At 53.9% G+C, this 51300-nt stretch carries 45 protein-coding genes and 3 pseudogenes; 18 read left to right on the top strand and 30 right to left on the bottom strand.

Features of this window, described 5'->3' with window-relative positions; all coding sequences use genetic code 11:
* Positions 1-910 (bottom strand): IS630 family transposase gene (locus tag D9K61_RS10325; RefSeq protein ID WP_120633170.1). Its coding sequence is split into 2 segments (ribosomal slippage), with 908 coding nucleotides annotated over them: positions 1-566 and positions 569-910; the frame shifts between segments, so codons are not numbered across the junction. This gene is flagged as partial in the annotation.
* Positions 911-1063: 153 nt separating this feature from the next.
* Between D9K61_RS10325 and D9K61_RS10320 the strand changes: the two genes are divergently transcribed.
* Together D9K61_RS10320 and D9K61_RS10315 are read left to right on the top strand one after the other, a co-directional pair.
* Positions 1064-2170, top strand: a complete 1107-nt coding sequence (locus D9K61_RS10320; RefSeq protein ID WP_120633176.1) for a DUF3800 domain-containing protein — start codon at positions 1064-1066, stop codon at positions 2168-2170.
* Positions 2171-2323: 153 nt separating this feature from the next.
* Positions 2324-3397, top strand: coding sequence for a DUF3800 domain-containing protein (locus D9K61_RS10315; protein ID WP_254055739.1), 1074 nt, complete (start codon positions 2324-2326; stop codon positions 3395-3397).
* Positions 3398-3833: 436 nt separating this feature from the next.
* Here the strand turns inward: D9K61_RS10315 and D9K61_RS10310 are convergent, their stop codons facing one another.
* On the bottom strand, positions 3834-4739 hold the full coding sequence (locus D9K61_RS10310) for a LysR family transcriptional regulator (RefSeq protein ID WP_120633169.1): 906 nt from the start codon (positions 4737-4739) through the stop codon (positions 3834-3836).
* A gap of 110 nt (positions 4740-4849) precedes the next feature.
* Here D9K61_RS10310 and D9K61_RS10305 point away from each other — a divergent pair, with 110 nt between their 5' ends.
* From D9K61_RS10305 to D9K61_RS10285, 4 genes are all read left to right on the top strand, one after another.
* On the top strand, positions 4850-5806 hold the full coding sequence (locus tag D9K61_RS10305) for a glutathione S-transferase family protein (protein WP_120633168.1): 957 nt from the start codon (positions 4850-4852) through the stop codon (positions 5804-5806).
* Positions 5806-6735 carry a DMT family transporter gene (locus D9K61_RS10300; RefSeq protein ID WP_162946835.1) on the top strand — a complete coding sequence of 310 codons (930 nt, stop codon included), beginning with the start codon at positions 5806-5808 and terminating at the stop codon, positions 6733-6735. The genes D9K61_RS10305 and D9K61_RS10300 overlap by 1 nt, the downstream gene beginning before the upstream one ends.
* A gap of 47 nt (positions 6736-6782) precedes the next feature.
* The gene (locus tag D9K61_RS10295) at positions 6783-7160 is read left to right on the top strand and encodes a nuclear transport factor 2 family protein (protein ID WP_120633166.1); all 378 of its coding nucleotides are present in this window, start codon (positions 6783-6785) and stop codon (positions 7158-7160) included.
* 608 nt (positions 7161-7768) lie between these two features.
* Positions 7769-8479 carry an IS6 family transposase gene (locus tag D9K61_RS10285; protein ID WP_120633165.1) on the top strand — a complete coding sequence of 237 codons (711 nt, stop codon included), beginning with the start codon at positions 7769-7771 and terminating at the stop codon, positions 8477-8479.
* Positions 8480-8511: 32 nt separating this feature from the next.
* On the opposite strand, the gene D9K61_RS10280 is transcribed toward D9K61_RS10285, so the two are convergent.
* The gene (locus D9K61_RS10280; protein WP_120633164.1) at positions 8512-8895 is read right to left on the bottom strand and encodes a hypothetical protein; all 384 of its coding nucleotides are present in this window, start codon (positions 8893-8895) and stop codon (positions 8512-8514) included.
* Between the two features lie 32 nt (positions 8896-8927).
* Between D9K61_RS10280 and D9K61_RS10275 the strand changes: the two are divergent.
* Positions 8928-9137: pseudogene (locus D9K61_RS10275) on the top strand (transposase domain-containing protein); the annotation flags it as partial.
* Complete coding sequence (locus D9K61_RS10270; RefSeq protein WP_120633163.1) at positions 9127-9417, top strand: hypothetical protein; 291 nt, start codon at positions 9127-9129, stop codon at positions 9415-9417. The pseudogene D9K61_RS10275 and the gene D9K61_RS10270, both read left to right, overlap by 11 nt.
* 241 nt (positions 9418-9658) lie before the next feature.
* On the opposite strand, the gene D9K61_RS10265 is transcribed toward D9K61_RS10270, so the two are convergent.
* The 7 genes from D9K61_RS10265 to D9K61_RS10235 all read right to left on the bottom strand — a co-directional run bounded on the left by D9K61_RS10265 (position 9659) and on the right by D9K61_RS10235 (position 18418).
* Positions 9659-10474 carry a purine-nucleoside phosphorylase gene (locus D9K61_RS10265; protein ID WP_120633162.1) on the bottom strand — a complete coding sequence of 272 codons (816 nt, stop codon included), beginning with the start codon at positions 10472-10474 and terminating at the stop codon, positions 9659-9661.
* Positions 10475-10703: 229 nt separating this feature from the next.
* Positions 10704-11708, bottom strand: coding sequence for an adenosine deaminase (gene add, locus D9K61_RS10260; protein WP_162946834.1), 1005 nt, complete (start codon positions 11706-11708; stop codon positions 10704-10706).
* A 98-nt stretch (positions 11709-11806) separates the two neighbouring features.
* Positions 11807-13420, bottom strand: a complete 1614-nt coding sequence (locus D9K61_RS10255; protein ID WP_216825779.1) for an alkaline phosphatase — start codon at positions 13418-13420, stop codon at positions 11807-11809.
* Positions 13421-13778: 358 nt separating this feature from the next.
* Positions 13779-14750 carry an ABC transporter permease gene (locus D9K61_RS10250; protein WP_120633159.1) on the bottom strand — a complete coding sequence of 324 codons (972 nt, stop codon included), beginning with the start codon at positions 14748-14750 and terminating at the stop codon, positions 13779-13781.
* Positions 14747-15856 carry an ABC transporter permease gene (locus D9K61_RS10245; RefSeq protein WP_120633158.1) on the bottom strand — a complete coding sequence of 370 codons (1110 nt, stop codon included), beginning with the start codon at positions 15854-15856 and terminating at the stop codon, positions 14747-14749. Before D9K61_RS10245 ends, D9K61_RS10250 begins: the two co-directional genes overlap by 4 nt.
* The gene (locus D9K61_RS10240; RefSeq protein ID WP_120633157.1) at positions 15853-17415 is read right to left on the bottom strand and encodes an ABC transporter ATP-binding protein; all 1563 of its coding nucleotides are present in this window, start codon (positions 17413-17415) and stop codon (positions 15853-15855) included. Before D9K61_RS10240 ends, D9K61_RS10245 begins: the two co-directional genes overlap by 4 nt.
* A 7-nt stretch (positions 17416-17422) precedes the next feature.
* Positions 17423-18418 carry a BMP family protein gene (locus D9K61_RS10235; protein ID WP_120633156.1) on the bottom strand — a complete coding sequence of 332 codons (996 nt, stop codon included), beginning with the start codon at positions 18416-18418 and terminating at the stop codon, positions 17423-17425.
* Between the two features lie 255 nt (positions 18419-18673).
* On the opposite strand from D9K61_RS10235, the gene D9K61_RS10230 reads away from it, so the two are divergent.
* Complete coding sequence (locus D9K61_RS10230; protein ID WP_216825778.1) at positions 18674-19912, top strand: adenosylhomocysteinase; 1239 nt, start codon at positions 18674-18676, stop codon at positions 19910-19912.
* Here D9K61_RS10230 and D9K61_RS10225 read toward each other — a convergent pair.
* Positions 19905-20843: a LysR family transcriptional regulator gene (locus tag D9K61_RS10225; RefSeq protein ID WP_120633155.1), complete on the bottom strand. Its 939-nt coding sequence runs from the start codon at positions 20841-20843 to the stop codon at positions 19905-19907. The genes D9K61_RS10230 and D9K61_RS10225 overlap by 8 nt on opposite strands.
* A gap of 87 nt (positions 20844-20930) precedes the next feature.
* On the opposite strand from D9K61_RS10225, the gene D9K61_RS10220 reads away from it, so the two are divergent.
* Positions 20931-21875 carry an IS110 family transposase gene (locus D9K61_RS10220; RefSeq protein WP_120633154.1) on the top strand — a complete coding sequence of 315 codons (945 nt, stop codon included), beginning with the start codon at positions 20931-20933 and terminating at the stop codon, positions 21873-21875.
* A 225-nt stretch (positions 21876-22100) separates the two neighbouring features.
* A pseudogene (locus D9K61_RS10215) lies at positions 22101-23131 on the top strand (IS110 family transposase).
* A 530-nt stretch (positions 23132-23661) separates the two neighbouring features.
* Here D9K61_RS10215 and D9K61_RS10205 read toward each other — a convergent pair.
* The 7 genes from D9K61_RS10205 to D9K61_RS10175 all read right to left on the bottom strand — a co-directional run bounded on the left by D9K61_RS10205 (position 23662) and on the right by D9K61_RS10175 (position 32063).
* Positions 23662-25047, bottom strand: a complete 1386-nt coding sequence (locus tag D9K61_RS10205; protein ID WP_120633152.1) for a YjiH family protein — start codon at positions 25045-25047, stop codon at positions 23662-23664.
* Positions 25048-25333: 286 nt separating this feature from the next.
* Positions 25334-27691, bottom strand: coding sequence for a xanthine dehydrogenase family protein molybdopterin-binding subunit (locus D9K61_RS10200; protein WP_120633151.1), 2358 nt, complete (start codon positions 27689-27691; stop codon positions 25334-25336).
* Between the two features lie 46 nt (positions 27692-27737).
* Entirely contained in the window at positions 27738-28217 is a 480-nt protein-coding gene (locus D9K61_RS10195; RefSeq protein ID WP_120633150.1) for a (2Fe-2S)-binding protein, read from the bottom strand.
* On the bottom strand, positions 28217-29101 hold the full coding sequence (locus D9K61_RS10190; RefSeq protein ID WP_120633149.1) for a xanthine dehydrogenase family protein subunit M: 885 nt from the start codon (positions 29099-29101) through the stop codon (positions 28217-28219). The genes D9K61_RS10195 and D9K61_RS10190 overlap by 1 nt, the downstream gene beginning before the upstream one ends.
* A gap of 93 nt (positions 29102-29194) precedes the next feature.
* Entirely contained in the window at positions 29195-30346 is a 1152-nt protein-coding gene (locus D9K61_RS10185) for an ABC transporter substrate-binding protein (protein ID WP_120633148.1), read from the bottom strand.
* Positions 30347-30368: 22 nt separating this feature from the next.
* Entirely contained in the window at positions 30369-31175 is an 807-nt protein-coding gene (locus D9K61_RS10180) for an ABC transporter ATP-binding protein (protein ID WP_254055738.1), read from the bottom strand.
* Between the two features lie 12 nt (positions 31176-31187).
* The gene (locus D9K61_RS10175; protein ID WP_216825777.1) at positions 31188-32063 is read right to left on the bottom strand and encodes an ABC transporter permease; all 876 of its coding nucleotides are present in this window, start codon (positions 32061-32063) and stop codon (positions 31188-31190) included.
* A gap of 114 nt (positions 32064-32177) precedes the next feature.
* Between D9K61_RS10175 and D9K61_RS10170 the strand changes: the two genes are divergently transcribed.
* A complete protein-coding gene (locus tag D9K61_RS10170) occupies positions 32178-33116 on the top strand; it encodes a LysR family transcriptional regulator (protein ID WP_162946832.1) in 939 nt (312 codons plus the stop codon).
* A 9-nt stretch (positions 33117-33125) separates the two neighbouring features.
* Here D9K61_RS10170 and D9K61_RS10165 read toward each other — a convergent pair whose 3' ends face one another.
* The 5 genes and pseudogenes from D9K61_RS10165 to D9K61_RS10140 all read right to left on the bottom strand — a co-directional run bounded on the left by D9K61_RS10165 (position 33126) and on the right by D9K61_RS10140 (position 36763).
* Positions 33126-34031: a polysaccharide deacetylase gene (locus D9K61_RS10165; protein WP_120633146.1), complete on the bottom strand. Its 906-nt coding sequence runs from the start codon at positions 34029-34031 to the stop codon at positions 33126-33128.
* Positions 34028-34735 (bottom strand): SDR family NAD(P)-dependent oxidoreductase, encoded by a 708-nt coding sequence (locus D9K61_RS10160; protein WP_162946831.1) that lies wholly within the window; start codon positions 34733-34735, stop codon positions 34028-34030. The genes D9K61_RS10165 and D9K61_RS10160 overlap by 4 nt, the downstream gene beginning before the upstream one ends.
* A 52-nt stretch (positions 34736-34787) precedes the next feature.
* Positions 34788-35747, bottom strand: a complete 960-nt coding sequence (speB, locus tag D9K61_RS10155) for an agmatinase (protein WP_120633171.1) — start codon at positions 35745-35747, stop codon at positions 34788-34790.
* Between the two features lie 368 nt (positions 35748-36115).
* Positions 36116-36243: pseudogene (locus D9K61_RS27495) on the bottom strand (IS6 family transposase); the annotation flags it as partial.
* 133 nt (positions 36244-36376) lie between these two features.
* Positions 36377-36763, bottom strand: coding sequence for a transposase (locus tag D9K61_RS10140; protein WP_120633143.1), 387 nt, complete (start codon positions 36761-36763; stop codon positions 36377-36379).
* A gap of 78 nt (positions 36764-36841) precedes the next feature.
* On the opposite strand from D9K61_RS10140, the gene D9K61_RS10135 reads away from it, so the two are divergent.
* Entirely contained in the window at positions 36842-37774 is a 933-nt protein-coding gene (locus tag D9K61_RS10135; protein ID WP_120633142.1) for an IS5 family transposase, read from the top strand.
* Here D9K61_RS10135 and D9K61_RS10130 read toward each other — a convergent pair.
* Both D9K61_RS10130 and D9K61_RS10125 read right to left on the bottom strand, forming a co-directional pair.
* Positions 37755-39635 carry a CHASE2 domain-containing protein gene (locus D9K61_RS10130; RefSeq protein WP_120633141.1) on the bottom strand — a complete coding sequence of 627 codons (1881 nt, stop codon included), beginning with the start codon at positions 39633-39635 and terminating at the stop codon, positions 37755-37757. The genes D9K61_RS10135 and D9K61_RS10130 overlap by 20 nt on opposite strands.
* Positions 39629-40228, bottom strand: coding sequence for a FecR domain-containing protein (locus tag D9K61_RS10125; RefSeq protein ID WP_162946830.1), 600 nt, complete (start codon positions 40226-40228; stop codon positions 39629-39631). Before D9K61_RS10125 ends, D9K61_RS10130 begins: the two co-directional genes overlap by 7 nt.
* A 392-nt stretch (positions 40229-40620) precedes the next feature.
* On the opposite strand from D9K61_RS10125, the gene D9K61_RS10120 reads away from it, so the two are divergent.
* Positions 40621-41676 (top strand): tyrosine-type recombinase/integrase, encoded by a 1056-nt coding sequence (locus D9K61_RS10120; protein WP_120633139.1) that lies wholly within the window; start codon positions 40621-40623, stop codon positions 41674-41676.
* 83 nt (positions 41677-41759) lie between these two features.
* Here the strand turns inward: D9K61_RS10120 and D9K61_RS10115 are convergent, their stop codons facing one another.
* Both D9K61_RS10115 and D9K61_RS10110 read right to left on the bottom strand, forming a co-directional pair.
* On the bottom strand, positions 41760-42812 hold the full coding sequence (locus D9K61_RS10115) for a ParB N-terminal domain-containing protein (protein WP_120633138.1): 1053 nt from the start codon (positions 42810-42812) through the stop codon (positions 41760-41762).
* Positions 42809-44119: an AAA family ATPase gene (locus D9K61_RS10110; RefSeq protein ID WP_120633137.1), complete on the bottom strand. Its 1311-nt coding sequence runs from the start codon at positions 44117-44119 to the stop codon at positions 42809-42811. Before D9K61_RS10110 ends, D9K61_RS10115 begins: the two co-directional genes overlap by 4 nt.
* 372 nt (positions 44120-44491) lie before the next feature.
* On the opposite strand from D9K61_RS10110, the gene D9K61_RS10105 reads away from it, so the two are divergent.
* On the top strand, positions 44492-45190 hold the full coding sequence (locus D9K61_RS10105; RefSeq protein WP_120633136.1) for a hypothetical protein: 699 nt from the start codon (positions 44492-44494) through the stop codon (positions 45188-45190).
* Between the two features lie 38 nt (positions 45191-45228).
* Here D9K61_RS10105 and D9K61_RS10100 read toward each other — a convergent pair whose 3' ends face one another.
* Both D9K61_RS10100 and D9K61_RS10095 read right to left on the bottom strand, forming a co-directional pair.
* The gene (locus D9K61_RS10100) at positions 45229-46254 is read right to left on the bottom strand and encodes a nucleotidyl transferase AbiEii/AbiGii toxin family protein (protein ID WP_120633135.1); all 1026 of its coding nucleotides are present in this window, start codon (positions 46252-46254) and stop codon (positions 45229-45231) included.
* Between the two features lie 2 nt (positions 46255-46256).
* Positions 46257-46853, bottom strand: coding sequence for a DUF6088 family protein (locus D9K61_RS10095; RefSeq protein ID WP_120633134.1), 597 nt, complete (start codon positions 46851-46853; stop codon positions 46257-46259).
* Between the two features lie 282 nt (positions 46854-47135).
* On the opposite strand from D9K61_RS10095, the gene D9K61_RS10090 reads away from it, so the two are divergent.
* From D9K61_RS10090 to D9K61_RS10080, 3 genes are read left to right on the top strand one after another with little or no spacing between them, the layout of a single operon-like run.
* The gene (locus D9K61_RS10090) at positions 47136-48311 is read left to right on the top strand and encodes an ABC-three component system protein (protein WP_120633133.1); all 1176 of its coding nucleotides are present in this window, start codon (positions 47136-47138) and stop codon (positions 48309-48311) included.
* Positions 48308-48811: an ABC-three component system middle component 5 gene (locus D9K61_RS10085; RefSeq protein ID WP_120633132.1), complete on the top strand. Its 504-nt coding sequence runs from the start codon at positions 48308-48310 to the stop codon at positions 48809-48811. Before D9K61_RS10090 ends, D9K61_RS10085 begins: the two co-directional genes overlap by 4 nt.
* Positions 48756-50732 carry an AAA family ATPase gene (locus D9K61_RS10080; RefSeq protein ID WP_254055737.1) on the top strand — a complete coding sequence of 659 codons (1977 nt, stop codon included), beginning with the start codon at positions 48756-48758 and terminating at the stop codon, positions 50730-50732. The genes D9K61_RS10085 and D9K61_RS10080 overlap by 56 nt, the downstream gene beginning before the upstream one ends.
* 144 nt (positions 50733-50876) lie before the next feature.
* Here D9K61_RS10080 and D9K61_RS10075 read toward each other — a convergent pair.
* Positions 50877-51300, bottom strand: a 424-nt coding sequence (locus D9K61_RS10075) for a transposase (RefSeq protein ID WP_162946829.1), incomplete at its 5' end; no start/stop codon positions are given.

Genomic DNA, 51300 nt, shown 5'->3' with positions numbered 1-51300 from the left:
GGTGTGTAGAGGTCGCAGATTTCGCTGAGGGCGTTGAAGAGTTCTGTGAAGGATCGTGCACCGATGCGTCGGAGGTGGGCTTTCAGTTTTGAGAACGCCATTTCTATTGGGTTCAAGTCCGGGCTGTAGGGCGGCAAGAAGAGGAACCAGCAGCCATGGTCACGGAGGGCTGCCTCGGCCTCCTTGTTTCGATGCGTGGCGAGATTGTCGAGGATCACGGCGGTGCCGGGCTTGATCTCGGGGATCAACACATTGCGGATGTAGGCAATAAAGGCGGGACCGTCCATCGCCCCCTTGATGACCCAAGGCGCGACCAGATCGGATGCCCCCAGCCCTGCGATCAGCGTTTGGGTTCCCCAAGACCCAAACGGCGCGGATGCTGTCAGCCTTGTGCCGCGCAAAGATCTCCCCCGCGTTCGTGTCAGATTGGTTTTGACGGATGTTTCGTCAAGGAACACAACACGTTCAGGCATGGCGCTGATCGCAGGGGCACGATGGGTGAACCAATCGGCCCGGGCCCGTTTTACCCTTGCTCTCTTGCGTTCATCCGCAATGAGGCTCTTTTTTTGTACGTGTAGCCCAACCGCTTGAGCGCCTGGTCAATGCCGGAGACGGACGCGGTGACGTTGTGCGCATCGGCCAACGCACCCTGAAGCTCCCTGAGTGTGATGTCCGGATCTTGGTGGATCAACTCGATCAGGAACTCGTGGTAGGGTGCCAGCCTGCCATGACCGGTGTTGCGCGGGTTCTCGGCCGGCTTCAGGCGCAAACCTTGCCTGAGCTTCTGTGAAAGGCGCGACGCGGACGCCGCTGAAATCATCAGACGACGGCCGATCTCACGACCCGTCAGTCCTTCGGCAAAGAGCGCCTCGAAACGTGTACGAATATCGGCAGAGAGCGGGTTAGGCATGAACTGATCCTCCTGAATAGGATGAATCAGAAAACGCGCCCGCTGTGAATCCCCTACGATTCAACAAAAGCTGGAAACGCTTTAATGATGGCAATGAACCCTTTTTGGGATGCTGTCACTCAGCGATATAGAGAGGGATGGCCCGAACACAACATGGTCGACGTAAATGCTATCCGCAATCCAGCAATCGCCTTAGGCGGGCTCACTGGCTTAGATTGCGCGTTCACCTTTCACTATGACGAAACCAACAACATCCGTCGACTGCATCTGACCCCAAACGGCCTTAACGTCAGGAGGCCACAGTGTTTCGTATTGGGCGGCATCGCGCATGCCGGACTTGCACCAGCGCTTGATTTCGAAGACCTCCGAGCTGCCTTTCATTTGCAGAGATCGTCTGTAGAACTAAAGCTAAAGCAACTCGGCAAAGGCGATTTTCTTGCACTGCTGGATGCTCCCAAGGTCTACACCTTTCTCAATTGGCTGAACGACTCCAACGCCTTCATCCACTTTCAGGTACTCGATCCGATGTACTGGTCACTGGTTGATGTGATCGACTCAATCATAGCCGAGCATGGAAGCAAAGAGTTGATCGGGATCGCTCCGCTGCTCAAGAACGACCTCTACTGGCTTCTCCGCAATGACCCCTCTGAGACCGCAGAGATTCTTGGTCGCTATACTTATCCAGACGTAGGCCGTGATAGACGCGCTGCGTTTATCGCGGAACTGCAAGTTATCCTCGAGGTGCGCAAATATTTGTTTCCCGAATTTAACTTCCAGATGCTGAAAGGCTTACTTAAAATTGCGGCGCGCCTTGAAAGCTTGCCCTATCTGGAAGATGAGCGCCCCAACGTCCTAATCGACGGGTTCGGCAGTTTCTATCTGCACCGGCTAGCCCTGTTCAAACACTCCACCCACATCCTCGACATCGAACCGTCAATTCAAAGCTTTTTGGCTGGCCTTGACTTGAAGGACGGTGACGCTGCGCTTTCGAATTTCAGTTTCGTTGACTCTCGCTCCGCACCTTGGGTCCAGGTATCGGATGTGCTTGCAGGACTGCTCGGCAAACTATTTATCTTCGCGAGGAACAATGATCTCGGCGAGATTTACGTTTCTCTTTCAGGATTAAACAGTCATCAGCGCGCCGCGTTTGATACACTAATTGGCCTAGTAGATCGATCAACCGATGAGTGTCCGGCGTTTGTCCAATATGTTAACTCCTTGGAAGACCAAAGACGGCTCGCAGCAATTTTCAATTTCTAGTCGGGCTTGATGCCGCATTTGGCTCTCGTCGGGCCTACTTCGGATCAGAGAAGACAGCGTCATGGCGTATCGGATAGACGGGCTGTTCATGTGCCCATAACCAAGACATGGCAATCGCGAGGAACCATGGTAGATGCAGTACCTCTCTCTAAGATGGATGACGTGGCCATGACTTGCTTCCGTATCGACGAAAGCGGCTATACAGGATTTGACTTGCTCAACGCCGACCAGCGGTTTCAGGGCGCGAGCGCTATTGCCATCGATAACGACGATGCTGGGCGGTTGATCAAAGAGCATTTTCCACGCCTGCAGGCACCGGAGCTCAAATATAGTGCCCTATCGCGACGCGCTTCCAACCACTCGCGCCTCCTTGGTCTGATGAAAGACCTTCTGAGCGATTTCGATTGTGTAACCTATGTGGCCGACAAGCGATTTATGCTGACGCTCATGTTCGTTGATTATTCGGTCGAGCCCTATTACTACGAGCGCGGCGTTGACCTGTACGAGAACGGCCAGAACTACGCGATGGCCTCCATGCTTCACATGGCTGGGCCGGCCCTACTGGGTGAGATAGAGTTTGCGGCGCTGATGGACGCGTTTCAACGGGCGATGAAAGAGAAGAACTCGCAATCGCTCCAGAAATTGGTTGAAGCTGCCGGGGCCACCAATTGGGGAGAGCTTCCGGAAGTTTTGGGTCCGCTCGCACGATATGCAGATCGAGACTGCCTTTCGGCCATTTCCACACACGGCGTCTCTACCGATATTGCCATTGTGGTCCTGATATCGCTGATCACGCGTATGGAGGTCATGGCCGAGGGAGACTATCGGGTTGAGCATGATCAGTCCAAGAACCTCTCGACCTATCACAACCTCCTGCAGCGGTACATCGAGCACGACGAAGAGGTGGAATTCTGCGCTACTGAAATCACATCGCTGCGGTTTCCGCTCAAACTCAATGAAGTCGTGCAGGTGGACTCGAAATCAAGTCCCGCGGTCCAACTCGCCGATGTCATGATCGGCGCTGCAATCGAAGCTGGCAACAACCTCACGGGCTTGCGGGATGGTGGATTAGATCCAGAGGCTTTAATGCCACTTTATCGCGAGGATCAGTTCATCCATATGTTGCCATCTATAGATTTTGAGGAACAACGGCGTTTTCGCTCAGGGAGCCAAAACAGCCAGGCCATTGATTATCTGGCCTCAAACATCTTCGGAAGGAAGCGCTGAGACATCTGCAAGAATGCAGTAGGGGGAGCTCTTCGTAGTTGAATTCCCGAGACGGGAATTTAGAGGCGCTACCGAAGTTTGCATGCTGGAATTGCAAGGGTACTCTGCATTTAAAAATAACGCGTAAGCAAAAGACAGGTCTATCCTTTGTCCCGACCCCCGGAAGACTGCACTTTTTACCCTCGCAGCGAACGGCGGCTATGCGGGCTGCAACTGCAGAATCTTCAGGACAACTCCGAGGTCTGGAATAGGGCTGCTCTTGGCGCCCGCCGAAGCTAAGCCTGGGCAAATGCTGCGCTGCAACCGATGGCGGCAGTGAGCCCTTTTGACAAATGCTGCGGTGTACATGAATGGCCGTTTCTGCGACTTCGAGTACACCCGTATTCTCATTGCCAAACTCTACATAGTGGTCGACTTGGAGGCAGAAACTCGGACACTAATTATCCCAATAAGCTACCTCGCCGCCGATACGATCAACAAGGTATTCGGTTAAAGCTCGTACTTTTGCCGGGATGTGCCGACGTTCGGGAAACACAGCATAGAGCGCCTGTTCCGGCAATGAATAGTCTGAAAGTAACGTTGTTAAGCGACCAGATTTAATATGCGGACTGGCAACAAACGTGGGTAACCGGCCTACGCCCAGACCATCCACAAGTGCCGTGCAAAGTGCCTGACTGTTGTTGATACCCAGAGAACCCTTGGCCTTCACCTTATTTTCTCCAAGTGGGCCATGAAATACCCATTCCATTGGGTCTCGGGAATAGGTGTAGTGAAGGCAGTTGTGATGAAGAAGGTCTTCGGGCTGTTTGATCGTCTCGTGGGCCTTTAGATAATTTGGTGACGCAACAATTACGCTTCTGACATCAGTCAGGCGACGCGAGATCAGTGACGAAACCTCTAATTTTCCTGCTCTGATAGCCATATCAAAACCTGAATCAACGAGGTCAACGACCCTGTCATCCATAACGAGATCGAGCGTGATTCCAGGGTGGTTTTGCAAGAAGCCAGCCATCAGTGGGGCGATGTGCAAAATGCCGAAGGAGACAGGAGCGCAGACTCTGAGTTGCCCAACGGGCTTTCCTTGCAAGGAAGTGACTGCATCTTCCGCCTCACGTGCCGATCCGAGTGCCTGTACGGCATGAGCGAGGTAAACTTCACCAGCTTCGGTCAGTGAAATACTGCGTGTTGTTCGATGAAACAGCTGCGTTCCCAGATGTGCTTCCAGATTTGATATCCTCTTGCTTACGGCCGAGTTTGTCAGGCCGAGTTGCCTCGCAGCTGCCGCAAAGCCACCAGCTTCAGCCACTTTTACAAACACAGGGATTGCAGCGATTTCATTCATTTGAGGCTCAGCAGTTTGGATGAATTATTTTCACTAATGTAGTTCAACAATTACATATTATCAAGTTTTGGGAATTCTCTTATCTTCGTGGCAACGGATAGGAGGCATCCATGCCCAAAATGCTCATCGACGGTGTTCTCACCGAAAAATCAGTTCAGACCGATGGTCAATTCAAACGCATTCCAAGCAAGTTTCGCAACAGGATCAAGGCTGGCCCGAAGGTTAATTTTCCCGCCGAGCGCGGCCGGTATCATCTGTATCTCTCAAAGGCATGTCCTTGGTGTCATGGCGTTGAATTAGTAATGGCCCTGAAAGGCATAACCGGCGCATTCAGCATCACCTGCATGGACCCCATTGCATCCGAGAATGGCTGGGTCATCGAGCAACGCAGCTTTGATGCGCACGAGAATGTACCCAACGACCGGCATCTCTACGAAGTCTATCAGCGGGCTGATCCAGGCTACACCGGATCAATTACTGTGCCTGTGCTTTTGGATAAGAAGAGTGGAGCGATTGTCAGCAATGAGTCGTCGGACATCATGCGCATGTTCAACACAGCTTTTTCGGATCTTGGAGCGAACGATTGGGATCTCTGCCCTAGTGCTCTTTCTCATGAAATCGACCGAATTGCGGAGCTGATCCAAGCCCCGATACGCAACGGCGTCTATCGCGCAGGGTTTGCCACATCTCAGGGTGCCTATTGTGATGCAGTTTGCAAACTATTTGATGGTCTTAATGCGATTGAACAACTTCTCAGCACTCGTACATGTCTGGTTGGAGATGAGATCACTGAAGTAGATCTGAAGCTCTTTCCGACACTGGTTCGGTTTGATCCGGTCTATGTCACACACTTCAAAACGGATCGGAAGCGGATCTCGGACTACCCCGAATTGTCACGCTACATGGCGTTGATCGCTGAAATTCCCGTTGTTCGTGAGACAATCGATATGTCTCATATCCGTGAACACTATTTTAGAAGCCATCGCCACATCAATCCGACCGGTATCATTTCCATCGGCCCGATTGATCTTCTGACTGATGCGAGACCATTGCAGGAGACCGTATGATGTCGGTCTTTTCAAAACCTCTCCGGCCGACCACTGTGATCATGACCATCGGTGTTCTGGTCGGTATGAGCTTTACTTTGTCCAAACTAGCAGCAAACGCTGGCGCACCACCACTCACGGCACTTTTCTGGCAGTTGCTTGTTGCCTCGCTTGTTTTACTCAGCGCCGGCATCGTTACGGGACGCCGTCTTAATCTAACCCCGCGTCATTTGTTTTACTATATAGGGGCCGGAATTCTGGGCGTTAGCGCACCAGCGCTCATAGGTTTCACTGTGCTTGGCCATATATCGGCCGGTTTCTATTCAGCACTGGTGACGCTTTCCCCGCTGTTCACATTTGCCATCTCCTCAGCCGTAGAACGCAAGATGCTTCCGTTTCATCGACTGACAGGAATATTGATCGGTTTGATTGGCATAAGCCTCGTCACGCTGACCGGTTTTGAACTGTCTGGTATCGATCCATACTGGATCGCGCTTGCCGCAACAGGACCTGTGAGCCTTGCCATTGGGAACGTCTTTCGGAGCAAAGCTTATCCCAAGGACGGCGACCCCATCATGATGGCAACGGGCGCACTGCTCTCACAATTGATCCTCGTCTGGCCCGCCCTGTTCATCTTTGGCGACGGAGCCGGTGTTCAGTCGATCACGTCGGCACCGCAACTCGCAATCATAGGTGTCGGCTTCATCACGGCACTTGCATACATCCTGACCTTTGAGGTGCAACGCCGCACTGATGGCGTGGGGTTTTCTCAAGTTGGCTATTTCGCAACGCTTGCAGGGATTGGCTTTGGCGCTCTCACATTTGGGGAAACCCTTCGGTTTGAGCTGCTGATTTCACTGGCCGTTCTGTTCATTGGCCTGGCGATCTCAAACGGCCAGATCACGCTTGCAACACTTCGTTCCACCTTCAAGTCGCGTACCGCGGGATGAATTCAAAACAATTAGTCACTTAGACCAACATCCAAAGGACAAGCACTATGGAAATCACAGCTCAAAACACAACTCAGCATACTCCACTGATCTCACTGCTCTACTTTGCCGTCGACACAATGGATGCCAAAGGTGTGGCCAGTTTCGTCGCGGAAAATGTCACGTTCAAGCTTGGAAACTCTGACGCCATCAACGGGCGCACGGACGTTGAAATCGCAAATGCGTCATTCTTCGAGACGATTAAAGCTATGCGACACACGATCTCGGGAATCTGGGAAAGCGGATCGACTGCTTTTTGCGACGGTTTGGTTCACTACACTCGAAAAGACCTCAGCGAACATGAAGTTCCTTTCGCTACGAGGCTTGAGGTGCACGATGGAAAGATAACCGACTACAGAATCTACGTCGATATTTCTGGTCTGTAGACACCGTGATCTCGGGGGCTTGTATGCCTGCTCAAGCAACCTCGACCGCCGGATTAGGTAATGGTACAATCAGCGGCCAAATTCTGCTGTGCTGCTGATTGTACTGTCGTGCTAGTCGTGTTCATGCGAAATGAAAGGCCTGAGGAGATCGCCAGTTAAGCCTACTACAAAGAAGCGGTCGCTCGTGGTGCTCCGCCGAATGACTGGATTGTCCGCGTCTGAACGGTTCGTGCGCAGTGTATGAATGGCGGTTTTGTTCGGGTATGGATCAAAGTCTATGACCTCTAGCCGATCAAGTTTCCCGGTCTAATTGATTGATTTTCGATATTCGCCTGGGGTGTCAACGGCGGAGTAAAATTCTGCCACGGGGCGGAGCAAAAGTCGTCCATTGCTTGGGTGGCCGACGCCTTGGCAAACGCGCTCCCAAATAGCTGGCGGTTGCCAAGGCGTCTTGGTCCGTCAGGACCAATCTTTTCCGCGTATTAGGAGTTCTGCCGAGCCCTGCTCTGTGCCAGACGATAGCTTTCTCCGTTCATCTCCAGGATGCTGACATGGTGGGTCGGTATTGCCAAGTTGTTCAGGCTGAGTGATCCAGCTATGTCGCGCTAATGAACATTCCAACGATCATGCCACGCCTGAAGGGTTTTCGCTTTCCTCGCGAGATCATTGCCTACGCGGTTTGGGCTTACCATCGCTTTGCGTTGAGTACAGCTGACGTCGAGGATCTGTTGGCTGCGAGGGGCGTGATCGTGAGCCGGGAAGCCGTTCGGCTTTGGGTCAATCGCTTCGGTCAGCACTTTGCAGATTGCATTCGCCGTGATCGTCCACGGCCAAACGACAAGTGGCACATGGACGAAGTCGTGATCATGATCCGTGGCAGGAAACACTGGCTGTGGCGCGCAATCGCCGCAAATGGCGATGTGCTCGACATTCTCGTGCAAACGCGTCGAAGCGCCAAAGCCGCAAAGCGCTTTTTCAAAGGGTTGGTTGGCAAATTTGGCGAACCCAGGGTCGTTATCACCGACAAATTGCGCAGCTACATCAAGCCGATCAACACGCTGGCACCGGACGCGGATCATCGCGCTCACAAGGGTCTCAACAACGCGATCGAAGTCTCCCATCGACCGACTCGCAAAAGAGAGAAGCTATTCGGTAAGTTCAAGTCTCACCGGCAGGCTCAGAGGTTTCTGTCTGCGCATGACCAGATCAACCTGATCTTCCGTCCCCGCCGATATCAACTCACCGCAAACTCATACCGCCACGCGCGTTCCGACGCATTCTACCTCCGGGACGATTACACTGAAGAAATGACGGCTTGATCCAGCCTCTGCCAATGCGTCACAAGCTCAGGTCAATAACTTGGCAATACCCAGCTGCCTTCTCCTCCTGTGTCATTTGAGTAATTGGACTGGGATGAAGGGGTAGCGGCAACTGCGCTGGATCGGTCCTTTGTTCCGGGATCATACTCGGCCTCCTGTGTTGATTCTTCATCGACAAAGCTTCGCCGGAACCGCAGGGACGCGAAAACACCATGGAGATCATTCAGCGCGGCAATGGAAGCAAGCGGGGCGCCCAAACTCAGGGTCGAACACACCACCGCATCAAGCACCCATGCCGGCGCCATGATCACGACACCGGGATCGCGCTCCAAAGCTACGTATTGGCCATCACCGCGTTTGTGGGCTTGAAACACCCGGACATCTGATCCGAAATAGGCATGCCATCTGTAACGCACGCGGTAAATCTGCCCGACATGGGCAGAATGAACGGGAACTGGCCATCGGACGCAAGAATTACCTGTTCATGGGCTCCGTTGGGGGCGGCAAGGCCGCCGCCATCGACTATACTCTGATCGAAACGGCCAAAATGAACAGTGTTGATCCCGAGGCATGGCTTGCATGGGTTCTCGACCGCCTCCCGGATCACAAGATCAATCGCCTTGATGAACTCATGCCGTGGTGCTTCGATGGGCGTTAAGGACGACATAGAACTGATGTCGCTATGCGACTGCGTAGAAGACGAAGCCACCTTTATCCGTTTTGTAAAAGCACTGGCTGCTGACTTCGAAGACAGCCGAGTCAAAGAGAACGCCAATCCCTCCAGCCCATACTCCCCCGCTGCAAACGGATGGGAGAACACGACGATCAACGCATTCTTGGATGCAGCAACAGCGTGGGCACACGACAGTCAGACAGAAACATCAAATCCTTGGAAACGGGCAGCGCAAATGCTCATGGCTGGGAAAATCTACGAATGAGGCGTCCTCATCGGACGGATACTCTGGTACGGTCAGGTTTGCCACTTTCGCAGACCCCATTCGAGCCAAGTTGGATAAGTGTAGCGGACCTTGGCGCAATCCAAGTCTGTCACAGCAGTCTTTGAAGCAAGCCTGAGAGATTTGGCGCACCACGGCAGCGCTCCCGTCGCCAATCTCAGCCGCATCGGGTGCCCCCGATCCCGACGGAATTGAGGACGATCAGGAAGGTTCACTGCGTGGTTCAATCTGCTCCGGCTGGCTGATAGGTCCGGAAGTACTCGGTCAGGATCGCACTGAGTTTGACCGCGCCGATCGGGGCCATGTTCTTGGTGTACTCGTGGCTCAGGCTTTCGTTGCTCATCCCCGCCCCCATGTTGGTTATGGCGGAGATCGCACCGACCCTTAGTCCCAGGAATCGCGCCAGAATAACCTCCGGCACCGTGGACATGCCAACCGCATCGCCGCCCAGAACCTGTGTGGCCCGGATTTCGGCTGGCGTTTCAAACGAGGGACCAGAAAACCATGTATAAACGCCCTGGTGCATAGGCTCGCCCACTGTTTCTGCAGCGACTTGCAGAGCGTTGGCGATGCCCGGATCGTAGGCCTCGGAGAGGCCCACGAACCGCTTGTCTGTGCCTTCGCCGATCAGCGGGTTGAGACCCGAGAAGTTCAGGTGATCAACGATTTGCATCAACTCTCCGGGCTGGATGTTTTCGCGTACCGATCCGGCGGAGTTCGTCAGGATCACTTCTGAAGCGCCAAGTTCCGCGACGACTTCTAGGGGGAAGCGCATGACATCGGCCTGGCCTTTTTCGTAATAGTGCATCCGTCCACCAAAGATAGCGACATCGGCGTTGCCGAGCTTTCCGATCACCAGCTTCGGCGAGTGGCCGGACACACCGGCATGGGGGAAGCCTGGGATATCCGCGTAATCGATGCACGCACCGTCGACCTGGTCAGCAAAGGCGCCAAGACCCGAGCCAAGAATCAAGGCGACGTCGATGGTGTCGATCTGGATTTTGCTGCGGATCAGCCCAACGGCATTTGACAAGCTCATGGTAAGGTTCCTTTTGAGTTGAAATTGAAGCACAGGACGCCAGAAGGTGGTTCGAGCCGATAAAGAATGCCCTGCTTCCTGCCGACCAATGACCACCGCAACACCCGAGGGCAGCCGCCAACCTGACGCGCTACTTGTTGTCTAGCAAGCATCGACACACGAAAGGAAGTAGATAGGAGACAGGTCATGCTCAGCATTGCATCGTCCATGGCGATAATTGTGTGAACATTTATCCGATCGAAAGTTTCTGTCGGTAGTCATCTACTTCATTCAATAGCGGCATCCTTTCGTCGTTGCTCAGCATTCCGGCAAGTATGGCGTTGTGCGTCAAATCGAGCAGTTCCGCATCCGAGAACCCAAACGTCTCGCGGGCGATGTCATATTCCTCATCAATGGTAGAAAAGAAGTAAGGGGGGTCGTCCGAATTCAAGGTCACCTTGACACCGGCATCAAACAACTGACGCAACGTATGATTTTTGAGGTCATCAAATACACCAGTCCAGATATTTGAACTTGGACACACTTCCAGCGTCACGCCTCTTTCAACCAACTCTTCGACCAACGCCGGGTCTTCGACCGCCCGGACACCGTGGCCAATGCGAGAAACGCCGGTAACATTCAAGGCCGCACGAATGCTTTCCGGGCCCACGGCTTCCCCCGCATGAATGATACATTCCAGACCGGCCTGCCGGGCGATCGCGAAGGCACGAGTAAAGAGTTCTGGGCCGTGCGTGACCTCATTGCCGGCAAGGTTTACACCACGCAGCAATGGCTCATCTAAATTTGCGGCCCACGTAGCTACAGATTCCGCTGCCTCAGGGCCATCATGCCTAACCATGACAGCCTGCAGGAGCGTGGTCAGACCTGATTTTTCTTCGACATCGCGGACGGCCTGCTTAATACCCGCCAACGCCGCCTCAGACGTCAATCCGTTGCGAGCGGCCAATTCCGGCCAATAGATCAACTCCTGATAAATCACACCACAATCTGCCGCGCTTGTCAGGTAATCCGCAGTAATGTCGTAGTAATCCTGCTCGGTGCGAATGCATTCACTGACAATTTCTGTCAGCCGAAGGAAATCTGCGAAGTCTACGTAGTGAAAATCGCCAGATGGCCCGAACGCTGAATCGGGCAAAGTGATCCCATTCTTTTTCGCCAGCAAACCCGCGCGTTCCGGCGTTACTGTGCACTCAAGATGCACATGAATTTCTGCCATGGGAATTCGTTCTGTCATTCTGTGGCTAAGCTCGTGTTCAAATGAAAAATCGCCAACCTTTGACGACATGGATGAGCGGCAGACAAGTGCCGCCCATCAGATTTCCAGTGAGATAGTTACTCGCCCGAGATGATGTCCTTCATCAACGCCCCAACTTCGACGTGATGCAGGGCGCCACTAAACGGATCAATGGTTTCCTCAGGCCCCCACGCAATGACATTGACCGGCGTATGGGTGTGCCCCCCGGTTGCCCAGGTGATATTTGTCTGATCCGCCATTTGCCGGCTGATCAAGGCAGCGTGGGTTCCAAGTGTCACCATATAGAACGCCTGATAGTCGGCGATTTTTGGAAGCGTTTCCTGACCCGCGAAGACGTGCCCCTCCGAGAAGTATGGATTGGGCTGCTTTGCCATTATCGCCTTCGCGTCTTCCAGATCGATCTTGAATTCGCTGTGAGAATTCACCAGCTCCATCAGGTTCTCAGGGGTCTGATCGGCTTTATCCTTGCGGAGGAAGCCAAGCCACAGGCCAAACCAATCGTCCGATTGCTTGTAAAGCTTGCTGAGAATTTCCTTGCGCGCATAGTCGAAGTTGCGATCAAATGAGCGCCCGGCATACACCGACCCTGGAAGTTCAGTCGGTTCGTGCAAGTCTGCGATCGAATAGCTGAACCCAAATCCACCGGTTTCATGGTCAGCGGTCACAACTACAACTGTGTCGTCACGCCCCTGCACCCATTCATAGACGTACTCGATAGCCTCGTCGAATCTCAAAAGCTCATGAAGCAATGTGCCTGGATCATTGTTGTGCGATGCCCAATCGATCTGGCCGGCTTCAACCATAAGGAAGAAACCGTCTTCGTCCTGGCTAAGGATATCCAGCGCTTTCATGGTCATTTCGCGAAGCGACGGCTGCTCGCGTCCCGGTTCATTGGCGGACCGGGAATATGCAATTCCGTCCATCATTGCCGAATTTGCAAACAATCCGAGCAGCTTACCATCGTCTTGCGCATCGTTCATCTGATTAAGAGTGTGGACAACAGTGTAATCCAGATTTTCGGCTTCTTCCAAAAGGTTACGTTCATCTTTGCGTTTTGAACTTAACCTGAAGCCTCCGCCGGTACGCTCCTTCAATGCCTCATAGGCATCGCCTTTGTCGTTCACGGAAGCTGGAACGAAGTACCGCAAGCCGCCGGACAACATCACGTCGGGGCCAACCCCCAGCATATCCACAGCAATTTCGTTTTCCAGACTTCTGTGCGGTTGATGCGCGGCAAAGGCTGCCGGCGTCGCATGTGTAATTCGCGTGTCTGACACAAGTCCGGTTGACTTACCCAACCGCTGTGCCATTTCGAGAATGGTTTCATATGGATCGCCATTGGCATCTATGCCAACCGCCTCCAGCGGAGCGTCAATGCCCAGGGCAAGGTGCGAGGCCGAACATGCGGAATCCACGACCAACGCATCGTGCGGATTGGTCAGCGAAAATCCAAGAATTCCTTCGTCGGAAAATTTCGTGATCGCGGTCGGATTTCCATTGTACTTGGAATCCGGCGCTTCCCGGGCGTACAGTTCAAGCAATCCGATCTGTTGCGGCCCCATTCCGTCGCCGATCATCAGAATAAGATTCTTGGTCCTTTCAGCTATGGCCGCCTGAGGAGCAACCGCACCGATCATCGCGGCGGCAGTCATTCCTAAGATGGCATTTCCTGACAGTAGTTTGTGTTTCATCGCTCAGCTTTCTCCCTGATCTTTTTAAGTTCCTGCGGTTCATTCGCTAAACCTGACCTCAGATCGCCAAACATCTCTCAGACCCTGATAGTTCAGGAATATCCAATATATGCAGAGGCTTGGCGGGTTCCCCCTAGCCCCAGCGTCACCGCTACCAAAGGAACGAATTTGACGTTAGCGAGAATGATTTTGTGGCAGTTTAGTTTCCTGTGGAAATATCAATAGGCTATCACCAATAGGGGTTGATTATTGCGGGAGACGGGCCCGCATTCTCATGGAGCCTTTTGCATTCAACTTGTGGGGTTCTGACAAAAAAACGGTCCAAGCAATGCTTGGACCGAAGTTGGGAGGAGGTCGGCTACCTTTCTTTTATGTAGGGAACACCGCCAGATTTCGGAGGGACGGCTTTGCCGACAAATCCGGCCAGAATGACCACAGTCAGGATGTATGGCAGGGCTTGCATAAACTGAACCGGCACCACGAACAGATCAAAGATCGTGATGCTCTGATACTTGTTTCCGATGGCTTCCAGAAACCCAAACAACATACACGCAAGAAGCGCACCCTTTGGCGTCCATTTTGCAAATATTAATGCTGCCAGAGCAATATAGCCCTTTCCTGCAGTCATATCCCGCACAAAACCAGCTGCCGAGGTGCCCAGTGACAGATACGCACCTGCCATCCCGCAAAGAACACCGCATATCAGCACGGCCGAGAAACGCTGGCGTTCGACCGAAATACCCGCCGTGTCAACAGCACCAGGATTTTCGCCAACGGCGCGCAGTCGCAATCCGTAACGTGTCTTGAACAAGACCCAGGCGGACAACGGCACAGCAACAAACGCGGCATAGGTCAGTATGTTGTGGCCTGAAATCAGGTCGGAATAGATCGCCCCCAGCACCGGGACACCGGACAGTGTTTCCGCAAGCGGAAGCGAGATCTCGTTGAATCGCCCAGAGCCCGACAATTGTGGGGTCTGGCCTCCCATCTTAAACCAGTTCTGGCCAATGAAGGCCGACATTCCTGCCGCAAGAACGTTGACAGCGACGCCCGAGATGATCTGGTTGGCTCTCAACGTGATCGCTGCAAAGCCGTGAATGATTGCAAAAAACACGCTGACACCCATTCCGGCCATAAGCCCTATCCAGGCCGATCCCGTCACCGCAGCAACGGCGGCGGCACCAAAAGCGCCGGCCAGCATTTTACCTTCCAGACCAATGTCAAAGACACCCGACCGCTCGGAATACATCCCAGCGAGGCATGCCAAGAGAAGAGGAGTAGTGAGTCGGATTGTCGAATCCGTCAATTGAATGATCAGTTCAAAACTCATTGGGCGGCTTCCTTCGCGGTTGCTCGAAAATCGAAGAACGACGAAATCGGCCATCTGATCATGTTTTCAAGCGCACCCGTGAAGAGGATCACGAGGCCCTGGATCATCACGATCAGATCCCGGTTGATTGCAGGCATCTCAAAAGCAAGCTCGGCCCCACCTTGGAAAAGAATGCCGAACAGAACCGCCGCCAGAAAAATCCCAACCGGATGAGATCGCCCCATAAGTGCCACGGCAATTCCGACGAATCCTGCACCCTGCACAGCGTCAAGAATCAGACGCTGGCTTTCGCCCATGACAGTATTCAACGCCATCATGCCTGCCATCGCGCCCGAGATTGTCATCGCAACCATGGTAATCTTGAAGGGGCTGATACCGGCATAAACGGCGGCTTCTGCCGAGGCGCCGAATGCGCGCATTTCGTAACCGAGCTTGGATTTCCAGATGAGCAGCCATGTGAAGACGCAAGCCGCCACTGCCACGAAGAACGAAATGTTCCATGGCGTACTGGCAAGTTGCAGGCCGAACCACGAGCCGACTTCATTCATTTGCGGAATGCGGGCGCCTTCTCCAAAGCGTCGGCTTTCCGGGGCCAGCGTTCCTTCAACTTTCAGAACGTTGACGAGAAGGTAGACCAACAATGCCGCCGCGATGAAATTGAACATGATTGTCGTGATCACGATGTGGCTGCCACGCCTAGCTTGCAGATATGCAGGCACAAAAGCCCAGGCAACACCGAACGCCACTGCTGCAAGCACCGCAATCGGAAACACCAAAAGCCAATGGCTATCGCCTAGGAAACTCAGACAGATCAGGGCCACACCGATACCGCCAACGCCCGCCTGACCTTCCCCACCGATATTGAAATGGCCGGCGTGCGCCGCAACTGCAACTGCAAGCCCCGTGAACACGAAGCTGGTGGCGTAAAACAGGGTATACCCAATCCCATAGCTTGATCCCAATGCACCCTGCAGCAGGATGGTCAGTGCCCGATAAGGACTTTCACCAACAACCAGTACGCCAATTCCCGCCAGAGCGAAGGCGATCAGCAAGTTGAGGCCAGGAATCAGGCCAATATCTACCCACTTGGGTATATTTGAGTTCATGTCGTCGCCTCGCCCATTCCGGCCATCAAGAGGCCAAGGTCATTTACATCCGTTTCGCTTGTTACCCGTTCGCCCGAGATCGTGCCTTCGAACATGACGGCCACGCGATCGGACAGAGACAAGATTTCTTCAAGTTCAACAGAAACCAGCAGAATAGCCTTTCCCTGATCCCGGAGCTTCACAATCTGCTTGTGGATGAATTCAATCGCGCCGATATCAACGCCACGGGTTGGCTGACCGATCAGAAGAAGATCCGGGTTTCTTTCAACCTCTCGGGCGATGACGACTTTCTGCTGATTGCCGCCAGAGAAGAATGTCGCGGTTAGGTCTATGTTGCGCGGGCGGATGTCGTATCTTTCAAACTCGTTCCGCGATGTGTTCTGTATTGCTATTTGATTGGCGAGGCCTAACGGTCGTGAGTATTCTGGTTCGTTATGATAGCCGAACACCGAGTTTTCCCAGGCGCTGAAGCTCATAATCATGCCCATTCGGTGCCGGTCTTCGGGAACATGCGATATCCCGATCTGCCGACGAGAACGACCCTGATCGCCGAGAGAGAGATCGATTTCCTTGCCGTTAAGCGCGATCGTCCCCTCGGCCGTCCGCATGCCTCCAAGCACTTGCAATAGTTCGGATTGCCCATTGTCGGCAACGCCGGCAATTCCCAGAATCTCGCCCGCGCGAATATCGAGGTCAATGCCTTTGAGCCGGGCAACGCCCTGACCGTCCGTCACATTCAGATTTCGCACGCTCAGAATATTCTTGCCGGGGTTGGCGGGGGCCTTGTCCACCTTTAACAAGACCTTTCGGCCAACCATCAACTCCGCCAGACCCTCGGGCGACGTATCTTTGGTAGCGACCGTGTCAGTCATTTCGCCACGACGCATCACCGACACGGTGTCGGTCGCGTCCATGATTTCTCGCAGCTTGTGCGTGATCAGAATTATGCTCTTTCCCTGTTCCTTCAGGTTTCGTAAGATCCGGAACAGATGATCAGCTTCTGTTGGTGTTAAAACACCAGTTGGTTCGTCAAGGATCAGAATATTTGCTTTACGATAGAGCGCTTTGAGAATCTCTAAACGCTGCTGCGCACCAACCGACAGGTCTTCTATTTTCGCCTCAGGATCAACCTGAAGTTCGTATTCGTCTGCCAGCTCTGCCAGCGTCTTTCTGGCTTGATCAAGCGAAGGCGCCAGCAATCCACCGGACTCGACACCAAGGATGATGTTTTCCAGTACAGTGAAATTTTCGACTAGTTTAAAGTGCTGGAACACCATTCCGATGCCCGCAGCGATTGCCGTATTACTGTCGGGGATTTCAATCTGTTTTCCGTCAATGAATATTTCGCCCTTGTCGGCTTTGTAAAAGCCATAAAGGATCGACATGAGTGTGGATTTGCCCGCACCGTTTTCGCCAACGATCCCGTGGATGGCGCCTTTGGCAACGCTCAAGTCGATATCGACATTGGCCTTTACCGGGCCAAAGCTCTTCGAAATCCCTTTGAGCTTCAGTGCGGGCTCGGCATCGTGATGCCAGGCCTTTTCGCTTTCGGCTTCCATAGTCGGTTCAGGACGCTGGGCAAGACGTTGTGGTCATGAAGTCATGGACCTCAAGGTCACCACTTACGATTGCCGCCTCGGCTGCAGATACAGCAGCTTTCATCTCATCCGAGATCAGATCAGCGTTGTGCTCGTCCAGTGAATAAGACACACCACCGTTGTCGACGCCAAGCGAGACGATCCCGGTCGAGAACTCACCACCAGCATCTCCGTCGCTCATGGCTGCGAATACTGCTTCATCAACAAGCTTGACCATGGATGTAAGAACGCTTCCAGGATGCAGGTAGTTCTGGTTGCTATCGACACCGATGCCCAAAATGCCCGCATCGTCCGCAGCCTGAAGGACGCCACGCCCGGTGCCACCGGCAGCGTGGTAAACGACATCGGCACCCTCCGATATCTGGGTTTTGGTCAGCTCACCACCGCGCACCGGATCGTTCCAGGCTGCCGCAGTTGTCCCGGTCATGTTCTGGATGACATCGACATCCGGGTTAACCGAACGGGCACCCAGGACATAGCCGCAGGAGAACCGACGGATAAAGGGGATATCCATCCCGCCCACAAAGCCGATCGTTCCCGATTCACTTGCCATTGCAGCCAGAATTCCCACCAGGTAAGATCCTTCGTGCTCGCGGAAAACGACCGAGCGAACATTTGGCCTGTCCACCACAGTGTCTATCGCGACAAAGTTCGTGTCAGGGAAATCATCGGCAACAACTTCAAGAACGGATTGGAACGAAAACCCCGCCGTGATGATCGGATTGTGTCCACGCTGCGCAAACCGTCGCAGCGCTTGCTCACGTTGCGCTTCGGACTGAAGTTCGAATTCGGAGAATGAGTTGCCGCTTGCTTCGCCATACCGCAAAGCGCCGTTGTGTGCGCTTTCATTGAACGATTTGTCGAACTTTCCGCCCAAGTCGTAGATGATCGCCGATTCCGCGCTTGCCTGATTGACGACGAGTGCACTGCATACGCCAAGAATTGCGCCAAAAGTGAACTTCATGAGATCCTCCCTAATCTGGTGCTCGCTTTATCGCGAGTTCCTGTCGCGGGAAGGCTACAGGTTTTGATTTGATCGGCAGAAATAGTAAATTACTATTACTCTGTGACGCTCCCTATCACGACGCTGGGCAAGCATCGGCGATTGCTCAGTCAAATTTGCCCATGACCGTCGCCATGACAAAAAGATCAAAGGCATAGGCCTTGGCAATGCTTGATAGCCACTTTCGAATTCAGCTTGGTGGCGAAGAACGTGAGAATGGATAGTGTACATTGCAAACAACCCAAAGGCGCCGGTATGTTGGAATTCGACCCCAATCACTCGCACGATCTTGTTTCTTCTGGCGAGGATCGCATTGCGTGGGCGCGCGCGCATATGCCGATCCTTGCAGGATTGAAAAAGCGGTTCGGAAATGAGCGACCCTTCGAAGGGCTGACCATTGGAATTTGCCTTCATGTCGAAGCCAAAACCGGCGTTTGGCTTGATGCCCTGAAAACCGGCGGGGCGCGCGTCATTATCACAGGCAGTCCAGGTTCGACCCAAAATGACACCGCCGCGGCTATCAATACCTGGGAAGGCGTGACCGCTTTAGGCCACCGAGACGAGACATTCGAAGACCATCTGGATTTTTGCCGTCAGATCCTTGCCGAAAAGCCAGACCTGATCGCCGACAACGGCGCCGATCTGCACTCGTTTATCGCCAATGAGCCTGAGTTTGCGGAATTGAAAGACAGCATTCTGGGTGCAACCGAAGAAACGACAACCGGCGGATTTCGCCTTCGCGAAGACCTCACCCCGTTCGACTATGCAACCTGGATTATCAACGACACGGAAGCCAAGCAGATTGTCGAAAACCGGTATGGTGTCGGCAGCTCTGTCGTGGACGGGGTGATGCGCGCAACGAATGTCATGTTGCATGGTAAGAAATCTGTTGTCATCGGGTATGGCTTTTGCGGGTCCGGCGTTGCCATGCGATTGCGTGGGATGGGTGCGCGCGTTGTCGTTGTCGACCGCGATCCCATGCGTCAGTTGGAGGCGCATCTTGAAGGCTTTAACACGGCAACACTTGTTGAGGCGCTTGAAGACGCCGAGATCGTCATCACGGTAACCGGCCGCGAAAGAGTGTTGGAAAAGGAAGCCTTCGAACTTATGTCTGACGGCTGCATCCTCGCTAACGCCGGGCATTTCTCCACGGAAATTGACCTGCCAGCGATGGAGAGCATGGCGTCCGATGTGAAGCAAGTCCGTGACCAGATCAAGCAGGTCACCTTCAAAGATGGTCGTCGCATATTCCTTCTATCAAACGGCAATCTGGTAAACCTTGCCGCAGGGGATGGCAATCCGATCGAGGTTATGGATCTCGGTTTGGCGCTTCAATCACTAAGCCTCGAACGCTTGGCTCAAAAAGGACGCAGTGTAGAGGCGGGCCCTCACCCGATTCCCTTTGACATCGAGCGTGAGGTCGCCCGCCTATCGCTGAAGGCTTGGGTCAGGTAACCGCCTGTATATCGAAAGAGCGCGCAAAAAGCACAAACCGCTCAACCATGGGGTTTAGGCTCTTCCTTTTCCAGAATAGACCCAATTTGAGCTCTGGCAACGGGGGATCGGTCGGGATGGACCGGACCCCTCTGTCGATCACCATCGTATTGGGAACGATCAGACAGGCTCCCGCACCAGTGGCGGCCAGACTGATTTGCGCGCTCACGTGCGAAATCTCGGATGGATAAATTACCGGCTCAACCCCGATGTTTCGGATCGCCTCCATTTGATAGTTGAATTGTTGCGAATGCTCGCTTTCTGGCAATAAGATTAGCGGTAGATCAGAGATATCCTCGGATTGAAGAGCCGGCTTCGCGGCGAGCGGATGTGAAGCTGATACACACAGTTCGTACCGAGCAGACCAGAGCACTTCCAGATCCAGATTTGTCGGCAACTCAAGCGGTGTGGGAAGCGACATGAACGCGATGTCCAATTTGTCCTCCCGAAATGCCGAACACATATTTACAGCCGTCATCTCGACTAGGTGTGGAAACACGCCTGGGAACGCTTCCTTGAAACCGGTCAGGAGGAGTTCGATCTGTCGATAACTTTGATAACTCGGAATTCCAACGCGCAATGGCCTAGTTTGACGATCGGTCCTGATGTCATCTAGACCAACGACGCCCAGCTGTATGAGTTCCTGACACAGGCGCAAAAATTTTGAACCTTCATCGGTGAGTGTGAACCCTTTCGATGATCTTGCCAGCAACGTACACCCGATACGCTCCTCTACTTGCGAAATTTGTTGACTTAGAGTGGGCTGGCTGACGCTGAGGCTTTCCGATGCCTTGCGGAAGTTCATGAACCTGCAAAGTTCACTGAAATAGATAATCTGTCGAAAACTCAATCGTCGCAGGATAGTCAAAGATGGCAGTCTGTTTTTGTCCATGAGGTGTTGTGGCCTGATACGTTTCTAAGATTTGTTAGGTCTCCTGATCTGCAGGTCAATAGAAAAAACCTATAACTTGGATTTTTAATGAATAACTCCGCGATACGCGCTGCGTCGTCGTATTTAATGCGCAGCAAGTCGCGATATGGACCGTGGCACAAAAGGGTCATCACCTTTGCGAACCTGACCTCTCCAATCAGCCAGCCCGATTGCGCATGCTTCGTCCACTCTGTGAAGACGGCATTTATAGTGCCTTATGTGAAACGAGGCAAGACAGACGCCGTTGACGCAGAGGCGATTTGTGAAGCCGTCACGCGACCAACCATGCGGTTCGTTGCCGTGAAATCGAAAGAGCAGCAAGCCTTACTGATCATCCACCGGGTACGCCAGCTTATCGTCCGCCAAAAGACCCAAATGCTGAACGTGATCCGTGGGCTTCTGCGTGAGTTTGGTCATGTAATCGGGAACGGTCCAGTCGCCGCGATGCGCTTCATCAGGACATTCCAGACGGATGACTGCCTAGACATGCCTGATGTTACAAAGAGCATGCTCAAGACGCTCTGCGAACAGGTTATTGCTCTCGATGAACGGGTCACGTTTTACGACAAACTGATTGAGTATCATTCTAGGATTGATGAACGCGCCAAGCGCATCAGGTCGGTTCCCGGCGTCGGACCTATCACCGCCTCGGCCATTGTCGCCACCATCGGCGACGGCAAGCAGTTCAAGAATGGACGCGAGTTTGCCGCTTGGTTGGGACTTACGCCGCTGAACAAGTCGAGCGGTGGTAAAGAGCGCCTGGGCCGCATCAGCAAGAAGGGTGACCGATATATACGAAGGCTGCTGGTGATCGGCATGACCTCACAAGTTCAGCGTGCCCGTGGATACCCAGAACGTGTACATCCTTGGATCATGCAGCTTCTGGAACGAAAGCCCGTCCGCCTCGCAACGATTGCTATGGCAAACAAGGCGGCCAGGATCATCTGGGCGATCCTCACCAAAGATACGTACTACCGCCAAGCAGCGACTTAGAAGGAGCCAAACAAAACCGAATTGCAAGACGAATGCCATGATGGCACGTGCGGTCATCCGAAAACCTGAAATCCCGTGCTTTGTCCTGAACTCTCAGGTTCGCGTCGCCGATTGGGGACAGGTTTGCGGAACCCATCAGATGGGGTGGTTGCTGCCCTCCCTCGACGGCATCGCAATGTGCCAAATTAGTGGTGTTACAGCCACTGAGACGAAAGGACGGCAACCATGAGAAAAGATATGATGATTGGAGTGGACTTGGCAAAGAGTGTTTTCCAGATCCATGGTGCAACTATGGACGGCACCGTGAAGTTCAGGAAAAAGCTCAGCCGACCACAGTTCCTGCAGTTCATGTCCAAACAAGCCCCTTCTGTCGTCGCAATGGAAGCGTGCGGTAGTTCTAGTTTTTGGGCCCGCGAGTTAACTCGCCTTGGTCACGATGTGAAACTGATCTCGCCGTGATACGTTAAACCGTTCGTCAAACGGCAAAAGAATGATGCCGCTGATGCTGAAGCGATTGTCGAGGCGGCACAGCGTCCGGAAATGCGTTTTGTTGACCCCAAAACAGAAGATCAACAAGCTCGGGCCATGTTGTACAGGGTCCGGGAGAAATTGGTCTGTCAGAGGACAGAGTTGGTGAACGCACTCAGGTCTTATCTATACGAGTTCGGGCATGCATTCCCGCAAGGCATTGCGCATCTGAAACGGATTGAAACGCTTGTCGATGATCGAGACAGCAAATTGCCCGAGCTCGTTTGCAATGAATGTCGCGATCTTCTCATCCAAATATCTGAGATATCGGAACGCATCGACATCAAGACGCGCGTATCAAGGACCTGGCGACCGAAACCGACACCGCCCGGCGATTGCAAACAATGCCCGGTGTCGGCCCAATAACAGCGTTGGCGGTAGAGGCGTTCGCACCATGCATGACGAGCTTCAAACGTGGAAGAGACTTCGCAGCCTGGTTGGGGCTCGCCCCACTCCAGCATTCGTCAGGTGGAAAAGAACGATTGGGACGTGTCTCAAAGGCCGGGCAGGATGATATCCGCAAACTCTTAATCATGGGGGCAATGTCACGGCTGAACTGGCTGGGGCGAAAATCCATCCCGGATGGGGTCTGGCTGGCGAAACTGATGAAAAGAAAGCCCCAGATGCTGGTCGCAATTGCTTTGGCTAACAAAATGGCACGCGCTATCTGGGCGATGCTGACAAGAAACGAAGACTACCGAGAACTGGCTGGCGCAGTCGCAGTGTAAATGAACTGCTGCACACGCGACAACAGCCGGTGAAAGGGAGGTGAGAAGTCGACGACTGCATGGGCAAAATGATCGTTTAGATCTGGGATGGGAAAACCAGCGCTGGCCTTCGAGCAAACGAGCTCGGTCATCAGATTTGGACCTGTTCCGCGGATCACCATACCGGCCAGCGGCTTATGACAGACCGCACTGCAAAGGCCTGACAGAAGACCGCGCTCGATCACCAGCACACGCGCCAGAAACTTCTTGCATTATTGGCGGCAACCACAGAAGGCCAGCGGGCTTGAGTTCCGCGCAAACGGGCCGAACACAAGACCGTATCTGACAAATTGCCGATTACTTCAAAAAAGTCTTGCGTTGCAGGAGGCATCCACACAGGACAAAGCTGTCGTCCCATATTGCCCAATCAACAACTGAAAACGACACACAGCATACACGAAAGAACTCTCATCTGCATAGGCTACAAACCGTCAATGCACCGTAACTTGTAGCAATGGGTATTTGGGTCAGTTGCGCGTTTTCCTCCGCATCTAGACGATGAGATGAGCAGCGGCAACGGCCAGGGGGAAGCCGATGATCAGCCTGAGGATGAACAGCGCGGCCAGCCGCCAGAGCCTGAAATCAATCTTGCTTTTCATCAGCACCACGCCGGTTTCAGTCATAAAGATCAGTTGAACTAAGCCCATGATTGCAATCGCCACTCGATTGACTTCTGCCGGGATGTCAGCCCCGATCAGGACCGGGAACAACGGGTCGGCAACGCCGGTGATAATCGCAAGCGTGGTGCCGGCCGCAAACTCCAACCCCAACATCTGAACCAGCGGTACAAATGGCATCGCAATCCACTGGAAGAAGGACGTGTATTCCACCACCACCATGGCAATTGTTGCAAAGGTCAGCACCGGTGGCAGGATGTTGCACCACATGCCAACCAAATCCCGAATGCTATTGGTAAAATACGTGCCGAAACCGGGTCCGGAATTGCCGCGTTCGAGTGCCGCTGAGCAAGCGCGCGCGAACATGTGGCCATCTTCAGAAACCTCTTCGGGGCGATTGTCGATACCTTTGTAGAAACTGTCCTCGATCAGGCTCAACGGTGGGATCCGCGCCAGTATCATCGCCAGGATCAGTAAGATGCCGATCGAGGTCAGGTAGTACTGGATGTAGTAATCCATGATGCCCGCGATATCCGCCAAAACAACGGAAAAGGGGATGGCCAGCATTGAAAAACAGCTGGCGATGATGGCTGCTTCACGGCGGGTATAGAGTCCCATCTCGTATTGACGGCTGGACAGAATGATACCCACAGAAGCCGACCCCAGGATCGAGGACATGCTGTCAACCGCAGCGCGTCCCGGAAGCCGGAACAGGATACGGAACGGTGTTACCAACAGGGCACCGGCGAAATCCATCAACCCATATTCGGTCAGCATGGGCAGCAAAAGCGCGGCCAGAAACAGGATTGCCATAAGTTTGATGATCACCACATCGACGATGATCTCGCCGGTGAATTCGCTCCAGATTGCTTCGGGTCCAGCTTTGAACATCACCGAAATCAAAAAAAGGGCGCCAACCGCGCGCACTAGTATGGTGAACCAAGTGACGCAGACCAACGGCTCAAGCCAAGACGGAACATCACCCGACGTGGACTTTGACCGCATCACAATAGGCAGTACGAACGATATCGTAAGAACCAGCAGCAAAATCCAGTGCATCGCCTTGCCAAGTACAGCGACGATGGAGTTGGCAAAATAGACAAGTGGAATGGTGTATTCCCCACCGATGTTGAGCGGGACCAGAAACAGGATAAGACCGATCACTGACGGCACAACACATTTGAGGAACAGACCAGTTGAAACGGTAGAGTGTTCCAAGACTCTATCTTTTGTCGGGCGCAATTTTGAACTTTGGTTCATACGTTCCTCCTGAGTAGTCGCGTTTTGTGCCTGCGTGTTCCTTCTTGACCTGACGCCGACAAAGGCCTCGATTGGACATTAAGAAAGACCACCGGTTCCAACGGTAGGGGCAATTATATCGCAATTCTTCAATGATAGGTTTTACCCGAAAACGCTTCTTGCCTTCGTCGACCTTGCGAATGGCCATTGGTTGAGCTTTTAAACCCAAATTGATGCGTCTGCCCTACTGTGAACAGACGCTGACAAAGCGAAACTGGGGAGGGAGAGGAGCCCGCTTTGTGTTTGGTTAGTTTGCAGATGCGGCCTTTAGAGCGGACACAACACGCTCGGGTGTCATAGGCATATCCACCCAAACCCCGGTTGCATTGTAAACGGCCTGCGCAACGGCTGCGATCCCTGCAGCGATCGGAGACTCTCCGGCGCCACGTGCTCCAAACGGACCAACGGGATCGGGATCTTCGACAAACAGAACTTCGGCGTCATGCGGGAAGTCGGCACAGCGCAGCAGTTTGTAATCCAGCAGGTTGCCGTTTTTCAGCGCACCGGTTTCCTCGTCAAAGATCATATGCTCATATATCGCAAAACCGGACCCACAGATCGCAGCACCGATGATCTGGTTTTTGAGGACCTGAGGGTTCACAACTGTCCCGCTGTCCTGAACGCACAGGAAGTCGATCAGCTTGATTTGGCCGGTTTCGATGTCGACCTCGACCTCGCAGAACTGCGCGCCGAACTGACGGGCAAAGGTGGTCGAAGGGGGCATCGGCACACGCGGGCTGCCAGTGATCGAAGAGGTCTGGCCCAACGAGTCTGATCGCAGTTCGTTCAGCACATCCGTAAACGGAATCCGCTGGTTGTGCTTGCCTGGATCACCGTGAACAACTTCGCCATTGTCCACATCCAGCTCGGAGGGATCGACGCCATCGAAAAACTCGCGGGCTGCAATAGCCAGAAGCTGGTTCTTCACATCGCGGGCAGCTTCGCGGCTGGCCCATCCGGTGCGGTACATGGTCGAGGATGCCAGCGAGCCGTGGTTCCATGGGCAACTGTCGGTGTCGCCGGTTTCAATTGCGACCTGATCAAGCGTCAGGCCCAGTTCCTCAGCCACGACCATGGCTTGGGTGGTTTCGGCCCCAGCACCCTGACGACCCACGGCGCAATGCACCTTCGCAGAGCCATCGGGGTTCATGCGAACCATCGAATTTGAAGCGCCCTCAAATTCAACGCCGCAGACATGGGCGCCGGTACCGACACCAATCCCGCGACGCAGTGCGCCCTCAGATTGGGTTGGCACGGCCCAACCTTTCCAACGGTCCTTCCAGTTGAACTTCTCTGAACCCTTTTCAAGCAGCGCACGGGTGCCACCGGCCGACAGTTTGAACAGCTCTGGCCAATCCTTGCGCAGGTGTTCGGGGACGTTGTTGATGTACTCGTCCACTTGCCCCTTAAGGTTATGGCGGCTGTGCTGCATCCGCAGTTCATCACCCGACACGATCTGGTTTTTGATGCGGAAATCAACTGGGTCGATGCCAACCTTTTCGGCCAACTGATCCGCGCAACGTTCCACCGAGGCACCAAGCGTGCAGTCCCCGACTCCGCGCATACAGCCTGCGGTCACCATATTGGTGTTGATCCCGTGTATGCTGTAATCGCCGTGGCCGTTCTTTCCCCACATGTCGACGCAGAAGAAACCTACGTCGTCCTTGAAACCATAGCCCCCATTGTCGATCAGGTGATCAAAATCGAAAAAGGTCAACTCGCCGTCTTTGGTGCACCCCATCGAGCCGCGTGTGCGTTCCTGATGGCGGCGTTTGACGGTGGACATGCATTCTTCGTTGTCCAACTCGATCTTGGCGGATTTTCCAACCTGTTTGGCCAGAAGCACCGTGATGATCATGAAGTTGTTCGACCACCACTGACCAAACGAGCTGCCGCTAGGCAATGCCTGAACACGAATTTTCGAAAGTGGAATTCCAAGGGCTTCGTGTATGCCATCGCGCAATTCGCTGGGGGTTTGCGACGAGGTGATAACATTCACCCGATCCCCCATCCATTCTGCGACACAGGCATTCCGGCCAAGGGGTGCATATTGCTGGCTTTCATAGAAGATGTCGCAATCAACGGTGACATCCGCTGCGGCCTTACCGGCGTCGAGATCACCCCAAGCCACGCCATAAGGGTCGCGCTCGTTGCCTTCGTACCGGATCTGAGGGGCGTCTGCTTTGCGGGCTTCTTCCATGTCGAATACGGCGGGCAAAAGTTCGTATTCGATTTCGACCAATTCCGCCGCTTTGGCAGCGGCCTCGGGCGTGGTGGCTGCAACGGCGGCCATGTCGTCGCCAACAAACCGCCCGATCCCGTCGAGCACTTTGCCGCGATAGTTGAACCAAGCTGCTTCCCAGTCGTTCTGTGGAACGTCGTGGTGCGTCAGGATGCCGATGTAGCCCGGCACTTCTTCGGCTTTGCTGGTGTCGATCTTGACGATTTTGGCGTGCGCGTGTGGGCAGCGGACGATTTTGCCGTGCACCATGTTCTGCACTTCGTAATCGACTCCGTAACGGATTGTTCCCGTTACCTTTTCAACGGCGTCTTTCACGTGCAATCCGCGGCCAACAACGTTGAGTGCTTTGTCGTGTTTTACCATGTTTTCCTCCCGCCCTGTTTTGGGGCGTAAAATTAAGATCGCAGGCTTATTCGGCGGCTTGCGCCGGCGCGTTCATCAGCTCGGCGGCGCGCAATACGGCCTTAACGATGTAGGGATAGGCCCCGCATCGGCAGATGTTGCCGCTCATGCCGATGGAAACCTCGTCCGCCGTGGGGTTTGGATTTTCCTCAAGAAACGCCTTGGCGCTGAGGATGAAACCCGGCGTACAGAAGCCGCACTGGAACCCTTGCTCTTCGATAAAGGCTTGTTGGATCGGGTGGAGATTTTCACCGTCGGCCAACCCTTCGATGGTTGTGATGTTCTTGCCTTCGGCCTGTTGTGCCAACATCAGGCAAGACGTTTGTGGCAGCCCATCAACCAGAATGGTGCAGGATCCGCATTCGCCTTCGGAACAGGACACGCGGGCGCCGATCAGCCCCAGATCGGTGCGCAGTGCATCGGCCAGGGTCCGGTCCCCACGATCAGAGATTTCGACTTTACGGCCGTTGACTTTGAGTACAGTCATCAGATCGTACCTCCGTGATTTTTGATGGTATCTTCGAGCGCGCGACGCAGCATGATCTCGACCATGTCCTGTCGGTATCCGGCCGAGGCACGTATGTCCGAAATGGGTTTTGCGTGTTTCGCGGCGGTTGCGGCGACTGCTGCCAGTTTGCCGACGGTCACATCCGCCAGCGCCGTTCCTTCCAGCTCGGCACTGGCATCAGACGCATCAAGGATGATTGGAGCCACAGCGCCAAGGCCAACGCCGACCTTGCTGATCACACCGTCTGAGCCAACGCTCACCGCAGCAGAGCCGTTGACCAGAGCGATGTCGACGACGGTTCGGTCGATCCGGCGATACGAGACGTGGATCTCTCCGTCCGAGGGCAGCGGGATGGTCACCTCTTCGAGGATCTCGGCGCCGTTCAATGCGGTTTTGTTCACACCCTGGAAAAAGTCGAACATCGCCACTTCGCGCGAACCACTTTCGCCGAGGATCATTGCCGTTGCCCCAAGTGCAACAAAAGCCGGGCTCAAGTCCGCAGCGGGCGATGCATTGCACAGGTTTCCACCAACAGTTGCGAGTGTTCTGGTCTGCGGGGTCGCCATTAACTTGGTGATTTTGCTCAGCGATGCCAGCACGTGGTGCTGATCTGCTGAACGTTCCAGAGTGGCAAGTGACGTCAGTGCTCCGATGCGGATCGCGTCTCTTTCGACCTTAATGTAATCAAGTTCCTTCAGATCGCGAATGTCGATGCAAACTGTGGGTTTGGTTTTTTCCTGCTGCCAATGCAGCGTCATGTCGGTCCCGCCGGCCCATATCTTTGCACCAGCACCTTTTTGCGCAAGCATGGCGACTGCTTCGATGGGGGTTGTGGCACGTTGGTAGGTGAATGAAGATTTCATGGCGTTTTCCACACATTTCCAATGCGGGGGCGACACCGCCCCCGGCTGTTGATATCCAGCCCGGTAGATGGGCGAATTTGAGTACAAAATTGATTAGATTGGCAGGCGCCCAACCCAATTATTATTGCTGTAGGTCTCGTCGTAGCCTTCGGAATCGAGCCATTCGATGATCGAAGAATCTATTCCGTCGCCCGCAGAAATCGTGGCATCAGCAACGCCGGCTTCGTGATAAACGTTGCTAAAAAGGTCCCAGGTGTCCGCAAGATAGCCGGCCTCGCAGTCAACTTCTTTGCCGACCAATACGCCCCAACCACTTGGTTCACCATCCGGTTGCGGTGCCTCGGCGGGAATGCTTTCGCACAGGGGTTTTCCATCGCCCAGACCGAGTGCGCCTTTGTTCTGGTCAATGGTCAGCATGACCGCGCCAGCTTGCGTCAGGCGCACATCTTCTTCGGGCCAATCCAGCCCTTTGGCGATGATCGCGTTGCCCTCGGCAGGGTTTTGTTTCCACCAATCGACCGCCTCGAACCAGGCGCGGATGACTTCGCGCGCGACATCGGGTTTTTCCTCGAGCCAGTTGGTCGAGCATGCAATCGAGTCAGACACCAACCCGCGTTCATACGTCTTGTCGGTGAACGTGCTTTTCAGGATATGCGCGCCTTTACGTTCGGCGGATTGAGTCGAGAATGGGATGAAGTTGACGTCCACATCTAGCGCGCCGCTGGAAAAGGCGGCTGTCGCGTCCTGTGGCAGCATGATGCTGTGGGTGGCGCCATCAAACGGGATGCCGTTCTTTTTCAAGGTCAACAGCATCCACATGTGATTGAGGAAGCCATAATCGGCGGCATAGGTCTTGCCTGCCAGGTCTGCCTCGGACTGGATCGCGCCATCGACGACCATCTCGTCAAGGCCATATGACATCAGTGGAACAGCGACATGCTTGACCGGCACGTTGGCCGCAGCGGTTACCACGGTCGAGTCCATTGTTGTCATCATGCACTGGATGGAGCCGCTGACCAGGCCAGCATTGCGAGCCGTGATGTCTTCGATGATCTTGACGTTGATATCGACGCCATCCGCCATGCCCTTCTCTTTGGCAATGAACCAGGGGCCGTAGACGGACACAGACAGCATGGTGACGGTGAATTCTTCTTCGGCGGCGGCTGTTCCAGCTGCTCCGACGATCGCCGTTGCACATAGTGCCAATGTGCTGCCGGTCGTTTTAAGGATGGGTTTGATTTTCATTTTTCCTCTCCCGTGATGGTTTTCAAGCGGCTTGCAGCTGAATTTCTTCGCGCATCCAGGCAAACATTTGTTTTTCGATTTCCAGGTATCCGGGCTGGCTCAGCAGATCTTCCTTGCTGGTAAAGCGGTAGCCCTTCTTAAAATCCATATAGACGTCTTCTTTGATCCGCCCCGGAGTGCGGGTGTAGAAAACAATGCGATCCGCCATGTAGATGGCTTCCTGAATGTCGTGGGTGACCATGATCACGGTCTTCTTTTCGACATCCATGATCTCGACCATCATCTCCTGCATTTCCCAGCGGACCTGGGCATCCAGCGCACCAAAGGGTTCGTCCATCAAAAGCACTTCGGGCTTTTGGGCGAGCGTGCGGGCAATGGCGACGCGTTGTTTCATGCCGCCCGAAAGCTCTGCAGGATACTTATCGGCGGCCGCGATCAGGTGTACTTCTTCCAGCAATATTTGGGCGCGTTCACGGCGCTCGGCAGCCGGAACCCCCAGTATTTTCATGCCGTATTCGACGTTCTGGCGGGCGGTCAGCCAAGGAAAGGATGTATAGGCCTGAAAGATCATACCGCGATCTGGACCGGGGCCCTGCACATCGTGTCCGCTGACCTGAATGCCACCTGTGGTTGGTGTTTCCAGCCCGGCGACCATCCGCATGACAGTGGTCTTGCCGCACCCTGATGGGCCAACGAAGGCAACGATTTCACCTTCTTTGATATTGAGGGACACGTTGTCCACGGCGGTGAACGTTCCACCAAGGTATGTCTTGGTCACGTCATTGACGCTGATGATATTGTGTTCGCTGATGTCACGTTTCAGTTTCATGATTTATCCCCCTCAACCCTTGCGTTTCCGGTTCCATGGAAAGGCGTAATGAGCCGTCACCCGGAACACGATGTCAGTGAGAACCCCCATGATCCCGATGGTCAGGATGCCCGCCATGATGACGTCGACCTTCAGGAACCGCCCGGCCCGCATCATCACAGCGCCGATGCCGTCCTGAGCCGCCACGATTTCCGCGATGACCAGATAGGTGTAGGCAACCGCGATCATGTTACGCATCGAGTCCATGATCGCCGGAGAGGCGGCACGGCCAACAACATTGATCACGATTTCCCGCCGGGACGCACCCATGGTTTGGGCCGCCTCGATCAGCTCTTTGGCGACCGCTTCGGTGTTGTCCAAAATCAAGGCGATCAGAAAGAAGACCACGCCAAGAACCAGCAGGGCCATTTTCTGACTATCCGTTGGGCCGAACCAAACCAGCAAAAGCGGAATGAATGATGCCGCAGGCAAGTAGCGCGCGCCAGAGATCACAGGATTGATCAAGGCGCGGATCGGAGCGAAACATCCCATAAGTATGCCCAGAGGAACCGCAATGGCGCATGCAATGAAGAAACTGCCGAAAATCCGGTAGGCAGAGATGCCGACGTCCGCCATGTAGTCTTTTTCCTGGATCAGCGTGATCAGGGCCTGAACGACAGAAAGCGGAGACGGTAGAAACCGCTTTGCTTCCTCGGCAGTCAGCAGGTGAGCGACCTCCCACAGACCAAAAAACACAAGCGCGCCGATAAGGCCGTAGGTCATCGTTTGCTTACCGCTAAGTGTGACCAGAAGCTGTAACTTCTTTGGCTTGTCGCGCGTTTTGGTCAGCTCTGGGTTTCCAGCTTTGATACTTGTGTCTGACATCTCTTTTCCCTGTACCGAGCTCATGGTTGGTCTCCATGGTTAACTCTCGCCCCCAACATGGCCGCTATTATTTAGTGATAGGATTGTAAGCTATTCACAGATACATTGAGGTTCATCAATGTAATGAAGGAGCATTTGGTGTACCGGCTAAGCGATACTGATATCCGTCTGTTGCATGTCTTTCGTGCCGTTGTTGAATGCCGCGGCTTTTCGAATGCGCAGGCTGTTCTGAACGTGGGGCAGCCAACGATCAGTAGCCATATTAGTCAGTTAGAGCAAAGACTTGGGTTCCGGTTGTGCGATCGGGGTCGCACCGGATTTCGTCTGACCCGCAAGGGTGAGAGTGTTTATGAACAGATCTTGTTGCTGTTCAAAGCGCATGAGAATTTCCAGAACATAACCCTGGAGCTCAAAGGAAAGCTGAGTGGATTTTTGAAGCTGGGCCTGATCGACAGTACGGTTACGGATTCCAACAGCCCGATCATCCGCAGTCTTGAGATGCTTAACAATAAGGCCAATGAAATTGCGATTCGGTTATCGATTCTGACGCCGAATCATTTGGAAAAGGCCGTGTTGGATGGGGATATCGACATCGCCTTTGGAACCTTTGACCAACAGCTGCCAAACCTGAGATACAAACCCGTCTATGTTGAACACAACACGCTCTATTGTTCGTACAACCATCCGATCGCGCGCCTGACAGAAAAGTCGGAAATCCGCCAAGCCATTGCCGACAGTCGCAAGGTCACCCGGTCGTACCTGGAAGGTGAGGATCTGTTTCCGCTGGGCAGTGATCACAGCGTCAATCACGCCTCGGTCGAGTTTCTGGAGGCGGCCGCCATCATGCTATTGGCCGGTGGGCATATCGGATTTCTGCCCAACCACTATGCCAAGATGTGGGAGGAACGAGGTAAGCTTTTCCCCATTCTGCGCGATGAATATACCTATACGTCGGAATTCTTCATCGTGACCCGCAAGAATCTGCGTGGCTCAATCATTGTCGAGACCTTTATGGAAGATCTGGAAATTGCCATCGCAGAAATCAAAGCAGACGATGAAGCAAACCAGAACACCTAGGGTCAGATATCATTTGTTCTTGTAAGGGATCGGGCTAACCGGCGCGTCATAGTAGGGCAGTTGATCTCGTCGGGGGGAATAGGTCCCGTCGGCCGTTACTTTTGCCACATGCGCTGCAATTTCCTCCATCGGCGCGAACCAGACATCGCCTCGGTTCAAAACGTCTTCGAGAAAGGCGCTCATCACTTCCCAACGAGCCAAACGACCTGTCGCAAAGGGATGCACAACCGGAATCCATAGACCACCGTGGCGATAGGCGGCTTCGAATTCTTGCCTGAAGGTTTCGAAACCTTCCCGTGGGGCGCGGATGGGCATCATGTAGTCCAGGTCACTTGATTGGACATATTGCGGCCAGTCATCCAGCCCCCAATGGGTGGGCAATTCAATCAGGGACCCCTTGCTGCAATCCAAATAATAAGGGACGTCGTCCCCCATCAAAGAGGCGTCATAGACAAAGCCACGCGCGGCCAGCAGGTCCGCTGTGCTGTCAGAAAAATTATAGAGGGGCGCGCGAAAACCACGCGGGGCCTGCCCGGTTGCCGATTTGATGACATCCAGCGCCCGGTCCAGCCAATATTCCTCCTCAGATGGGGGCAATTCGCTGGGGTGTTCGTGAATGTAGCTGTGATGCGCAACCTCATTCCCACCTTCGAGCATTGCCTCAACAGCTGCGGGGTAACGTTCGATGCACCAGGCCGGGACAAAGAAGGTCTGGCGCAACCCAAGTTGTTTATAGGTTTCGACGATGCGCGGCACACCGATTTCGGGCCCATAGCGCAGCATCGACAGGGCCGAGACACGCGAATGGCCATCATTCTTGTGCGCAACGTGGATCAGGCTGTCTGCATCCATATCAAACGTGACGCAGGCCGCGCATTTGGCACCATTGGGCCAGGGAACAGGGTTCTTGATCATGGCATAACACTCCCACCATTGACGTGCATTCCTTGACCCGTGATGAATTGCGAGGAATTCGAGGTCAGGAAGACCGCCATATCAGCGATTTCCTCGGCTGCGCCGAACCGAGACAAGGGGATGTCCCGCTCTTTTTGGCGCCATTCTTCGGTCATCTGGTCGGCCGACAACATCGCGGTGTCGATTGGACCGGGGCAGATCGCATTGACCAAGATCTTTGGCGCGAATTCCTTGGCCCAAGAGCGCATCAAGCCGATGACACCATGTTTAGAGGCGACATAGGGCGAGAATGTCTCGCGCCCGAGGTAGCCCAGATCGGATGCAATCAGGATCACCCGCCCGCCGTGGGGATGCATCGCACGAATGCCTTCGCGGCCAACCAGAAAAGTACCCCGCAGATTGACGTCGATCACGCGGTCAAACTCTTCGGTTTTTGTATCGAGCAGGGGCTTTTCATGAATGATGCCTGAACAATGAACAAGAAAATCAACGCGCCCGATGTATTGGCGCACCTGGGCAAACAGTGCCAATACGTCCTCCTCGCGCGCCACATCACAGCTGATTGAAACCGCCCGACCAGAGGCCGCTTGAATCTCGGCCACGGTTTCATCTGGCGGAACGATGTCGACACAGGCAGTCCACACCCCATGAGAAGTCAGCGCCTTGGCACAAGCTGCGCCAATTCCGTTGGCTGCTCCAGTCACCACGGCGCGGCGACCAATTAGTTCAGACCCGTAGTTGACTGACCCCATGACGTCATGCCGCTCGGTTATGCAGAATGCGGCCAATCAAGTTCATCAGAACCTGCGCAGCAAGAGTGGATGTCGACCCAGAGTTATCATAATCCGGGGCCACTTCGACCAGATCGATACCCACGATGGTGCCACGCTTGGTCAGTCCATCCAGGAATTCCAGAACTTCGTAATATTGAAATCCACCATGGCTTGGGGTGCCGGTACCCGGCGCGATCGAGGGATCGAAAGCATCGATGTCTATAGTCACGTAATAGCGTTTGCCTTCAGGCACACGATCCAAGATGCCTTGGACCCCCAATTTACGCAAATGCCGTACGGAAAGAATATCCGAGCCCATTTCGCGGGCCTGATCATATCCCTCCTTCGCCGTAGAAGACACGTTCCGGATGCCCAGTTGAGTCAAACCTGTGACATATTCTTTCTCTGCAGCTCGCCGCATCGGATTGCCGTGGCCGTAACGCACGCCGTGACGCTCATCAACGAAATCCAAATGAGCGTCGATTTGGACGACATGAATAGGGTCCTGATCATCAAACGCATTTATGCATGGAATGTTGATCGAATGGTCACCGCCAAGAACAACTGGCAGCGCGCCGGATTTCAAAATCGCACGCACGCCAGCTTCGATATTGGCGTGACTGTTGATGGTATCCGTATGGATGATGTCGGCATCACCGATATCGACAATCTTGGTGGTTTCGGAGGGTAGATAAGTGACATCATCTTCGAAATCATATGCCCCACCGTGCCCGAACGAAAACAGTGTCGATGCCTCGCGGATCGCGCGTGGGCCCATCCGCGCCCCTGATCGCCACTGACATCCGAAATCATAAGGCGCACCCATTACGGCAACATCGGCATCGATTGCGTCCCAATCGGACACGTATTCACCTTTGGCAAATGTACAGATGCCAACAAAGGGCAGGTTCAACCGCCCGCCTTCATATCCATGGCTGCTCATCAGGGGATCTTTCATGTGTCAACAGGTTCCATTCCTGGCCACAGTAGCAAAGCAAAAACATTGGTAAACTCAGGCGCTACAAATGATTACATTGAAAGAGACCAATGTGTTGTTCTCCGCCCTTGTTGCCGTGTCAGGGCTGGAGCTTCTGAATTTCTATGCCGCCCTTATCTTGCTGGGGGTTGGTTGGAACTTTGGTTTCGTAAGCGGCACACACTTACTGCAATCTGCCCCAAGAACCACGTACCGGTATGCCAGGTTGTTGACGGCAGATTGTGCTTCACTGGTAAAGGCGTCGATAGGGTCACGACTTCAGCGGTGTAGTCGGCCCAGAGACTGAACGCATCAGAGCGGGCGTGGCGGTATCAGATTGCGGTGAGTTGACAGCGCTTGGGGGCCGCAAAATGAGATTGATCTGGTCATACGCTGATAGAAACCTCTGAGCCTGTCGGTAAGACTTGAACCGGCCCATCAGTTTCTTTCGTTTGCGGGTCGGGGTCGATTTGGGTAAGGGGCGAAGTACCCCTTTCTCATGCGCGTTTTTGGATATCGCCAACATGATGAGACTACCCCACTGGCGTGGGATGGTTAAAGGGCCAGCCAGACGCGGGTATTGGCCGGAACCGGGATCACACCATCAACCCTTCAACCAAAGCCAGAACGCCAGACAATGCCGTCGGGCCTTCGACCAAAATCCGCCGGCCATCCGACAAGGTGATATCGACGCGCTGCGCCGAAACCACCGCATCCACGTCCCTCGCGTCTTCAACCAATGCAACAGCGACCGGGCCTTCGATCTCAACCGGAAGAAAGCCGCCGTGGCAATCAGGTTCGGCAGTCTCGGGTACCGGCGCAAACCGTATGTCTTTCAACCAATTGTGGATCAGGTTGGCATTCATCGCGTACCGACGTGCGACCTGCGCCACTGACACGCCCGGCACTGTCGTCTGCGCACAGATCGATCGCTTCTCTTCATCCGACCAGAACCGCTTCTTCTGACCCTTCTTCCCAGCCATAAACCGCCTCAAGATGGCTTTGTTGCACAAATCACGCCGGGGATTCACTCTATGAATCCAGCGTGATAGCCGGGAGGCATGAGCAGTTGGACCCCTACGAAGTACAAGACCGCGAACTGGCCTTCGTACAACACAGCGCTGAAGCAACGCGGATCGCTGTCGATTTGGTTTGATCCGGAGATGGTCTGGACGCCGCCACCAACGGGCAAGCGTGGGCGGCAGCAACAATTCAGCGAAGCCGCGATCCAGACCTGCCTGACCCTGAAGGTGCTGTTTGGCATGCCGCTCCGGCAGACTACGGGGTTCGTCGAGAGCTTGTTGCGGCTGGTTGGGCTGGATTGGACCGTTCCGGATTTCAGCACCTTGTGCCGCCGCCAGAAGACACTGAACGTGAACCTGCCCTATCGCGGTAACACCGGCCCGCTAAACCTCTTGATTGACAGCACGGGTATCAAGGCAGAGGGCGAAGGCGAGTGGAACGCCCGCAAACACGGTGGCACTAATCGCCGGATATGGCGAAAGATACACATAGGGATCGACGAGGAAACGCTGGAAGTGCGGGCGGTCGAGGTCACCACCAGCAATGTTGGCGACGCGCCCATGTTGCCAGAATTGCTTGACCAAATCCCGCCTGATCAGGTTGTCGGATCAGTGACTGCTGATGGGGCCTACGACACCCGGAACTGCCATGACGCGATTGCCGCCCGCGGCGCTCATGCCGTCATCCCTCCACGGAAGAATGCAAAACCGTGGAAACCCACGAGCGCCGGGGCCATCGCCCGGAACGAGGTCGTCAATGCCTCGCGATACCTCGGTCGGGCTATCTGGCGGCGATGGAGCGGCTATCACCGCCGGAGCCGGGTCGAGACAAAGATGCATTGCGTGAAGTTGCTGGGGCAAAGCCTCATGGCGCGGGACTTCGACCGCCAGGTCGCAGAGATCCAAGTCCGCGTTGCCGTGCTCAATCGCTACACCACGCTTGGCATACCCATCACAGAGGCCGGAGGATAAGTCTGTCTGGGGAAAGGGGAAGTCCGACCACACCCCGATTTGTGCAACAAAGCCCCATCCGACCGCGAAGCGCATGTTGGCCAGCTGGGTGTAATCCCATTTTTTTTGCTCGGTCTCGGTTTTGCGAATCTGGCTCCAGCAGTGCGCTGGACAGGGCAATAGCCGCGTTTTGAGATTTAGCTAATTCCTGAAGGCGACTGGCCGTGTTTACCACGTCACCGCTCACGGCGAGCTGTTTGTGACGCTTTCCGCCGATTACACTGGTCTGGACCGGGCCCGCATGCCCACCGACCCGTAACCCGAGACCGGGCCAGTCTGAACTTGTACCAACCGTCGCATACAGCGCCTCTATGAAGCGCAAGGCGCGCATAGCATCGTCCGGGCCGGGCTCCGGCAGACCGAAGACAACCATCGCGCCATCTCCGGCAAAATGTGCGATAATCCCGCGCTGCGGTTCCACTGACTGTTCGACGAGCCCGTGAAACAGCCGCAAAAAGTCGGCGGTGCCCTCGGGGCCGAGGCTCTCGGAATGTTTTGTGAAGTTAGCGACATCAACAAACAAAACAACGGCAGGCCTTGCCGAGGCTTCGAAGCGGGGGTCGGTCGCATCTGCCAGCCGTTCTACGAGCAGAGGTGACTGATAAAGCGCAAGGTTCGCCGCACGTCGACGATGTTGCACAAGCCGCAGTCCCGCGCCGGCACCAGCGCCCAATAGAAGCGAAAAGACCGCCGTGACCCCGTCCAGCCACCAGCCGACGACGAATGCGGCTTGCAGCACGAGGGCCAGCGCGCTGAATACCGCCGAGATCGCCAAAAAACCCAGCCAAGGCCGGTCCAACCTTGCGGCGAAGAACCCGAGCGCGGCTGCCAACAGCGCCAATGCGATGTCCCATGACCATGTCAGCGCGTCACGACGCAGAAAATGCTGTTCGATCACGTTTGCAGCCAAGGTTGCATGCAGTTCAACGCCGGGAAAGGTGGCATCGTAGGAGGTGGCATGCCGGTCTCCGAACCCGGTCGCAGTGGCCCCGACAAACACGATCTTGTCCTGCAGGATTGCCTCCCCAAGCTCTGCGAAAGAATAGGTCGGGATCGTCCCTTCTTGCCCGTAGAAGTTCAGGGGGATGGCTCCCTGCCTGTCCAGCGTGATCAATGTGTCCCCTACTGTCAGGTGCCCGCCTTTTTGGGATGACCGCAACTGTAGGTTCAGCTCATTATCCTCCGCCTTGAGGACCGCAAGGGCAAGCGGCGGATACCATGCGTTGCCGTCCTTAGTTGCCAGATACTGCGCCGCTCCAAGCCGACGTGCTGCTCCATCGGGATCATGGCGCAGGTTCACATGTCCAATCGACGCCACACCGCGCAATGTCTCAGCCGGGCCCAACGCGGGCAGCGGGTTTTCCAACTCAGGGGCAATCACAACTGCAAAATCGCCGCTCTGAAGATCTTTCAGAGACGCGCCAGCGGGTGCTTCGGCTACCCCAAGAACTGCGTCGGCACCTGCCAATGCCTCGGCAAGACCTTCGTCACCCCCACGCGGATCAATCAGCAGAAAGTCCAAAGCAATTGCTGCGGCACCCGCCTCTGAGGCAATCGTCACCGCCTCTGCCAGGGCTGATCGAGACGGCGGAAATGTTTCGAGCTGTGCCATCGCGGCATCGTCAAACGCAATGATTGCGACACCGTCCGGGGGTGTCACCGGGCCGCGCCAAAAGAATCTGGCGTCAAGCAGTCTGCCTTCAACTCCCTGCCAAAACGTACTTCGGTCTCCGGGATGCCAAATCGCGATCAACAGGCTCAACAGCAGCACGATCACCCCAGTGATGCGTCGTACGCGTCGAAATCCGTCGCGTGCTACCATTCCGCCCCAAGAAGTGCGTTGAATTCCTCAATGCGCGCCGATCCCCAATCCGTGACCGACCCAACCTTGCCAGAGGAGGATACATCAATGCCTTTGCCCGGGCTTAGTTGCGCAACGGAGTCATCTGCAGAAACAAACACCGTGCCTTCACGCGTGAAGATAGCGCTTGCACTGTTTTCGACACGCATCGCCCACTCGGTGGACCGGACCGCGGCGACAGCAGAAGGAGTTCTTACCTGGACGCCGTTCCCGTCTTCCGAGGAAAAAAGGAACCCGGCGATGCCATCGATCAGACGCAGTCCAAAGGGACGCGTATCATCACCCAGCAGACCAAGCACGTCGATCTCGCTCTTGGGGCCCACAACAACTTCTAGCCCACCAGAGCAGGCCATGGTAACCCGCGCATCGGCCTCTGTGTGCAGCTTTGCATTCAACCCCAAACCCAAACCGATGGCCGCAGGTTGGGCACCTGCGCCTCGGGCAGAAACGACCGCCTGCCCTTCCATTCGCGTTATGACACAGGTTCCTTGTGTTTGAGCGGCGACCGAACCGGCCAACCCGATCCAGGAATAAACTAGAAGGATAATAAGCAAGCTTTTTTGAATCATTGCGGCCTAGCGGCTAAAGATACCCACCAGACTGAAGAGTATGGCACGAGAGGTCAACCAAAGGCGGCCTTACGTTTCTGTCGCATGGGTGGGAAACGGCTCGTTTCGGTCAACGTCCGCGCTCGTCCCAGGTTCAGATTGGACACGCAAGGCCCAGGAACTGGGAAATGTCTGCGCTGGCATCGGAATTGGTGAAAGAGATTGCAGCAGACTCTTTGATTTCCGCTTTGGAAGAAACCACCCTACCCTTTTTGCGCTCATAATTTGGCAATAATGATCGTTACATTTGTTGCAGTCCTAAATCCCTGTTACATCTGATAAGTATCGCTTATCAGGAGTGATTGATTTTGCCAGCAAACTGGCACAGAGTGTCGTTTATGAAGACCCCTGCCCCATATCTCCCCGCATCCTCCCCTGCTCTGTCGGACGCGGATCAGGACGCGCTTACCGACCTCTATGTGCGCGGCACACCCGCCAACACGTTGCGCGCGTATGAGCGCGATCTGCTCTATATCACCGCCTGGAAGTCGGCACGATTTGTCGAAGCGCTGAACTGGCCAGAGACCGAGGCTATCGCCCTCGCCTTCCTGCTGGATCACGCTCGCGACCTGAGCGACGCTCCCAAAGACGACATTGCCCGGGAAACGGCGGAAGCACTAATTGCGCAAGGGCTGCGCAAATCGCTTGCCTGCCCCGCCCCGTCGACGCTGGACCGCCGTATCGCCTCCTGGCTGGCCTTCCACAGGATGAAGAACCTCGCGAGTCCGTTTGGATCTCCACAGGTGAAACAAGCCCGCGCTAAGGCGCGCCGCGCCGCTGCCCGGCCCTCTGCCCCAAAGTCACAACACCCGATTACCCGCGATATCCTCGAACAGCTGTTAGCGACCTGTCGAGGCACTCGACGGGATTGCCGCGACCGCGCCATAATGATGCTGGGCTGGGCCTCGGGCGGACGCCGTCGGTCGGAGCTCACCGGGCTGATGCGAGAAGATATCAGCCTGAAGGAGTTCGACGACAAAGGCCTCATCTGGCTGATGTTGCTGGAGACCAAAACCACAGCAAAGGGCGAAACCCCGCGGTTGGTGCTGAAAGGGCGCGCGGCGCAGGCGCTGGTGCATTGGGTCGACGTTGGGGGAATCACCAACGGCCCCCTGTTCCGACCCGTCTCCAAAGCCGACCGAGTTTTGAAGCGCCGCCTGTCCCCGGACGCGATCTATCAGATCGTCAAGCACCGATTGAAACTGGCTGGGCTACCGGAGGACTTCGCCAGCCCTCACGGGCTGCGTTCCGGCTTTCTGACCCAAGCGGCCCTCGACGGTGCCCCAATCCAGGCGGCCATGCGCCTCTCACTGCATCGTTCCATGGCACAGGCGCAGAAGTACTATGACGATGTCGACATTGCAGAGAACCCGGCGACAGACTTGTTGGGATAGACTGTTCAAAAGTAAGGAAGGCGGTAACCCACGGGTTACCGCCTTCAAAGCAACAGAGCTGAGCATGAGTAACCCGTGGGTTACTATTCGTTCAGAACAGCTTCAAAAGCTTCTACTGCTCTCTGAAGTTTAGGCCGGTCAATTGAACTGAAGTCTTGGCCCGACAAAATCCTACACTCTCCCTTTCGAGCAGTGACTTTTGAAGCGCCTACATGAAACTCATATTTGACGCTTTCGCTCTTTTCGCGTGGCATATCACTGGATAGCTCAGCATCAGGATCTACCAAGAAAGCATCAAGTGTCTCATTCTGCTCACCCGCTGTAGATGCACGCGCTAACACATTCTTTAAACCAGCGACAGAACCTGATGACGCTCGCAGTTTTCGTGCGACCTCAACGCCGAGGTTTCTAGAGACAGCTTTTGGAAACGGCAACGCGTCTTCAAGCTCATTGAGCAGATAAACAAAACTTCGAATATAAGATCGCTTCATTTTGTGTAGGGACGAATACAATCTCCCGACCAATGCTTCAGGATCCCCTGCCCCTAAATCCGCGTCTCTGGAAGCAAGAATTGCCACTTGTGCCATCTCGGCAAAAGTCAGATCCTCCCGAACAACATTCTCTTCAACCATGTCGATATAGAGATCAATGCGATCGCTTTGAGTTTCTGCAACTCGAGCCGTAATGCTGGAGAAACGGTCTTCACCAGTTTCTTCAAAAAGCTGCTTAAGGGCCGTCAATCGTCTCCAACCTTTTTTGAGCTGGAAGCGACCATCCAGATCCATATAAAGTTCTATCGGCTCCTTCTGGCCACGTTCCTGAATTGAAGCTTTGAGTTCATCCATCTCATCAGAACTCGCGACAGCCAAAAGATCCAGCCGATCTCTAGGCAGGTCTGAGGTGAGAATATCATTGATGCCAACCGCGACCAGCACTCGACCCTCATCACGGGCTTTACGATACTCCTTGGCATCCGAGGCATTTTGCCGTCGCTGCTCGACACGATTTTCAGTGCTTTCGTTCAAGCTGTTTGCTGTCTCTCGTACTGCAGCCCCCATCGGACCCACTTCGCGTCGACGGGTTTTCTTGAGGTCATTGTCATCAATCGGAGTGAAGCCGAATTTATTACCACTCATTCTACACGCTCCTCAACTTTAGTACGCGCTTCCCATGCCCGTAGGACAACATCCTTAAACTCGCCATACGCGTTATCAAAAGACTGACGCGCCCTTTTCCAAGTGTCCCGAGTCATCTGCCTGTAGTCCTGTTCGTAAACAGACATCTGGAATCTACCTGACTGCTCGACGGCACGCGTCATCTCGATTGGGTTTTGACAGACGTCGGCTCCAAAAACATTTTTGAAGGCATCCATCATTGCTACATGCAGAGAGTTGCTGGCCTCAAAGCGGGTCATGAGAACTCTTATGTCATCGAACCTCTTTGGAAGTGTGATGCCGGCATCCTGAGCAATACGTTCGAACCCGTTGGTTATGTCTTCTAAGGCATCACCAAGCTGACCGAGATAACTCGTGGTGCTGTCATACTCCCAATAGCCTGGGCCAGAGGGAATATAGAGAATGTCAGCGGCAAAGGCCGCATTCAAAGATTGGTAACCAATTGCCGGCGGGCAATCGAAGATAATTAAGTCGTATTGGTCGTCTGGCAGCTCATCGAGATATCTTGCAACGCACCCAAAAAAGCTCCATGCCTTATGAATGGACCTGTATTGAGCCGAAGCAAACTCAACGAAGGCTGCGTTTGCACAACTCGGAATGATGTCGATTGTCGACCATGCCGTACTTTGTATGAAATCTTGCACACGCTGCGCGGCAATCGACTGAACATCTTCAGGCAACTCGTCAGCGGTAGGGTAGGGGCAGTCCGCCGGATCATCATATTCATCTGCTATCCGGTTTGCCTCACGGCAGAGATCACGGCACATAATGCCCCAGACAGTATTCCACTCTCTAACTTCAGTCAGACCCATTGAATGGGTAAGGGTCGCCTGGGGGTCGAAATCCACCACCAAGACACGGTAGCCATCAAGCGCGGCCGCATTTGCCAAGTGCTGTGCGACCACAGTTTTTCCAACGCCACCTTTAAAGTTCGATACCGCCACTCTCATTGCCCGACCCGTTGGCCTTTGGGGCAGAAGGCTTTTACCTCGAAATCTCAGCCGGCGTCTCAACTCATTTATTTCTGCCAGAGAAAACCATCTTTGCCGTCCATCATCTTCTGTCGCGCCTTGCGGAAGAGTCGGATCGTCAGCCAGCTTTTTTCTCAAGGTGTCCGCTGGGACATCAAACATAAACTGGCTGATTTCCCAGATCGAAAATGGTCGAAGTATTTTCTCATCAGCGGGCGAGAAAGTATCGCGGCGAACGGCTGCCTGTTGAGCCAGGCTTCTTTCGTTCATAGTTTGAAGATCGGTGTGGTCTCGCATTGTACTGCTCTTGTTATACTATGGATGTCTCCTAATAACGCGATTTCGGAAAACTACAAAACGTAAAGTATGGAATTTCCGCTTTTTGCGACTGATTCGACAAAATACAGGAGAATTTCCAGAGATGGCGCAATGTTTTGGTGACAGATTGCGAGCAATTACTAGATATAGGGTGACACTTGACCCCTACTAGGGTGACACTAAGCTGTCACCCATATCCTATTAACCAGATTTTCTTTTGAGTTTAATAATAGAATTGGTGATCCTGCTTTTCGAAGCTTGTTGACAAACTACGGGATTTCACCACACTGAACCCAATTGATGGAATCGGTCAGCGAAACCGACCACCCGAGGCACAGTGGCAGTATCTAAATGGAAACAAAGCGATTTACAGGACTTCAAGCCGGATCTCAGAAATACGATCTCTTAACCGCAATCTCTGTTGCGGGGTTGAATGGTACGCCGGGGCTCCAATGTTCGATGATGCGGCTCATTGCATTGATAACCGCCCGGTACAACTGGCGCGCTGATGAGCTGACGGTCGGGCAAAAGGAAATGGCTCGTCTCTGGTCAGTGGATGAACGAACCGTCAAAAGAGAAATCAAGCGGTTGACGGAAAGTAGTATACTGCTCCAGCTTAGACCTGGTGTTAGAGGCCGTGTTGCAGCGTATCGACTAAATTATACGGAAATCTACCGCCTTAGCGAGCCGGTTTGGCGAAATGTTGGTGCTGATTTTGAATCGCGCATGGAAACGCAGACACCGAAACCAGCCGAGAAGATTGTTCATGTTCAATTTGGTCAAGATAAACCAATAGCAGCCGAGCATGAGGTTCAAGACCTTCAGGATCCATGGGGCAGGGCGCTCCGGCGGTTATCAGAGTCTGAGACACTGTTATTCAAAAGCTGGTATTGTGATCTTCAACTTGTTGAAACGCATGATCAGACGATCACCTTACGTGCGCCTAGTAAGTTTATTGCACAGTACATCCAGTCTCACCATTTGAAACCTTTACTAGGAGCGATTCAGCTTGAGTTTGGACGGATTCAAAAGGTGTATTTGCTCGGATAGCCGCGTGTACTCTGGAGGCCCCACGCTGCGCTTTGAGGCTACGAAATAGGCCGATTTTCATCGTTGAGATTCGTCTCGAACACCCCAATGATTTTCAGAATGTCGTCGAACAAGGGGGAATCCCCGATGATCATCTCCTGCATCCCGGCATAATCCCGGCGCAGCGCTGCTTTCAGTTCAGGATTCGGTAGCAATCTTAAAGATCCGGGTTTGGCATTTTCGTAGTTGGCCCAGGCCGCTTTGAAGAAGACGGACTTATGGTGTGCAACCTGATCTAACAAGTCGATCTGTTCGATAGCGCGAGAATGGGTCTCGTGTGCGATCAGTTGGGCCATATCGTAATAATGGCGCGACATTCGGTCAGCCAAAGGTTTTGTGACGTCCTGATGATAAAGCATATGCAGGATCGTGGCTTTTTCCCAGAAAGTGCGCTCAACACCTAGGACTTTCACATCAACGTCGCCTGCGCCCAGCAGGTCTGGAAAAGCCTGATGCACATAAGGTGAAATCCTGCGGGTCTCGGCTGGAAGGTGAACCCCACGGGCGCCAAATTCAAACCGCACCACCGGCTGGATGTAACTTTTGGGCGCACTTGTTATGGATGGGTAGGCGAAAAGCAGAGTTTGTGGATCACCAGGATCGACCGACAGGGAAAAGCCCTGTTTTAGCGCCGCGCCAAACTTGACGTTGGTTTCTTTCAGAAGCGGGCCAGAGACGACTCTGGTGGCCGTACCCTGAAGCTCCTGCAACAGTTGCTTTTGTTTTTTGCCGGAAAGGGCAGGGTGGTCGGGATCACGCTCGCCCTCGAACCCGAGCTGCGCCCGGTCGAGGGACAGATCCACGTCTTCCGAGAACCGGTGGATGATGGCATAGGCTTTGGATAGCGATGTCCCGCCCTTGAAGATCATGTGAGCGCCAAAAGAGGGCAGGGTGAATAGATGTTTCAGTGACCAGCAGACCCAAAAATCCTTCTCGACGATTGCTTTGGACAGGCCAAGCTGGGCGGCCGTTTCCAGAAACGCTTCCTCACGATTCTTTGGAGTATCGTTGGCAAACTGGTCCACGATCAGATCCGCGCCACGATTTGCTGCACTACCGGATGCATCCAGGCCGGTACATACCTGCTTTGTTTTTCGAGCAATGCCCGGTCCTTGTCATCCAGACTGCGGGCCAGCTTGTCGACAACCCTATTATCCACCCGGTTTTTTCCGACATAACGCAACGCCTGAAATACGGTGCCGGTTTTCTGGCCCGCTCCAACTAGCGTTTTGGATGACGCATTCCGGAACTGGATGACTTGTCGACCAACTGTCTTGGTGCGGGTCGGGCCGTCGGTCATATAGATCGGTTTAGACGGCACCTGGGTCGAGAGCCCCAACTGGTTGGCTGCCATGGCAGGGGAGGGTTGCAGAACCTGATTATCTTTGCGTGCAATGGCTTTGGCAATGTCATCGGCTGACGGAGACAAAAGCCCTAAACGGGCGCTCTTTCTTGGATAGTCGTAAAGCCCACGCGTTAACCGCCGGATCATCCCTTGATCCGCCAAGCGTGACAAAGCCTGATCCACGCTTGCGCGGGACCCGATATCCAGAAAGTCCAGTGGCGCAAAGATTGCCCCCCGGCCTTTTCCGATGATGCGTTGTCTAATCGATGAAGTGATCATAGCTTTCTCCTTGTCAGAAAATATAGTACTTTTTTCTGACTTTCAAGTCAGGAGAAACCCGAGGTGATTTTGTAAGTGAGGGCGGGAAGCCGACCTTCGCTGCAGATGCGAGACTCTAATCACGTCTTGTCAAAGCAGTCTTTCAGAACCGTTTGCAATCACTGATCTAGTGGAAACCAATCACCTTAAAGGTGTGGACCACAAAGCGACGATACGGCATACTTCAAACGAGATAATCAGGGCAGGTCCTGCCCCACAAAACAATTTTTGAGTGAGCGGTAAGTGGGCGAAACGGTATTCAAACAAATCCATAGTGCTGCTGACGCACTTATCGACATTGTGTTTGTCCATGGGCTTTCCGGAGATGCTCATTCAACTTGGGACTGCGGTGGGGCCGACGGCTTTTGGCCACAATGGCTTACCAAAGACATCGGTCCGTGCAACGCCCATTGCTTAGGCTACGGTGCGGCTGTGTTCGAAAAGTGGGCAAAGAAAGAGATGGATATGTTCGAGCGCGCCGACAACGTTCTTGAACAATTTGCCGGTAAAGGGCTCGGCAAACGCCCATTGGTGTTCGTCACTCACAGTCTTGGCGGCATTCTTGCCAAGATGATCTTGCGCGCATCCAAGGACGCTGACGATGAGGACTGGGCGGCCGTGTCAACCGCAACCAAGCTCGTGATTTTCCTATCAACACCACACATTGGTGCATCCATTGCCAATATCGTGGACGTTGTGCCAGGCGCCTCAAAGCACATCAAACTTTTGGGCAATGAAACGGGTATGCTGGAAGATCTCAACAAAGCTTACCGCAAGTTCTGCGCCGCGAACGAAGATCATGTGACAAAGGTCTACTACGAGAAACACACCACCTACAAAGCTGTCCTCGTCGTTTCAAGAGAATCTGCCGATCCAGGGATCCCAGGTGCAAACCCTGTGGCCGTCGATCGAGATCATATTTCGATTTGCAAACCCAAGGATCGCGACGATGTCGTGTATCGTGGCATCAAGCGGCATATTGAAAAGGCACAGAACGCCGCGACAGCCTCAAACGGTATGATGCCGTTCTCCGTTTATAGTGAGAAATCCGAGCGGGACCGGCGCGATCTCCTCCAAAAGCTGATTGATGCCGATCGGGAGGCCGAATACGATTACGCCAACGATGCCCAGAACAAGTTCGCGCGTGGTTACGCTAAGACGGGATTATTTACTGCCGCGAAAGAAGACCACGATGCGTTCCTTGCCGAGATAGAGACGCGGTTTGTAACCCACGTGTTCCATCCGCATATTTGCAAGGACGCACCAGAAGCGGCTGTGCGAAAAGCCCTTCAAGACAATGTTCTTGACCCTCTAACGGCAAAGGGCTTTGGTGAGACGAAGTTTCCGGCCTCAGCGGTTCTTTCCGGTTTGTATTTTTTGACCGAACAATGCCATATCCGATGGGATAAACCCACATGAGTGCGCGGCTTTGGTACTCCCAGTTTGATGTCTATGATTGTGTCCGTCGTTTGGGTGGATTGCTGCTCGAATGGCGGCAACCAGTTCATCTCGAGCGGCTTTATATTCTGGACTTCTTTTTTGCCAACGCGCCCCTGCTCCACCGTGTCACCATGGCGGCCGATGTTAGAAGTGCGTTCCGGGATTTGGAAATTCCAAAACCAGATAAGGTCTTTTTGTCCTACCCGGCCTCTCCTCTTCTCTTTCACCAAATGGAGAGCGCTCAATCATCAGCTCTGCGGGCTCTTGCGGGCAAAGGCCTTTTGGATCCTGATAGCTTTTCACACAAATCCGCCGAGCTAAGTGAGCTTGGATCGTCATTGTTTGTAGGTATCAAGAACCGCACCGATAGTTCGCAAGAGACCGGTTTGGCGCGTTTTCTTGTCCATCAATATTCAGCTAGCCATGACAATGGTATGGGCAGTCTGCGTTCAAGCTGCGGATTGCGTAGGAGCGTCTGATATCGCCAGCCGTTATCTCCAAATAAATCGACTACGCATTATGCGGCGGGGCCACGCCGCCTACGACCAAAATTTCCATCCCGGCGTCAATATTATCCGGGGTGAAAACGGCTCCGGTAAATCCACAATCTCAGACTTCATCTTCTTCGTTTTGGGCGGAGAGTTTGATGATTGGAAGGACGTGGCCAGCCAATGTGACGAAGTTCAAGCGGAAATTGAGACATCAAAGGGCAAACTGGTTCTGAAACGGGCCACCTCGTCAGCTCAACAGCCCGTGGCTGTCTTTTTTGGGGGCTTTGAAGACGCCTCAAAAAGCGCGTTGGATAGATGGGAGACCTTTCCGCTGCGGCGTTCCGGAAACAAGGAAAGCTTCTCCCAAGTCATGTTCCGGACGCTCGGAATCCCAGAAGCCCAAAGTGATGGAGCGTCCAACATCACGATGCACCAGCTCTTAAGGCTCTGTTACTCTGATCAACGCACCCCGGCGATGCGGATATTCAGGTACGAGTCTTTTGATACCCAGAGTATTCGTGAGGCTGTTGGCGATCTGATCTGCGGCATTAGCGGATACGAGCTCTACGAACTTGGATTAGAAATTCGCACCAAAGAGAAAGCATTCTCAAAGATCGACGCCAAGCTTTCTAGCCTTTTGGGCGCCTTAAAGCTCGAAAATGCGCTCGCAACTCCAGCCTCTATCAATGATAAGCTTCAAGAGTTGAAGGCCGAGAAAGCAAATCTACAAGCTGAGATCGGGGACGTTGATCGCTATGTCGATACGGGAGAAGTTGGCGATTTCTTGACCGAGCGGAAGACAGCTCGCACACGTTTGTCAAAACAACGCGATGCCATAACCGCCCTCGAGGATGATATCAGCGAAGCAGAATTTGAACTCAGGGAAATTGCTCAGTTTCAAGGCTTTCTCGAGGAGCAATCAGCGAAGCTCGCTGCCGCGCAGCTGTCCTTTGACGTTGTAGGCGCAATTGCTTTCAGTCACTGCCCCGCCTGCGGCAAAGAAATTGTTGCTTCGGACGTCGAAGGTCAGTGCCACGTCTGCAAGGAAGATCTGGACCCCGAGATCGAAAAAGCGCGATACAATCAAATTAGACTTGATCTGGAGATCCAGTCGCGTGAAACCAATCAACTGTTGAGCCAAAAAAATGGTTCCCTGACCGAAAAGCAGGCTGAAATTAGGAAAAGGCGCAGCGAGCACAAGCGCGACCTTACGCAGTACCAAGTCAAATATTCTGGTCCAAATGGGCCACGGGAAGCCTTTTTGGCCGCACGCACCAATCGAATTGGTCACATCGATGCTGAAGAGGCCTATCTGCTGTCAAACCTCCAAGTTGCAGAAGAGATCGAAGCGCTAAGTGCGGAGAAAGCTTCTGTTCAGAAGGAACTGGACATCAAGAACGCGCGCGCGGCGGCGTTGCGCACTGCAGCCGGAAAGAGGCGGATGGTAGCGCTATCCAGCGTATCTCGGATCGCTGCCGCGATCTTGAGATCTGATCTTCCAAGGCAAGATGAGTTTATCAAAGCGCAGGATGTTTCGGTTAACTTCAAGAATGACGCCAACTCCGTAGATGGTACCTACAACTTTGCAGAAAGTAGTAATGTCTTTCTCAAGAACGCTACGATTTTCGCATTGTTTCTTGCCGCGATGAAGGACGAGACGTTCTACCATCCGAAGTTCCTTTTGTTTGACAACATTGAGGACAAGGGCATGCAAGAGGAACGCAGCCATCTCTTTCAAAGGCTGATCGTTGAACATGCAACAGCCTTTAAGGCACCGTTCCAGATCATCTTCACAACTTCGATGATGAATCCTGATTTAGAGCTCGAGGACTACGTCGTGGGCCCAGCATATACGCATACAAACCGTTCGCTTGATCTCGGAATTCCAGCGGCAGACGGTTCCAGCTGACTCGATTTGCAAAACCTGATTAAGAAATCCGAACAATAGACAACTAGCCGGACTGAAAAAGCCAAAAGCCCAGAGGACCGCTCACAGCGTGGCGTTCAAATTGGTTTCCCAAACAAGCAGCAACTTATCTAAAGCGTTTCCAGTTTACGTAGAAGCATATCCGGCCTCACGAAAGTAGTTCCAGCATTCCTGCGGTGTGTAGAGGTCGCAGATTTCGCTGAGGGCGTTGAAGAGTTCTGTGAAGGATCGTGCACCGATGCGTCGGAGGTGGGCTTTCAGTTTTGAGAACGCCATTTCTATTGGGTTCAAGTCCGGGCTGTAGGGCGGCAAGAAGAGGAACCAGCAGCCATGGTCACGGAGGGCTGCCTCGGCCTCCTTGTTTCGATGCGTGGCGAGATTGTCGAGGATCACGGCGGTGCCGGGCTTGATCTCGGGGATCAACACATTGCGGATGTAGGCAATAAAGGCGGGACCGTCCATCGCCCCCTTGATGACCCAAGGCGCGACCAGATCGGATGCCCCCAGCCCTGCGATCAGCGTTTGGGTTCCCCAAGACCCAAACGGCGCG

The sequence above is a fragment of the Ruegeria sp. EL01 genome (assembly GCF_900313035.1).
Taxonomy (GTDB): Bacteria; Pseudomonadota; Alphaproteobacteria; order Rhodobacterales; family Rhodobacteraceae; genus Ruegeria.
The sequence above is the reverse complement of the archived record's forward strand: the minus strand, read 5'-3'. Positions and strand labels throughout refer to the sequence as shown.

Coding starts and splice junctions, on each gene's coding strand:
- D9K61_RS10200 (WP_120633151.1), bottom strand. CDS start 27,691: ATGGTAAAACACGACAAAGCACTCAACGTTGTTGGCCGCGGATTGCAC.
- D9K61_RS10255 (WP_216825779.1), bottom strand. CDS start 13,420: ATGAAACACAAACTACTGTCAGGAAATGCCATCTTAGGAATGACTGCC.
- D9K61_RS10270 (WP_120633163.1), top strand. CDS start 9,127: ATGGGCGTTAAGGACGACATAGAACTGATGTCGCTATGCGACTGCGTA.
- D9K61_RS10180 (WP_254055738.1), bottom strand. CDS start 31,175: ATGAAACTGAAACGTGACATCAGCGAACACAATATCATCAGCGTCAAT.
- D9K61_RS10305 (WP_120633168.1), top strand. CDS start 4,850: ATGCCCAAAATGCTCATCGACGGTGTTCTCACCGAAAAATCAGTTCAG.
- D9K61_RS10245 (WP_120633158.1), bottom strand. CDS start 15,856: ATGAACTCAAATATACCCAAGTGGGTAGATATTGGCCTGATTCCTGGC.
- D9K61_RS10185 (WP_120633148.1), bottom strand. CDS start 30,346: ATGAAAATCAAACCCATCCTTAAAACGACCGGCAGCACATTGGCACTA.
- D9K61_RS10095 (WP_120633134.1), bottom strand. CDS start 46,853: ATGATCACTTCATCGATTAGACAACGCATCATCGGAAAAGGCCGGGGG.
- D9K61_RS10190 (WP_120633149.1), bottom strand. CDS start 29,101: ATGAAATCTTCATTCACCTACCAACGTGCCACAACCCCCATCGAAGCA.
- D9K61_RS10115 (WP_120633138.1), bottom strand. CDS start 42,812: ATGAGTGGTAATAAATTCGGCTTCACTCCGATTGATGACAATGACCTC.
- D9K61_RS10250 (WP_120633159.1), bottom strand. CDS start 14,750: ATGAGTTTTGAACTGATCATTCAATTGACGGATTCGACAATCCGACTC.
- D9K61_RS10165 (WP_120633146.1), bottom strand. CDS start 34,031: ATGATCAAGAACCCTGTTCCCTGGCCCAATGGTGCCAAATGCGCGGCC.
- D9K61_RS10175 (WP_216825777.1), bottom strand. CDS start 32,063: ATGAGCTCGGTACAGGGAAAAGAGATGTCAGACACAAGTATCAAAGCT.
- D9K61_RS10235 (WP_120633156.1), bottom strand. CDS start 18,418: ATGAAGTTCACTTTTGGCGCAATTCTTGGCGTATGCAGTGCACTCGTC.
- D9K61_RS10320 (WP_120633176.1), top strand. CDS start 1,064: ATGGTCGACGTAAATGCTATCCGCAATCCAGCAATCGCCTTAGGCGGG.
- D9K61_RS10120 (WP_120633139.1), top strand. CDS start 40,621: ATGAAGACCCCTGCCCCATATCTCCCCGCATCCTCCCCTGCTCTGTCG.
- D9K61_RS10140 (WP_120633143.1), bottom strand. CDS start 36,763: ATGGCTGGGAAGAAGGGTCAGAAGAAGCGGTTCTGGTCGGATGAAGAG.
- D9K61_RS10105 (WP_120633136.1), top strand. CDS start 44,492: ATGGAAACAAAGCGATTTACAGGACTTCAAGCCGGATCTCAGAAATAC.
- speB (WP_120633171.1), bottom strand. CDS start 35,747: ATGAGCAGCCATGGATATGAAGGCGGGCGGTTGAACCTGCCCTTTGTT.
- D9K61_RS10225 (WP_120633155.1), bottom strand. CDS start 20,843: ATGGACAAAAACAGACTGCCATCTTTGACTATCCTGCGACGATTGAGT.
- D9K61_RS10220 (WP_120633154.1), top strand. CDS start 20,931: ATGAATAACTCCGCGATACGCGCTGCGTCGTCGTATTTAATGCGCAGC.
- D9K61_RS10295 (WP_120633166.1), top strand. CDS start 6,783: ATGGAAATCACAGCTCAAAACACAACTCAGCATACTCCACTGATCTCA.
- D9K61_RS10205 (WP_120633152.1), bottom strand. CDS start 25,047: ATGAACCAAAGTTCAAAATTGCGCCCGACAAAAGATAGAGTCTTGGAA.
- D9K61_RS10135 (WP_120633142.1), top strand. CDS start 36,842: ATGAGCAGTTGGACCCCTACGAAGTACAAGACCGCGAACTGGCCTTCG.
- add (WP_162946834.1), bottom strand. CDS start 11,708: ATGACAGAACGAATTCCCATGGCAGAAATTCATGTGCATCTTGAGTGC.
- D9K61_RS10315 (WP_254055739.1), top strand. CDS start 2,324: ATGGATGACGTGGCCATGACTTGCTTCCGTATCGACGAAAGCGGCTAT.
- D9K61_RS10130 (WP_120633141.1), bottom strand. CDS start 39,635: ATGGTAGCACGCGACGGATTTCGACGCGTACGACGCATCACTGGGGTG.
- D9K61_RS10195 (WP_120633150.1), bottom strand. CDS start 28,217: ATGACTGTACTCAAAGTCAACGGCCGTAAAGTCGAAATCTCTGATCGT.
- D9K61_RS10285 (WP_120633165.1), top strand. CDS start 7,769: ATGAACATTCCAACGATCATGCCACGCCTGAAGGGTTTTCGCTTTCCT.
- D9K61_RS10300 (WP_162946835.1), top strand. CDS start 5,806: ATGTCGGTCTTTTCAAAACCTCTCCGGCCGACCACTGTGATCATGACC.
- D9K61_RS10265 (WP_120633162.1), bottom strand. CDS start 10,474: ATGAGCTTGTCAAATGCCGTTGGGCTGATCCGCAGCAAAATCCAGATC.
- D9K61_RS10240 (WP_120633157.1), bottom strand. CDS start 17,415: ATGGAAGCCGAAAGCGAAAAGGCCTGGCATCACGATGCCGAGCCCGCA.
- D9K61_RS10310 (WP_120633169.1), bottom strand. CDS start 4,739: ATGAATGAAATCGCTGCAATCCCTGTGTTTGTAAAAGTGGCTGAAGCT.
- D9K61_RS10110 (WP_120633137.1), bottom strand. CDS start 44,119: ATGCGAGACCACACCGATCTTCAAACTATGAACGAAAGAAGCCTGGCT.
- D9K61_RS10230 (WP_216825778.1), top strand. CDS start 18,674: ATGGATAGTGTACATTGCAAACAACCCAAAGGCGCCGGTATGTTGGAA.
- D9K61_RS10080 (WP_254055737.1), top strand. CDS start 48,756: ATGACAATGGTATGGGCAGTCTGCGTTCAAGCTGCGGATTGCGTAGGA.
- D9K61_RS10085 (WP_120633132.1), top strand. CDS start 48,308: ATGAGTGCGCGGCTTTGGTACTCCCAGTTTGATGTCTATGATTGTGTC.